The organism is Prevotella sp. P5-64, from assembly GCF_002251285.1.
GTDB lineage: Bacteria > Bacteroidota > Bacteroidia > Bacteroidales > Bacteroidaceae > Prevotella.
The window spans coordinates 1-57,671 of sequence record NZ_NPJK01000046.1; the positions used below are offsets into that span (position 1 = coordinate 1).

The following is a 57,671-nucleotide window of genomic DNA, read 5'->3' on the forward strand; positions in this document are numbered from 1 at the left end:
TTATTTACAAACTTTATGTCACAGTTTCGCATCGGAGTATATTCTTTTTTTCGTGGTAAAGTTAGTAAATATTTATAAATCAAGCATATACAAAGCTGTTTTTCTAATGGCGGTCATTAGAAAATGACAAGAAACTTTTTCTAATGACCGATTTGGGTTTAACGACGGTATTGAAATTGTCACTGGCTTGAAATGCAATATGAAAAACAGGCTCATGCCATTGTATGACAAGATTCTGTTACGCAAAAGGTCTGTCATAGAAACCATCAATGACGAACTTAAGAATGTTGCACAACTTGTACATTCAAGACATCGTAGCGTGTTCAACTTTGTAATGAATCTCCTTTCTGTTTTGGCTGCGTATAGCTTCTTTGAAAAGAAACCGTCCATCAACATTGACTATTGCATAGAGAATGTTGACGGACAGCTCGCTGTTATAAAGTAAACTTTATTTGGACTTTACAATTCTGCATTTTGCCATCCATATTGTTTGGAAGGTAAATGTAATATGCATCTGTCGGAAACCCGACATAACAAGAAAAACGACTGTCGCTTATCCCGAACTCAGGTTCATAGCAGTGCCGAATGTGACTTTTATGCAGCCTATGGTAAGCATCGTGCCTGCAGACGAGGTTTGGTGGTGTCTAACAAATTAATTATTAATATGTTCGCATGATAATGGCATCCATGTATGCCAAACGCACAATGATATAATGCAGCCAAAGCCTCACGAATACTGATATTTTTTCAAAAATATGTTCTGAAAAATTTTGTGGTTACCAAAATAAGTCGTACCTTTGCACTCGCAAATAAGGAAAGTCAAAACATGAGCACCCTTAGCTCAGTTGGTAGAGCAACTGACTCTTAATCAGTGGGTCTAGGGTTCGAATCCCTAAGGGTGTACCACAAGACAAATCATTTTGCACTTTCCACTTGCACCCTTAGCTCAGTTGGTAGAGCAACTGACTCTTAATCAGTGGGTCTAGGGTTCGAACCCCTAAGGGTGTACAAAAGAGATAATCTGACAAAGATTATCTCTTTTTTTTGGTACGCTTTTTGCATATTCAATAATGAATGTGTAATTTTGCATAACAATTAATAAAAAGGGAATCGAAACGCATATATGAATAATCTGTTTTCACAAAAAGTATCTGATTTATTGGTATTTGCTCGCAAGGAGGCTGACAGGCTTTCCAGCCAGGCCATCTGTCCGGAGCATATACTGTTGGGCGTTTTGCATGACGATAGTGGTAAAGCTGCAGAATTTCTGAAACATCTCAATATAAACTATACATCTTTGAAAGAGACTGTTGAGCATCGCATCATTGACGAGTATCGCTACGAGTCAGCCTCAGACAGCGAGATATCGCTCACCGAGCAGGCCAGTAATATATTGAGGTTGGCTGTCTTGGAAGCCCGTTTGCAGCATAGCCAGATGGTGGATGTCCATCATGTGCTGCTTGCTATCCTGCATGACAAGGCTCACACTGCTGCTAAGGAAATTCTCAATGACAACAATATTAAATACGAAGATATGCAGAACTATTTGGCTCAAAAAACCAATAGTGGTCCTGTAGACGGACTTTTCATGTCTGATGACGATGAGGGAGAAACTCCTGAATACGACAATCGTTCTGACCGTGACGCGACTGCTGCCACCAAGGGCAAGGACGCTATGGGAGGCACTCCCGTCATAGACAACTTCTCTGTAGACCTGACCCGCGCTGCAGCCGAGGGCAAACTTGACCCCGTTGTAGGGCGCGATGAGCAAATTCTGCGCGTCACCGAAATTCTCTGTCGGCGTAAAAAGAACAATCCCATACTCATCGGAGAGCCAGGCGTGGGTAAAAGTGCCATCGTAGAAGGCTTGGCACAGATGATAGTCGAGCAGAAGACTTCGCCGCTGTTGTTCAACAAGCGTCTGATTAATCTTGACTTGACTGCAATCGTAGCCGGAACCAAATACAGAGGTCAGTTTGAAGAACGCATCCGCGCATTGCTGAAGGAACTGGAGAACAATCCAGACATAATCGTCTTCATCGACGAGATACACACGATGATTGGTGCAGGCAGCACACCGGGCAGCATGGATGCTGCCAACATCATGAAGCCGGCATTGGCGCGCGGCACCATACAGTGTATCGGCGCCACCACCTTTGACGAATATCGCAACTCCATAGAGAAGGACGGAGCCTTGGAGCGCAGGTTCCAAAAGGTTCTGGTCGAGCCGACATCTGCAGAAGACACCCTGTGTATCCTGCAGAATATCAAGTCTCGCTACGAGGAGCATCACCATGTCGAATATACCGACGAGGCCCTCAAAGCGTGTGTCCGTCTTGCCGATAGATATATAAGTGACCGTAGTTTCCCCGACAAGGCAATCGATGTCTTGGACGAGGCCGGCTCCCATGTGCATTTGTCTCATGCCACCATCCCTGCCGAAATCCGACAGGCTCAAAAGGAGCTGGCCGAGATTAAGGACAAGAAGCAGAGTGCTGCCAAGAAGCAGAACTTTGAGTTGGCAATAAGCTATCGTGACCGGGAATTGGTCTTGGAAAAGGAATTGGCGGATATGCGCAGCAAGTGGATGTCTGGAGAAAGCGAACAAAGGGAAAAGGTAAGCGAAGCAGACATCGCAGAGGTTGTCGCCACGATGACCGGTGTGCCCGTTCGGCGCATCTCTGAAGGCGAGACCGCACAGTTGAAGACGCTGGCTGCCACACTCAAGCAGACCGTAATAGCGCAGGATGAAGCTGTGGAAAAGGTTTCCAAAGCCATCATGCGCAATAGGGTGGGGCTGAAGTCGCCCAACCAGCCTATTGGCGTCTTTATGTTCCTCGGTCCAACCGGTGTCGGCAAGACCCATTTGGCCAAGAAGATAGCTGAGCACTTGTTTGGTTCTACCGACTCTCTCATACGCATAGACATGAGCGAATATGCCGAGAGCTTCACCACTTCCAGACTGGTTGGAGCTCCTCCCGGATATGTAGGTTATAATGAGGGCGGCCAGTTGTCCGAGAAAGTGCGTCGTCATCCCTATTCAGTCGTTTTGCTCGATGAGATTGAAAAGGCCCATTCCAATGTTTTCAACATGTTGTTACAGGTGCTCGACGAGGGTCGTCTTACCGATGGCAATGGTCGTCTCGTAGATTTTCGCAATACCATTATTATTATGACCTCAAATGCCGGAACGCGCCAACTGAAAGACTTTGGTCGTGGCATTGGCTTCTCCAAGCGCAATATCTTGGGCGCTGACCTTGACGAGGATGATAAGAGGTATGCGCGCGATATCATCATGAAGAGCTTGAGCAAGCAGTTTGCCCCCGAGTTCCTCAATCGTCTTGATGATGTCATCACCTTCGACCAGTTAAGCATTGAAGCTCTCGAGAAAATCGTTGACATTCAGCTTGCCGACTTGTCCGCACGCCTCCTGTCAATGGGCTATCGTCTTAGCATAACCGATGCAGCCAAGTCGTTTGTCGCCAACCATGGATATGATGTGCAGTTTGGCGCACGCCCATTGAGACGAGCCATACAGACCTATATAGAGGACAAACTGTCGGAAGCGTTGATTTCAGAAGAGTTCACCCCCGGTCAGACGATAGTCATAGACAAGATTACGGATAAAGATGAGCTCTCGTTTACGGTCGAAACCGAAAACAATGCAGATACCGCGCAGCCATCATAAGCGCACCGAATATTGAGACATTAACTGTTCAAAAGCAAACAGATGATAAACAATTATAACAAGAAGAACGATTATGCCCAATATGTGGCGCAAGAAGATGATACGTTGCTCTCATGGCTCCTTGCCAACCTTAAAGAGAGCCGCTCTAAAGTCAAGGCGACTCTGCAGGGGCGTGGCATAAAAGTCAATGGCAAGCAAGTAACCCAATTTGACTTCCCCATCCATAAAGGAGATAAGATTTCAATCAGCCGTTCAAAAAAGAACGACCAGTTCAAAAGCCGCTATCTCAGTATCGTCTATGAAGACAAGTACCTTGTCGTGATAGAGAAAAACGTGGGCATACTGAGTATGGCAGCTGGTCATTCTTCGCTCAATGTCAAAACAATATTGGATGATTATTTCCGTCGTACACGCCAACGCTGCACTGCTCATGTCGTCCATCGACTGGACCGTGATACATCTGGTCTGATGATTTATGCCAAAGATATGCAGACGGAGCAGATACTGGAACATGATTGGCATAATATCGTATATGACCGTCGCTATGTTGCCGTTGTTTCTGGTGAGATGGAAGACAACGAGGGTACTATTGCCAATTGGCTGAAGGACAACAAGAACTACGTGACCTATTCATCGCCTACCGACAATGGTGGCAAATATGCTGTTACCCATTTCTATGTATTGAACCGTACTACTGAACATTCTTTGGTAGAGTACCAATTGGAGACAGGGCGCAAGAATCAGATACGTGTTCACTCTGCAGACATGGGACATCCGGTATGTGGTGATGTCAAATACGGTAATGGCGACGACCCGCTCGGCCGATTGTGTCTTCACGCTTACGTACTGTGCTTCTATCATCCAGTGACACACGAGCGGATGGAGTTTGAAACAATGATACCCACACAATTTAGAAAACTCTTCAAATAAACGATATGGATATTAATTTCACCTATTTTATCTTTATTCTCATTGCTGTAGTCGTGGGCGTGATAGTAATCAAAAAGATAACAGGTTGCCTAATCAAGACAGCCATTCTGGCAATAATCGTAGGCATTCTGGCTTATATCTATTTTGCCTACTTCAGGTCATAGGTGCCTAATTGTAGGTTTATAGGTTATCATGCATAATGTGGGCATGTCCATTGTTTGGGCACACCCACATTATTTATTATTAGGGGGCTCATCCTGTGTTCTGTGCAAAAATATACTGAAAATATTTGGCAGTTAAACAAAAATCATTACCTTTGCAACGAATATTGACGGTAAAGTCAAAAAACACAATAACAAAGATTAAAGATAAATCAATGCAAGCAAACATTCTATTCGGTTTCTCGTGGCCATGAATATGAAGTAAAATTCATATAGGTCCAGATAACTGAAAGGGATTGTTGTACGCGTTCATTGGTTTATTGATACACCATGAAACGGAAGGCCGTTTCATATTTTATAAATTTCACTTTATTCATTTAATCATTTGTTATTATGACTGATATTGTATCTGTTAGAGTCGTATTATCCGACTCCTTCCATGTTTATTATGACATTACGTTTGCCTCTCATCTCAATAGAGGCGACAAGTATTCAATCTCTAATTATGACCATACACTTATGTGTTATGTCAACGACTTCCAGCCTCAGCGCATTGGTATAAAGCGTAACCGTCTGCTCATCCGATGTGAGTCGCGATATGCCATGCTATCAAACGATTATTTTGCAATCTTGACATGCAATGACCGGGCTGTGGCCAAAATATCCTACAACCTGTCTGCCGATGACAGCGTAAGCAATCTTACGACCACTACGCTTACCCATGCCATGATGGAAAGTATAGTCGTAGAGCAGCTCTCACGCAAAGAGTTTTACCAGTTGGAATGGGATAAACTTGGAGATTATCCTGGGATAACTCCAATCAAGCAGCGTGCCATAGAACTGTTTCGATGGAAAATGTTCAATGAGCGTCGTTATATCATGAATCTGAAGGATGTGCGCCCTTGCCTTAACTTTACAGTGAGCAGCGATGATGCTCTGTATCTGACAAATCCTTTGCAGAACTTTGCTAAGATTGTAGACATGACATGGAATGTAAGCGATGTCGATTTGTCTTCTGTCATTGAAGAGGGCAATGGCTCCAATTTATTTCAAACCGCTGATAAGTATTTTGAATCTAATCAGACTTTCTATATTCTGCACCACATCGGCAGTCTGCTCTGGGGAGCAGGAGCGTCTTTAGCCAAAATGATAGAGTCGCGTATGAAAGTGAATGGCGACATTGGCTTTATCTTCGTTGGAACGAAGGCAGAAATTACCCTGCTTGGTGAAAAGTATCCTACGTTGATTGCCAAAATCGATGAGCAAAACCACTTGGAATTGCAGCCCATGAACGTTAAAGAATTCCTGTCGGGAGTGCAATGCGAACTGAGGAAAATGGACTTGCGTTTGTCTTCAGATGCATTGAATGAATTGAATATAGGGCTGCTGCTTCGGTCATTACAGAACACTCTACCCAAGTTGTCGCTATCTATGCTTTCGCGCTTTGTCACAAAGGGACTGGCGGAGCGTTTTGTCAAGCGTGTAGCAAATACAGATAGCGTTGTTGAGCCACAATCGGCTATGCAACTGCAGATGATAGATAGCCGCGATATTGACTGGAGTATGTTCGAGACAGCCAGCCTGAGTGTTGATGACGTCATGCATTCTCTGTCCAGTATGGTCGGATTGACTTCTGTCAAGAAGGTTGTCGCAGATATGGCCTCTCTCGAACGTTATGCCCGTCTTTGTCAACAACAAGGAATCAATATTTCCTGTGTTTCCAATCACCACATGATATTTACGGGTAATCCAGGTACTGGCAAAACCACTGTGGCCAAGAAAATAGGTCAACTATTCCACTCTCTTGGCGTGCTGTCCAAAGGTGATGTCATAACAGCAGAACGCGGAACCATAGTTGGAAGATATTTGGGGGACACCGAAAATAACATGCAAAATCTGTTTGCGCAAGCAAAGGGCAATGTCTTGTTTATAGATGAAGCCTATTCTCTGAATACCGGAGCAGGCGATAAAGCGGATTTCGGCAATAGAGTGATAGAGTGTCTGCTAACAGTCTTGGCACAGCCCAACCCTGATATGATAATTATTATGGCTGGCTATCAGAACGAAATGGACAAGATGCTTGATAGCAATCCTGGACTGAGAGGACGATTTACCCACTATCTGCATTTTGAGGATTACTGTTCAGAGGAACTGCAGGAGATTGCTCAAATGAGAATTGCTTCAAGAGGATTGAAACTGTCTCTCAGTGCCAATGAAACCTTGGCTGACGCTATTGGCAAAACCCTGAGGGATAAAACCAATGGATTTGCCAATGCGCGATGGGTTGAGCAGTTTGCTGACAAGGCCATCTGCCACACCGCAAACAGAGTCCTGGCTTCTCACCTGTTTACTCAAGACTATCTGGTAACCATTACCTCAGAAGACATTGAAGCCGCCTATAATGAATTGACTATCGGTAACAATTATGCGAAGCCTAAAATTGGCTTCGCATAATCTGTAATCAGATGCCATCAATGAGTCTCATTCTGTTCTGGCATATCCCACTATTGCAATTGCTCATGAATTTAAGAGCCTTAGCTTTGGCTTGTTTCGCAAGTCTGTGCTCGTTGTTTTCAATCAACGCAAGGGCTGTTTCAATATAATATAGAGCGCAGTATTGAAGCACGGCATCGTCTTGACATTCATTGTTCTCCTTACCGTCTTCGATGTTTGCTTCTTTGGCAGCCTGTTCAAAGAGTGATTGCGCATCAGCCATCAGATGGCGGTGTACATAGGCGATGGCCTCAACAATCTTTATACATGCGAGACCATCATCAGAGGGATATGACGTAGTAGGATTATTTATTAATTTGATAGCCTCTTGCTCTTTATTGCAATAAATGAGGCATAATGCTTCGTCTCGAATAGTATGATCCCAATCACTAAGGTCATTTTCGCCATCATTTTCTTCTGCTATCTTGTGTATATACTGATAGATGTTTAATGCCTCTTGGTATTTTGCCTGCTGGAAGAGGCATTGTGCCTTGTCATATTCGGCATCGGTGATGTAGCTGGTAATGAAGTCGGCATGATGTTCGTTGGCTCCATAATCATTACAAACCGACAATGCTTCTTGATAGTGGCCACGATATATCAATTCTTTCCGTAGCTTTTCGGCAACTTCTCGTTGCACATAATATTCAAGATGAGACTTTTTCATCTGGTTATATTTGCCTATAACGGCGTCTATGTCATTATAGTCCTCATCGCGTATAGGTAGCACTATAGGCAGCCCGCATAGATTGTAAAGGTGGGTCAACATCTTCATGTCATTGATATCCATATTGTATATCAGTTGCATGATGACCTGACCAACGGTTCGCTTGTCTTTAACTGTTGTGTCGGAATATTGGCGAATTAGTTTTGCCGTCTTTTCAATAAATAGTATGAAGATATCCGCTGACGATGAGTGGCTTACTTCATCAATCTTCCTGATGACTTTGGCAAGTTCTTCCTCACAATGAGGAGATTGGGTAATGGCTTCGATGACGGCACGGACAATGGTCTCAGTCCATTCTTCGTATCTACACAAACGGAATATAGCCTTGCTTATGGGATAATCAGGCAGAATCTGCCTTATCTCAGACAAGTATTGAGTAACACATTCGTCTATATTGTACCTGCCATTTAGTATTATGCATCTAATCTTGATATGCAGCTTTATATAGTCGGTAGTCTGTCTTTCATCAAACGCTTGAACGGAGGACAGATATTTTACCCAAACTTCATCGTATGTCTCTGTAGGTTCAGGGTCGCTAAGAATATAGTGGTCAACACACTGCATATAAAGCAGACCTGCCAAAGAGATATCATTGTCTTCGATGAGAGGTAAGGCTGTATAGAAATCTTCTTTGGTGATGAATTGAAAATAGTGGCGGGTGTAGTGTTCTAACAGTTTTGTATCAACTGGCTTGGTATAGTTGTTGTTAACCAAGTGGATAAATCTATCCAAAAGATACTCAATGCCCTCCTTCTTGACTCTCTTGTCTGTACTCTTGGTTTTGAGCTGGGCCAATCTGGTTTCATCAAATGCTCCTTCCTGCATTGCCTTGGTTCCTGTCAAGATGGCTTCCTGATTATTTCCCTTCAATGTCAATAGTTGGCACTTGTTTGTATAGTAACTCTCTGCGTCTTTATCTTTTATCTTCTCATTGTATGCTTCCAATGTGTCAAGTTGGGAAGCAGTAGCATAATCGGGATATTCTATCAGGCAATTGACCAGATTGAAAGCAATGGTTTTTGCAGCCTCATCATCAAGAGCAGCCAATTCGTAACTTTTAAGAAAAGCTTCAAAGGCCTTGTCGTAATATGCTTTGGACTTATCACCACTCACCTTGTTTATCATGTTATAAGAGCAGAGGCCAATAATATTATAAAAGTCTTCAGCGTAGTGAGATGCATTCACTGTCTTGGCTTCCAGTGATTGTTCACAGAGATTGATACAATCTACATAATGGGCTCCAAGATATAATTGCCTGACTGCCTGATAGGAGCAATGGTGGTATTTGGAGTTATTATGAACTGCCTTATATGCGTCAGCAGCATTTGTATAAGACTTATATGCCTCGTAATATTCTTTGTCGGAATCGAAACAATCTGCAGCCTGCGAATAGAAATATGCATTCAGCTCTGGAGAAGAGGGGGAGATGTAATTGTTAAGTTCAAGGTAAGCTGTAGCCGCAAGGTAATATTCCCTGAATATCAATAACTGTTCTGCCAATTGCTGGAGTGTGCCGATTTCGTTGGCGTAGGTGCATGATGATAAAAGATTCCACATCCGCTCCATACATTGATGGACATCTGGGCTCTTGCCTAATTTGACTTGAAGGATGAACATATAGCGCTCACTATCTACTTTTTGTGTTGACTGTTCGATGGTGCCATCACGCATACTCATAATCTTATCCTCTATCTCTTGGGCATTTGTCAAATCGTTAAAGGTCAAATCAAATAGTATTTCAATTCTGGTTATAATAAAGGCATACTTATCAATATATGCCACTGTGTCAAGCATGTCTTCTGCTTCCTTTCTATTCTCCAATCGTATATAGCATTGGGCTGCTATAAGTTGAAAGAGAGTTTTTTCCATATCGCCGTCTTCATAATGGTCTAACATCATGTTGGCCTGTTGTAGTATATGCTCAATGCGGTTCGTATCCAATATTGTCTCTATACTATTGAGCAGAAGCGGCGTCTGTACATAATCTATTGTGCGTCCTGGACTCCATGTGTCTTCAATATTAATATCGTCGTTGAAGTGTTGTCCAACAGCATAATTTCGTAGGTTATTCTTTATTTCTCTCTTCATTCCCCATGGGAGCAGAAGTACCCAATTGACATTACGAACAATCCGGTTGATTTCACGGGTGCGTATGTCTTCTGGCAGAAGCATTGAGGGTAACGTGATAGCTGATATTAATGTCATAAATTGAGATCGGTAATTCTCTGGGGAAACAAAAAACGATAAAAGTATCAGACGGTATAATGACCAACACGAAAGCTGGCTGGATATGACATGATAGCCAGCTTTGTACAATTCAGGATAAAGGCCATAGAGTTCGGTAGGAGGAATGTTCAAATCAGATAAAGCGGTTATCGAACGGATGCGTTGATATAATTTCCCCCATTCCTGGGTCTCAGCGTAGAGCTTTACCAGTTCAGTGTTATTGCGGCGAATGGAGTTCTGGAAATGTTCTTCGATAGTGTTGGCAAACAACAGATTGATGAGAATGAATCCCAAGAAGCCATTGTGGCGTTTTGTCAGTTGGCGACTTTGCCTATCCAAGTTGTTGGTTTCTTTCTCCAATAGTTTTATGGCTTGGCGCATAAATGATTCTTTCTTAGCTCTATCGTCGATGTAACGTTGAATGACAGCTTTCTGCAAAGATTGATTGGCGAGCATAATATGCCCGTCGATGTCAATGGTAAGCAACCGCAGCGCGCCATAAAGACTTGCCCATTCTATAGGAGGCAATGACAAATGGCTGGCCAACAGATTTTCGGCCAGACCAGTTTGGGTAACGGCAAGAAGACATAAAATTTGCGCAGTCAAATCGCGTCCGTGCTCTTCTTCAACTCCTTCAATAATAAGGTTATAAAAGTCGTTTTCATCACGTGCAGACAGGTAATGGTCAATGTATTCGTCAACTCTTTCGTAAATGCCAAATTCTTGAAGTTCATTTAGAAACATTATCAGTAATGAGGGATTTCTTAGTATGTTGCATCGGGCAATGTGCAGATACTGATTGTCTACGAGATGTTTGGCTTTGATGGCAAGATAACGTTTGGTTATCTCTATGATATCCGTAGAAGATAAATCGCATAGTTCATAGTGCTGCATTGAACGACAGGCTTGTTTTATTTTTTCGTCAGTAGCCGTGACCACAAGACTGATTTGGTTGGGCAGTTGGTTAACCCATGCCATAGAGAGGTCGTCATCTCCAATAAGACGGTCAACTCCATCAAGCATCCAAAGGATACGCTCGTTATAGTGTGCATTTTCAAAGATGTCTTTAAGCGAAATGGGTGTCTCATCATACAAGTCAATGTCGGCAAAAGTTGGACAAGTCTGCCCAAGTTTCTTCAAGAACATGCGATAGCACTTATCAACGGTGTTGATGTCGTTATCTATATAGGTGCGAATAATGGGTACAAACCGTTCGGTGTATCCTTCTTCGTGTGTTCTTTCGTCATTTACATAACCAAAGCCATATTCATCTTCTGCCAAATAAATTCCTTCAACTCCACCCTCGTTGGTAGTATCCTCATAATAATTCGCAACAAATGCACTTTTTCCCATTCCGTTTTTACCGATAACAAGACGATGTGTGTCGAAATCAGCTGCAGTTGTAAACAAAGCAGGAATACGCCCATTAATATAGACCTGTCTTAACTCATTTTCCTTAGCTCGCTGTAGCTTATCGGCAATCGAATAGAAATCCAGATTCTCGTCAGGGTAGAGGTCATTGATTTTGGCCATTAGCTGATTGTATATTCTGCGCCCCAAATCCTTTGGAGTAGTATATGATGTAGCACTGCAGAGTCCTTTACTTTCGGCTTCTGCAATGCAGGTCTTTAGTCTTTTGAGCTTCTCGATCTTTACTTTATCGGTTTCTCGTTTTTGCTCTGGTATATAGTTGTCTTGTCTGATGAAGAACATTGCATTGACGGGCGTCTTGCTCTTCAGAGCCCCATATTGCATCTCTATTTCGGTAATCGACATATTGCTATTGAGATACTTCTCTATCCATGGGTATTTCTGCAAGAGACGGTTGTTGTCTCCATATCCGTTGGCACCTGGAATCCATCCATATCTTCCGCCAATCATTCCGATAAAGAATGGGCGTGTATGCTCTATCTCATCAATACATATTTCTATTACTTTGCCGCTTTTTGAATCTTCTTCAGTAACGCCCCATCTCAAATCAATAACAGAGAAATTGACGTTACGGCGATGACATTCGGCCTTTATCATGGGGAATACTTTTTTTACAAGGTAGTTGCGTTCGTCCTGCATATCTGCAAAGGTGGATGACAAGAAAACGCGAATCTGTCTTTTGGCAGTATTGGTGCTCATACAAATGATGTTGGTTTCGGTAATAAGTAAACTTTCATTACAAAAATACTTATTTATTCTGAAAACCGAAAATGATTAATGCTATTTCTTCGGTGCAATTCCAAAAAATATGGTCAACCATTGTGTTGACTACATACATTTTTATAACTTTGCATCAAAATCTTATTAATAGTTGCAGTATGGTAATTGACTTTGATGACATTAAAGAATGTCGTACGATGAATTTCAAGGGCGGTAAGGGGCCTTTGGATTCTCGAAGTTTTTCAGATGATAATGTAAAAATAATGTATTCTACTCTTCGTCCTGGCTCGTCTACTGGTTTGCATACCCACAATGGCAACAGCGAGGTAATCTATATTTTAAGTGGTGAGGCTACTTTCCACTATGATGATACAACGGAGGTGGTAAGAGTAGGGCAATGTCATTATTGTCCAGAGGGACATTCGCACTATATGGAGAACCTAACCGATCACGATTTGGTGTATTTGGCCATAGTGCCACAGCACAACAAGTAATTAGTTATTGGGTACAGAGTAGAGAAGCGCAGGGATAAAACCTTCGCTAAGACCGGTTATCTCTTGCATATCGGTCATAAGTTTTTTGGCCTTTTGAAAGAGGTGATTGCGTTTAAGCATCTCTACCAATTTGTCCTCATCATAATCTGCGTTATGTAATAATTTATAACATGAAGCATAACGGGATAGGAGAGGGCAGCCCCTTTTCTTGTCTTCTATAATTTTAGATATTGTGGCATAGACAATGTCAGTAGCATTTCCAGTTTGGATTGTTTCCTCATTGCAATCTGCCTGCCTAATGCTATTGTCAAATGTTTTTATCTGTCTGATGTCCATTAGGGGTATGCGTATCTGTAGCCTCTCCAAGGCGTTGTGTATGTAATCTATTATACCTTGGTCATAGGAATAAAGCATAATATGGCGCCATTGCTCTTCTGAAAATGTCTGTATTCTTGAAGTGACACCTCCAATGAATGGTTTGTCTTGTAGTAAATTATAGTCAAGGCCAATCTGAAGCAATGAATAGACGTCTTGGCGCAAACCGCGGTCTATAGCCATTTCAACATGTGTGTCTATTATCTTCTGGTAAAGTTTAATAAACTTGTCACACATGTCTTCTTTGCTAATGGTTCGTGTTACAACTGCATTGGGAATAAATACCAAGTCAACGCATTGAAGGACACTTTCCAAGTAATTCTGCTCTGTTTTGCTCCAAGCATGGATGGCTTGAGATGATTTCATCATGCTTTTTTGTAATACAAATCGCATAGATGATTGAGTGTTGGCCCAAGGAAGGATTTCGCCCAAAGGGGAATAAAGTGATGGAATATGTTTGCTGGCTGTCGTAGAAATGAGTCTACAAGAATAAAGGTCATTTCCTCCTAAAATATGAACAAGGTCTAAGGTGGGGTCCAACTTGTCATGACGGGTCAGTGTCTGGACTCTGTTGCCCAAACCTTCACTCAACAGGTTGGCAAATGCATAGGCCAAAGGATCCTTTGCACAGCTGGAGGAAATATAAAGACCAATCTTCATAATTTGTGACAAGTAAATTCAATCTTATCAGTAAACTTGTGCAAAAGGGCAGTCATCGCATTGTGCCAGATGATACGAAGTTCATAGATGGGAATAAGAAAAGTATTTATCTTGATATCCAATTGCCTAATAACTTTTCGGGCCTGGATAATGCGTGTAAAGAGTAAACACAAAAACAGAAAGGCTGCAACTCCCAATGAAATCCAATGCTGTGTAATTCCGCTTGCAACTGCCAAACCTATGAGGGCGATATAGGAAAGATGGAGTACAATCTGATCAGTGATATAGGTCAAGCGAGTAATAAAACCATGCTTAAGATGACGGCGAATTTCCCATGCAGCAACTGCACGGTTACGCCAAATATGGCGCGATGGCGTTTGCTGGATGAGCTGCGCTTTAGGATTAACAAATACGCTTGTCTCTTCTCTTGTGGCATATCGATTCGTGAGAATCTCATATTCTCCACCTATAAGGTGTAGGCTTCCTAAGAAGCCTTGACCTTGCATGAACATGTCTTTACAGAATAGCAGGCTGTTAGAATTGGAACCATAAGCGGCACCACTTACGGCAGAATGCATATAGTAAAGTGAACGATGTAGATGCTCAAACTGATAAAAGCCTTTGCATGGCTCTTGGTAATGGGATAGAGGCATGACCATGGTGCAGGAAGATGGGTTGTTGGCCTGTACCAATAGTGCCAGGGTTAAATCCGAAGCAGGACTACAATCTGCATTGACAAGCATTACCATTTGATGATGTGCTGCTTTTACACCTAAAGTTACAGCCAGTTTGGTTCTGCTCATGTAACGTGACGTTTGGGGTACGAAGGTTCTGTGAATATCATGCGTTGTAGCAATGCGTTTTAATACATCGTCAGCATAATGGTCACCCTCGTCGGTAACAACGATTATTTGCAAATCTGCGTTATACCGTTGAGTTAACCATAATGGGAGATTTTCCTCCAATGCTTGGGCATTGCCTTGAGTTATGATGACAAGCGACAATGGGGGATTGTCAGTAGCGTCTTCATTAGCTTCCGCATTGAAAATTCTTCGGCGGAATGGGTTGAAAAGCCATGCGAGAAGCAGAATGAACAACGCGACCAAACTACATACTATAGAAAATGTGTCGAATATCATAATTCTTCAGAGATATATCCTTTAGGTAGTTGTCGGCAATTATAATGGCTTGCCATAGCTTCCCCATAAGCTCCCGCGCTACGGATGGCGATGAAATCACCACGATGAGCACTATTGATATCAATGGATTTCGCAAAAACGTCGCTTGATTCGCAGATGGGACCAACAACATCATAGGTGGCAAGAGGAGCTTCGCTACTGATGTTTTCTATCTTGTGATAAGCCTGATAAAGCGCAGGGCGGATTAAATCGGTCATTCCTGCGTCTACGATTACAAACTGTTTGTGTGTCCCTTGCTTCACGTAAAGGGTTCGAGCTATGAGAGTTCCACATTGGCCCACGACAGCACGTCCCAATTCAAAATGAAGATGCTGATATGGACGTAGCTTGAGATGGCGGGCGTAACATTCAAAATAGGCCTTGAAATCAGGGATAGATACGCGGTTGGGGTGGGCATAGTCAATGCCCAATCCACCTCCAACGTTAATAACGTCAATGCGTATATTATGCTGCTCCATTTGCTTCTGGATGTCGTTGATGCGATTACACAAGGCTTCAAAATCGCCCATGTCAAGTATCTGTGAGCCGATATGGAAATGTAATCCCATTATATGTATATGGGACATAAGATGCGCCTTCTCAATCACGTCCATCATATCGCCCAAGGCAATACCAAATTTGTTCTCAGCAAGTCCTGTGGTGATGTTGGCGTGGGTATGTGCGCCTACATTTGGGTTGATGCGAAGACAAATATTTGCCTTCTTGTTCATCTCCGCAGCAAGTTGCTGGATAATTTCAAGTTCGGCAAGGCTCTCAACATTAAAGCAAAATATGCCTTTCTCCAAGCCCAAACGAATTTCCCAATCGCTCTTGCCGACTCCCGCATAAACAATCTTGTTTGCAGGAAAGCCCGCTTTACTTGCTGCCTCGATTTCACCACCGCTTACACAGTCTGCTCCTAATCCTGCCTGACAAATGATGTTGAGCAACTTGGGATTGGCATTGGCTTTTATCGCATAGTGTACTTCAAACCGCTCATAACGTTCAACCTCTTTGTGTATCACATTCAAGGTGCGCCTGAGCAGTTCTGTATCATAATAATAGAATGGTGTCTCAATGCTTTGAAACTTGTCTATTGGAAATGTTCCTTTCACTTATCCTGATTTTTTTCAATATGTCCTTTAACTACTTATGCTTGTTCGAAAAGTTCTTTGCTAAGGTTCTGCAGAGCTCTCTTTTTGTCAGCTTCCTTTATGAGGAATGATATGTTGTAATTGCTACCGCCATATGAAATCATGCGTACAGGAATGTCCTTCATTGCATGAGTAGCTAACGACTCGAATCCCAAGTTGTTCCAGTCCAAATCACCAACGACACATATGATACACATGTCTGAATCAACGGTTACGGTACCGTATTTCTTAAGCTCATCTACAATTTCCATAAGATGCGCGGCATTATCAATGCTCATTGACACGCCTACCTCACTGGTGGCAATCATGTCAATAGGGGTCTGATAGCTCTCAAATATCTCGAACACTTTGCGGAGGAAACCTGTAGCAAGTAACATTCTCGATGATTTGATTTTGATGGCTGTAATGTTATCTTTTGCTGCCACCGCCTTTATCTTGCCATGCATGATTACATTGTCAATGATGGTTCCGGGAGCATCTGGATCCAATGTGTTCTTCAGACGAACAGGAATACTTGCGTATTTGGCTGGTTGTACACAGGTAGGGTGGAGAATCTTTGCACCGAAATAAGCCAACTCTGCGGCTTCTTCAAAGTTGAGTTGAGGGATGGCTTCCGTGTGCTCAACGATACGTGGATCATTATTATGCATGCCATCAATGTCGGTCCATATCTGAATCTCTTCTGCGTTTAGTGCTACACCTATCAGAGAAGCAGTGTAATCACTACCTCCTCTTTGGAGATTATCTATTTCTCCGTATGCGTTACGGCAGATAAAACCCTGTGTGATATATACTTGATGACCTTGATGGTCATTCATGATATCCGTTAGCTTCTCCTTGATATAATGTGGATCTGGCTCCACATTCTTGTCGGTACGCATAAAGTCCAAGGCGTTAAGCAGGCATACGTTGAATCCTTGCTCCTGCATATAGTTGGCAACCATATTGGTGCTGATGATTTCACCTTGTGCGACGATGGACTTCTCCTCAAATGAAGTAAACAGGTCTTTGGTGAAAGAACGCAGATAGTTAAACTCTTCACGAAGGAATGAACGTGTTTTCTCTTTATACTCTTCTGTAGAATAAAGGGTTTCCACATGGCGCATATATGTATTTTCGAGAGCATTAATATGCTCGTTGGCCCCTTCAGGATTTTTCTTATAGAGGTAGTCGCTGATTTCGACTAAGCTATTGGTGGTCCCACTCATTGCTGAGAGAACTACAAATGTCTGATCATTTGACTTTGTGACAAGTTGTGCAACATTCTTCATTCTTTCAGGAGAGCCTACTGATGTGCCTCCAAATTTCATTACTTTCATAATACTGTGTATTGAATTGAAAATTATGTTTATACTTCTATTACTTAATCTGTTGTCTGGGCATCTTCACTGAGATCCATACTATTATATTCGCTTGTTACGTCCTTGACGCTTCCATCGTGGCAACGATATACTATGCCGGGGAATTTGTCGAGCATTTGTATATTGTGAGTTGACATAATCACTGCCGTTCCGGTTAAGGTGATATCCTTGAGTAAACGTACTATGTATTCTGCTGTCTCGGGATCCAGATTGCCCGTCGGTTCATCTGCGATGATGATGTCGGGATGATTGAGCATCGCACGTGCAACAACGATGCGCTGTTGTTCTCCTCCAGACAGTTCGTGTGGCATGCTGTTCTTTTTGTCAGATAAACCAACAGTTTCCAGAACTTCATCTATACGTGCTTCTACTTTGGCCTTGTCTTTCCAACCTGTTGCTTTCAGAACGAATAAAAGGTTCTGATATACAGAGCGGTCATGAAGCAATTGGAAATCCTGGAAGATAATGCCCAAATGGCGTCGTAGTTCCGGAACATCCTTACGGCGTAATGTTAACAGGTTGCGGCCAAGTATTTCTGCTTTTTCGCAATCTTCAATGTAGAGGTCGAGTTCGCAATAGAGAGACTTGAGCAAAGAACTTTTGCCCGAACCTACCTTACCGATGATATAGGCAAATTCACCTTTGTCGATGCCAAAATTGACATCTTTAAGAATGACAGTATCTTGTTGGTAGATGTTTACGTGATTATATTCTATTAGCATGATATCTTAATATGTTTTATTTGTTAGCCTTGTCTATGCGACGCTGCCGGTCCCATTCGGGGTCATGTCGTTTCTTCAGTTCTATGGCCACATCATTCAAACTTAACCCTTTGCTGGTGAGAAGTACTATAAGGTGATACAGCAAGTCTGCAGATTCATAAACAAGATGCTCGTTAGTCCCGTTGGTTGCTTCAATTATGGTTTCGCATGCCTCTTCGCCAACCTTTTGCGCCATCTTGTTTATGCCTTTCTTGAAAAGGCTTGTGGTATAGCTCCCTTCAGGCATCTGCTTAAACCTGTTTGTAATAAAATCTTGCAGCTCGGAGAGAAACAAGATTGGGTCGGCTTTATTGTCTTCACCCCAACATGTGTCAGTACCTTTGTGGCATGTAGGTCCCAATGGGTTGGCTTTGACTAACAGTGTGTCGCAATCGCAATCGAGTTGCATGCTTACCAGCTCAAGGAAGTTGCCAGAAGTCTCTCCTTTTGTCCACAAGCATTGGCGGGAACGGCTCCAGAATGTTACCTTCCCAGTGTTGATGGTCTTCTCATATGCTTCGTTGTTCATAAAGCCAAGCATAAGCACTTTACGAGTCGTTGCATCTTGTATTATGGCAGGAACCAGTCCGCCCATCTTGTCGAAGTCAATATTTGTCATTGTTTACAATCTCACGTTTATATGTTGACCATTAAGATATTGTTTAAGTTCAGGTATGCATATTTCTCCAACATGAAAAACACTTGCAGCCAGAGCAGCATCAGCTTTTCCTCTCTTAAACACATCACTAAAATGCTCTGGTTTGCCAGCGCCACCACTGGCAATTATTGGAATTGAAAGTATCTCAGAGAGATGTGCCAGTGCATCGATGGCAAAACCATCTTTAACCCCATCATGGTTCATGCTGGTGAAAAGTATTTCACCTGCCCCTCTGTATTCTACCTCACGTGCCCAATCATACAAGGTTAGAGATGTACGATCTCTACCTCCTTTGATATAACAATTCCATTGGCCTTCTTCATATTTTGCGTCAATTGCACAAACGCATACTTGAGAACCGAACTTTCCAGTAATGTCATTGATGAGTTGGGGATTTTTAATTGCTGCAGAATTAACACTCACCTTATCAGCACCGGCATAGAGCAAGCGTTCAACATCATCAATGGTATTGATGCCTCCTCCTACAGTGAAAGGAATATTGATTTCTGATGCTACCCGAGTTACCATTTCCGTGAAAGTGTTACGTCCTTCTGCACTGGCGGTTATGTCCAAATATACCAATTCGTCCGCGCCGGCCTGACTATAAGACTTGCCCAGTTCAACTGGATCGCCAGCATCGCGCAGGTTAACGAAATTTGTACCCTTGACAGTCTTGCCATCTTTTACATCAAGGCATGGTATGATACGCTTTGTGATTCCCTTTGGGATAAACAGACTATGAGTGTCTATACGCCCTTCATAAAAAGCTTTTCCGAATACCACGGATGGAATGCCCGCTTTGGCAAGGTTATGGATGTCTGCAGTCGACGAAACACCACCGCTGGCTATAAGGTGCAGGGTGGGATGGCGTTTCATGATATCTGCATATAGCTCGATGGCTGGTCCGGAAAGGGTTCCATCTTTGCTGATATCCGTACACAACACTTGTGTTACACCTTGGTTGATGTATTGTTCCAAGAATGCAAAGAGGTCTATCTCTGAGTCTTGTTTCCAACCGTTGACAGATATTTTTCCATAACGTACGTCTGCGCCGAGGATTATTCTATGTGCTCCGTAATGGTTGAGCCACTCAACAAAAAGCTCAGGCTGGGTAACGGCTACACTGCCAATGGTTACCATAGAAGCACCAGCTGCAAAAGCCTTTTCTATATCCTCCTGCGTTTTTATCCCTCCGCCAAAATCTACTTTTAATCGAGTCTGGCTTGTGATATCTTTGAGCACGTGTTCATTGACAATGTGGTGTGACTTCGCTCCATCCAGGTCTACGACATGAAGACGCTTAAATCCGAGACTTTCAATATGTTTCGCCACATCAGTTGGATTTTTGCTATATACGGTTTGAGCATCGTAATCACCACAAGTGAGTCTTACGCATTGACCATTGATAATGTCTATGGCAGGTATAAGTTCTATCATAGGTTCAAGAAATTATTAAGAATGATTTCACCTGTTTTCCCACTCTTTTCCGGGTGGAATTGAGTGGCATAGAAATTGTCTTTGCAAAGGCATGCGCTAAATGGAAGTATATGATATGCCTCTGCCGTAGTCCATTTACATGTTGGCACGTAATAGCTATGTACGAAATATGCATAAGATTGTTCGCCGAGACCTTTGAGCAGAGGGTTGTCGCTAACAATATTAAGTTGATTCCAACCCATTGCAGGAACTTTGTCTTCTTTATTTTCAGGGTGGAACCTCTCTACATCAATAGGAAATATGCCCAAGCAATCTACGTCACCTTCAGCCGAACGGCGACACATAAGCTGCTGGCCTATACATATCCCCAAAACTGGCTGGGTAAGATGGACAAGAACTTCGTCCAGGCGATGTGCTCGGAGATAGGACATCGTAACACTTGCTTTTCCCTGTCCTGGGAAAAGAACTTTGTCGGCAGATGCTAATTCTTCAACGTCATCTGTGAGTATAGGGTTAACACCTAATCGTTTCAGTGCGTTTTCTACAGAGAATATGTTGCCGGCGTTATATTTAACTATCGCAATTTTCAATATCGTTACACTTTAGCAATTTCTGCAAGTGCAAAGATACAATTTTCTTTTGAAATATGGGAGGTTTAGTTATATTTTTTACGCATCATCGCCATCAGGAGTCTTGAGAATGATACTTGTGGCTCCAATGGTGAAAAGTGTACCGTTCTGTATGACTCGACGTTCGCGGTCGCCAAGGATTACGTTGTCAACAAATGTGCCCGTATAACTTGGTCCATCACGGAGTATATATTTTAATGCTCCATTTTTGTCACGTTGTACAGTAATAATACAATGGTGCATATCTATGCTCGGGTCGACAGTTTCAATAGGACAGTTTATGCCAGACCCTTTCATGTATCTGCCTATTATGTTTTCTCCCATATGGAGAGGGATAATCTGCTTATAATGGAAAATATTCTCGATTACCACAATCGAACCGAAGGTGGTATCCTCTACCTCTTCTTCGGGATTCTCATCACGTTGAAGTCGTCGTAATTTGGAAACTCCCATACGTATTCCAAACTGTTTTCCACACCTGTCACATACAAAAACAAGTGATTGACCTTCTGTATATTTGGTTTCGTCAAATAGTATATATTGATCGCATTTTGGGCATCTTACTCTTTTCATCAGTCTTTCATTTTAGTTACCCAACAATCAGAGATGCCAGTATTCTTCTGGATGCGAATTGCCTCTAAAGAGGCTTCTCTTTCAGATAAAAAGCGACCTAAAACCACTTTGGTATAGTTTCCTTGCGTTGTCACTCGAGCCTCCATGAGTCCTTGCCTGTGTAGCTGCTCAACATATGTGTTCGCATTTTTAACTGTTACACGGCTACATAATACAATAGTATAATAAGGACTGTGGCTAATTGTGTCTGATGATTCTGCCATGTTGTTCTTAACGGCCTCAACGGAATCTTTATTCTCGACGTCTAACTTTAGTTGAGCCTTTTCTATATTCTCGCAACGTGGCATAATTCTTAGGAGCATATCAGTATTGATACGTGCTTCGTTAGAATTCAAATCAGAATTATTTATAGGTGATGAGATAAAGAAAAATGCGATGATGGTTATGCATGCTACGGCAATATTGCGCAAGGTGCTCAATTTGATGGTACGCTCCTGTTCCTCTTCTTTTTCGTCGCTATCCATCAAAATGTCAAATGGGCTTACCTCTTTATCGGGTTTGTCAATAGCTGCCGGAATGGTTTGGACAGATGAAGATGCTGTCGGCTTCATTATGAATGAACTTAACCCATACAATTCAGGAGTAAGAATTCCTGCTTCACATGGCTCAAATTCATATTTTCCATACTCGTTCAGGCGAATAATACCTAAATCATATAGCTCGTAACTGCCATTACACTCAATATGCTGACGCAGTTCTCTTACCTCGTCCTCTATACGGCGCAAGGCTTCTGGATAACTGATGTCGTATGCTTCGATGTATGATTGAGCCAACAAAGAATCATTCAGCGTCAACTGAGGGTTGAAGCCAATAGTGCGCTGCGGTGGCAAGAAGAGATTTTCCTGTTCGTCGTAACGTGCATCTACATGATGAGCCATGAAGCCCCCAAAACCAGGGACTATCACACAGTCGTTGCTCAAAAGTAGGATTTCAATATGTCTTTCGAGTTCAATCATTATTTGCAAAGTTACGGATAATTGACCGATATACCAAATAAATATTATTAATTATTTCAACATTTTTTTAGTGTCTTTCGTATGCTCTTTATTTACAGTTGTTTGCAATTTTGAGCTGTTTTTTTGAAAGATTTTGTTCTTTCGCAACTTTTTTTTGAAAAAGTTAAAAGAATTATTTGGCAGTTAAAAAAAAAGGCGTATCTTTGCAAATGTTATCCTGAAAACAATCTTTTTACCTTAGAATAGCTAATACCTATTGAAGAGTGAAAGTGGTCGCTGTGAAGCTGACCGCTTTTTTTATTTTAATACCATATACATTGCCAATCATTTACTTGGCGGTTTTTGTGATGATGTTGCAAGCTGATGTTGATGGCTTTTTATGTACGTTGTCATAGATGATGGGTGTGCGATAATCCTTTCCTTTCAGCTGGAGGGTAACGTTCTTTAGTTTTACTTGTCCAATATTTCTAAAATACATGCCCCAACATGGGAATACTGGCCATTCGCTGAAATCTTTCCCGTCAAACCAAGAGGGAAGGGTAGGGTCATCTTTTCCCACGAACTCCATATGCACATTGCGCATGCAGACTAAATCAGTGGGAGCGCTTCCCCAACTTTTTACTGATAATGCCATATGGTTGACATTGGTGGCCTTGACGTCATCAATGACGATTGTACCAGCTGTGTTGTCTTCACTTAAAGTGACAGAGATAGGAGTCAGTACATTATTTATAATACAATGCTTTATATATATACCATCCAATCGTCCGGGAGCTTTACCCCATCCTCCGGGTTGAATGTTGATTGCAGACTCTGTCGCTGTGCGGCCCGATGTAATGTGTGGATAGACACCTGGACCTTCAAATCGGCAATGAGATACATGTACATTGGTCGATGGCATTATCATGCGTATACCATTGCAAGATGAGTTGAGCGTGCAATTGGTTATCTGCGCTTTTTCCCAATAGCCACCAGCCAAAGCATCGTCGCCGGAATGAATGTTACAGTTGCTAATATGGAGACGCTTGGCTCCGCGCACATGGATTCCATCCCATCCGCCATTGATTTTGATTCGTTCGTAGCGGGTGCTTTCTATCTGATAGGCCAAGAATGCATAATTGGCCGAATGATTAACTGTGAAATCGCAGAAACTCATGTCCTTACAGCCCGCCAATAGGACAGTGTGAGGACCACGCATGTGTTCTTCACCTTTTGGATTGCGTACATTGTCGCCGTCTATGGTTCCTTCGCCACATATTCCTGCATTATGTACACCTATGGCAAATATAAGCGAGCGCGACCATTCTGGGTCAGTAGCGCTGTTATAGTTTACCGTTCCTTCACCGCTTTCATATTTAGACAAATCAAGTGTAGTCTTTAGCGATTGATAGTCTTCAAGGCGTGGGGAGCCTTTCAATACTGCCCCCTGTTCCAGAACAAGCATGACATTGCTTTTGAGGTAAATGGTGCCAGTCACAAATGTACCTGCAGGAACCACGACCTTTCCGCCTCCCTTTTCGGCCGCAGCTTCTATTGCCTTGTTGATTGCCTGCGCGTTGTTGGTTTTACCATTGTCTGCCACGGCGCCAAAGGTAAGGATACTGATAATGGTTGATAGTAATAAATTCATCTTTTATATATTAAAAATGAGGGGACACGATGACCGTGCCCCCTCTTGTTATTATTATTTGGTCATAGAATATGGCTTGTCCGTAGCCTTCAATCCTCTGCTCTTGTTGGGCTTGGAGGTCATGTCAAACTCGATAGTAGCTCCATTGACCAGCTGGTCATGTGTAAAATAGAGTTTGGTGTAAGGACGGCCATTTATGCGGACGTTGCGGATATAGCGATTGCGATCGCTTACTCCAGGAGCCTTGATAGTGACGGTCTTTCCATTGGGAAGATTAATCTGCATATAAGGCAGGAAAGGAGCGCCAATGACATACTGGTCGCTACCAGGGCAGACGGGATAGAAACCCATGGCAGAGAACAGATACCATGCCGACATCTGGCCGCAGTCATCATTACCGCTCAAACCACGGATATTGTTCTTATACATCTGATCCATAATGGTACGCAGACGCTCTTGAGATTTCCATGGAGCTGAAGTCCAGGCGTAGAGATAGGGAATGTGGTGGCTGGGCTCATTGCCATGTACATAGCCGCCAACCAGTCCCTCTTCGGTAATGTCTTCGTTGTCCACATAGTACTTCTCTGGCAAGTGCATCTGGAACAAGTCGTCAATACGTTTTTGGAAAGCCTTGTCGCCTCCATACAATTTCATGAGACCATTGACATCCTGAGGAGCTTGGAAGGAGAAGTTCCACGAGTTGCCCTCAATGAATCCCTCGTCATAAGTCTGGTATGGATCCAGGTCTTTCTTGAACTCGCCGTTGGCATAACGTGGAGAGGCAAAGCCTATCTTCTTGTCAAAAGTATTGCGATAGAACAAGGCACGCTTGGCATATTTGTCCGCAATGTCTTTGCGTCCCATTTTGAGAGCGGCGGCATAGATGGTCCAGTCATCGTATGAGTACTCGAGTGTGTTGGATGCTGCTGTCTTGTCTTTGTCGTATGGAGCATATCCCAATTCCTTGTATTTGTCAACGCTTGGGAAGTAAGAGCAGTTTGCGGTCTCGTCCATAGCGCGGAGAGCTTCGTCGGCATTGAGAGCGGCGCCCTTGACGAGAGCGTCGGCTACAACCGTAACAGCATGGTATCCCGTCATGCACCAGCCTTCATTGCCCATAAGACTCCAAACTGGCAGCATGTGCAGGCGATTCTGCTGCTGGTGGGCTATCATAGACTTTACCATATTCAGGTTGTGCTCTGGCTTTACCAACTGGAGGAATGGATGTTCTGCACGATAAGTATCCCAAACCGAGAAGATAGTGTAATTGTCAAAGTCCTTGGCTTCATGGATGTTGCCATCTACGCCACGGTATTTTCTATCCACGTCCATGTAGATGGAAGGGTTAATCAGCGTATGATATAAAGATGTATATATCATAGCCTTTTGGTCTTCGCTTCCTTCTACATCAATACATGCAAGTTCCTTTTCCCACAGAGCCTCATTCTTGGCACGGGCCTGTTCGAATGTCAAACCTTCAGCTTCGGCTTTGAGGTTCTTGAGTGCGCCCTCGGTGCTGACAGCAGAAAGCGCAACCTTTACGGTGATAGGTTTGCGGTCGGTATTGTCAAAGTTGAAATAGGTGACAACGCCCTGGCCGGCAATCTCGGGGAAATTGTTGTATATGTCAAACTTGCGCCAGAAGCCACGGTACTTCAGTTGCTTCATGTCGCGATAGCCATAGGTCTTGATAGGCTTGCTCAGACTGATGGCAAAATAGGTATAGTTGGCTCTTGACCATCCATTGGTGATGCGATAACCAGTGAGCAGCGTGTCATTCTCCACACGCAGCGTGCTCCACAGCACCTTGCCGTCGTAATTGTAGATGCCGTGCATGAGGTCAATAATCAGGCGGGCCTCGCTTACATCGGGGAATGTATATTTATGTACGCCCACGCGAGGAGTGGTGGTAAACTGCGCACGTACATTGTTGTCGGCAAGAGTCACCTCGTAATAGCCTACCGATGCCTTTTCTGTGTCATGCGAATAGCGTGAACGATAGCCCGAGTCGGGGTCCTTTGCAGTACCGGGGTTGAGCTGCAATTTGCCAGTCTGGGGCATGATGAGAATGTCGCCCAGGTCACTGTGGCCAGTGCCGCTCAGATGGGTGTGGCTGAAACCTACGATTGTCGGGTCGTCATATTGGTATCCGGCGCAATAGGAATAAACCTCCGTTTGATACTTGCCATCCACATTCTGTGGAATGGTGTCGGTCTCGGGACTAAGCTGCACGATACCGAATGGTGAACAGGCACCTGGAAAGGTATGGCCCATACCGGCTGTACCAATCATCGGGTTAACATAACTCGACCTTGTGCGTTGCTGCGCTTGGGCTGATGCGCACATGACCATCATTGTGATAGCTGATAAAAGCAGTACTTTCTTCTTCATGATTATATTACTGATATTAGTTATTATTCTTGTCGTCTATTATTCATGGTGGTATGGCTCACCTTTTATTATAGTGCAAGCACGATAGAGCTGTTCGGTAAATACCAGACGCACCATCTGGTGCGAGAAGGTAAGCCGCGAGAGGCTCAGCTTGTCGTTGGCTCGTTGATAGACATCGGGAGAGAAACCGTAGGGGCCACCTATCACAAACACCAAGCGGCGCGATGTCTGCTGTCGCTTTTCGAGCCATTGGGCCAGTTCTATGCTTCGCAACTCTGCTCCATGTTCGTCCAGGAGCACCAGCGTATCTGAGGCTTGCAGCTGTTTTAGTATCAGCTCGCCTTCACGATCTTTCTGCTGCTCTTCAGAGAGGCTCTTGGTGTTCTTGATTTCTGGTATGGTGATTATCTCAAAGGGCATGTAGTGGCCGATGCGCTCGGTATAGTCCTTGATGCCTGCCGCAAAATGCTTGTTCGTGGTTTTGCCAACCAGAATTAATAATGACTTCATTGGCGATTCTTGTTTTTAGGAAACCAACCTTGGTCTACACGTTTTTTCTGTTCAAACAGTTCGCCTATTGACCATAGGCAACTCGCCCCAATCACTCCCAGAAGACTGGATAGGATAACCTGGGCTATGCAAAGCGAGGCTATTATGGCGCCAATCCCCAACACCAAGAATACCCACCATGGGCCGGTACCAAAATAATATTCGGTCTTGATTACTATCGGATGGAATACTCCGATAATAAGAAAAGTGCCGAAAGCGATTATCAAGCCGGTGAAAAACATAATAAATACACGTTTATTGATTATTGCTTGCAAAAATACAAAAAAAAATCGTCTAATTGGCGATTATCACGGATATAATTTGTTATCTTTGCATCAGACTATAACAATTTATTTAACGTAATATGGAAAATAATGCACAATTGATTGCTCAGTGCACAGAAAAGGCACAGCAATGGTTAACTCCTGCTTTTGACGAGGCTACTCGTAAGGAGGTAGAAGCGCTCATCGCTTCGGAAGACAAGACCAATCTCATCGAATGTTTCTACAAGGACCTTGAATTTGGTACCGGTGGTCTTCGTGGTATCATGGGTGCAGGTAGCAATCGTATGAATATCTATACAGTTGGCATGGCAACACAAGGATTTGCCAACTATCTTAAACTGAACTTCAAGGACAAGGAGCAAATCTCTGTTGTAGTATGTCATGACTGCCGCAACAACAGCCGCCTCTTTGCCGAGAATGTAGCAGCTATCTTCTCTGCTAATGGTATCAAGGTATATCTCTTTGACGATATGCGTCCTACTCCAGAGTGCTCTTTCGCAATCCGCCATCTCGGATGCCAGGCAGGTGTTAACATTACTGCCAGCCACAACCCCAAGGAGTACAATGGCTATAAGGCTTACTGGGAGGATGGAGCCCAGGTGCTGTCACCCCACGATACTGGCATCATCGACGAAGTCAACAAGGTTACTGTAGCCGACGTGAAGTTTGCTGCCAACAAGGACCTTATCCAGATTATCGGCGAAGAGATTGACAAGGCATACCTCGAGAAGATACGTACTGTATGCATCGACCCTGAAGTGATTAAGCGTCAGAAAGACCTGAAGATAGTTTACACTCCTCTGCATGGCACTGGTATGATGCTGATTCCCCAGTCACTCAAGTTATGGGGCTTTGAGAATGTACATTGTGTCAAGGAGCAGATGCAGCGTAGTGGCGATTTCCCAACAGTGGTTTCTCCTAACCCCGAGAATGGCGAGGCGCTGACTCTGGCTCTCAGAGACGCCAAGGAGATTGACGCCGACATCGTTATGGCCAGCGACCCCGATGCCGACCGCGTAGGTATGGCCTGCAAGAACGACAAGGGCGAGTGGATACTTATCAATGGCAACCAGACCTGTCTGCTCTTCCTCTATTACATCATTACCAACCGCAAGGCAATGGGCAAGATGAAGGACACCGACTTTATCGTCAAGACTATTGTTACCACCGAGGTTATCCGCAAGATTGCTGAGAAGAACCATATCGAAATGCGCGATTGCTACACAGGCTTCAAGTGGATTGCACGTGAGATTGCCATCTCTGAAGGCAAGCAGCAGTTTATCGGTGGTGGCGAAGAGAGCTACGGCTTTATGGCCGAAGACTTTGTTCGTGACAAGGACGCCGTTTCTGCATGTTCTCTCTTGGCTGAGATTTGTGCTTATGCCAAGGACAAGGGCAAGACTCTCTACGAACTGTTGATGGAAATCTATCTTGAGTATGGTTTCTCTGAGGAATTTACCATCAATGTGGTTAAGCCTGGCAAGACAGGTGCTGACGAAATCAAGCAGATGATGACCAACTTCCGCAACAATCCTCCCAAGGACCTCGCAGGAAGCAAGATAGTATGTTCTAAGGACTTCCAGAGCCTGACCCAGACCGATAGCGAGGGCAATGTCACCAAACTTGATATGCCTGCTACCAGCAATGTGCTGCAGTGGTTCTGCGAGGATGGCACCAAACTTAGCGTAAGACCGTCTGGAACTGAGCCTAAGATTAAGTTCTACTTTGAGGTCAAGGGCACTATGAAGTGCGCAGGATGCTATACCCGCTGCAAGGAGGAAGGTATGGCCAAGATAGAGGAAATCAAGAAGCAGCTGGGTCTCTAACCCAACGCTTCTATAGCCAATAAATAGATTTAGGTGTCTGATTGTCGTCATGTTGACCAATCAGACACCTTTTTTATGTGCTTGAATTTCGTCAGTGATTATGTTGATTTCTTTTCCAACCATGTTGAAGGTAATTTCAAGGTTTGAAATGACGGTTTCGTGGTTGGCAATAGATTTTTCACGGTTTGATTTCTGCAACTCGTAGTTCGCAATCATTTTGTAGGTGGTCATGGGGTAGAATGAATCAGACAGGGGCTTGGCGGAATTAAGAACCGGCTTGAAAAAAGTGTAGGTAAGTTTTGTAATCTCGCCATTTTTGAGTAGTTTTGCATTTCAAAAAAGACAAAACGACAATGCTCAATTTTATATCTTTCGGAAGCGGTAGCAGTGGTAACTGCTATTTTTTTTATAATGACACTGACAATCTGATGGTTGATGTCGGTGTCGGCATACGAACGCTGAAGAAACACTTCTCTAATTATGGTCTTTCTCTGTCGCAGATACAGAATATCATCGTCACCCATGACCATGCCGACCATATCAAGTCTGTGGGCTGTATCAGCAAGGACTTCCATATTCCGGTCTACGCCACGGCCACGGTCCATCATGGTATTGAGCGAAATTACTGTGTAAGGGCCAAGGTTCCGGTTGGCAACAAGCATGTGATAGAAAATGGCGTCATGCAGAAGTTGGGCAATTTCAACATTACCTCTTTCCATGTGCCTCATGATAGTATGGACTGCGTGGGCTACCAGATAGAGCATGAGGGTATGACTATAGTTCTGGCAACCGATGTGGGTGAAATTACCGATGAAATCAGAAAGGCTATCAGCGTCGCTGATTACCTGATAATTGAGGCCAATCACGATGAAGCCATGCTGATGAGCGGCCCCTATTCGGCCTATCTCAAACAGCGGGTGAGTGGTCCCAACGGACACCTCAGCAATAAGAATTGTGCCAAAGTAATAGCCGAAGAGGCTTCAGAGAAGCTGAAGCATATATGGTTGTGCCATTTGTCTGAAGAAAACAATCATCCGGAACTTGCACGCATAACCATAGAACAGACATTGGCAGAAGCCGGAAAACCGATAGGAGGCAGTTTGAAACTGGATGTACTGAAACGCAAGATACCGACAGGTGGATTCAAACTTACTTCTGACAACGAGCAAGATTAATATAGTACCCAATCTTATATAACGTGAACAACATCAAGCGGGGGCAGGTCACAATCTGTCTCCGCATTTTGTTTTGTACCAATCGGAACAATGCTCCAGCCAGATGATGCAGGTGTATGCGTTCGACAACTGCCGTTACGGCGATGATGCGGGAATAGTCTTTCAGTTGGGAGCGGTGCCGGTACAGGGTCAACAGGCTCTCTTCTACTTTTAGCATATATGATTCGTTGGTCTCAAAATCATAATAACCCACGGGATTGTCAATATGCTGAATGGGAATGCCTGCTCGGCACAACTGGTCGCCATACGCCACGTCTTCATATCCGTAGCCTTCGTAGGAAACGTCTAATGGGTGGGCGATAAAGATGCTTCGGTCTATGCAGAAGTTGGAGGTGTGAAAGTCTTTATAGCAGTTCTGTTGTCTCACCGAGGCCCGATGACTGTGCTCGGCTTGGCGTTCATACTCATAGCGCAGATTGCCCGCATGATTTCCCACGATACTATAGCTGCCATATATTACAGGGGCTGAAGATGCAAGGTAGGTCTTCACAAAGTCTTCGGACACGATGCACATATCTGAATCGATGAAGAGCAGGCGGTCGTATTGCGCTTTTTCGGCAAGGAAGTTGCGGATAGCCGCACGACCCATATTCTGCTCGTTGCGTATGAAGGTGCAATTGTCCCAGGTGCCGATGATGCGATTCTGATTGACGGCAGTCTCATCGATAGAACCATCGTCTGCAACGACAATCTCCCAAGAAGGCAACGGGGCCGAGGCGCATTGGCGGTGCAAATCGCGCACAAGCTGGGTGCAGTCGCAATTGTATTCAGGTATCAGTATGGACAGTCCTTTCATATCTTTATGCTTCTTTGAGTTTGTCTGCCAGATACTTGCCGGTAATGCTTTCCTTGCATGTCGCCAGATTTTCTGGCGTTCCCTCAAATACCAGGCCGCCACCTTTGTCTCCGCCATCGGGTCCGAGGTCGATGACCCAGTCGGCACACTTGATGACCTCCATATTGTGCTCGATAATCAGTATGGAATGACCTCGCTTGATAAGCGAGTCAAACGAGTGGAGCAGTTTCTGGATGTCGTGGAAATGCAAGCCCGTCGTAGGCTCGTCAAAGATAAACAGGGTGGGGTCGGCTTTCTCTTGCCCAATAAAGTAAGCCAATTTGACACGCTGGTTTTCGCCTCCCGACAGCGTAGAAGAGCTCTGCCCCAACTTGATATAGCCAAGTCCGACATCCTGAAGAGGCTTCAGGCGGTTGACAATGACTGGTTGGTTGTACTGGGTAAAGAAGTCGATGGCTTCGGATATGGTCATGCAGAGCACATCGTAGATGTTCTTGTCGTGGAAGGTAACATCGAGGATGTCTTTTTGGAACCGCCGGCCGTGGCAGGCTTCACACTCGAGCACCAAGTCGGCCATGAACTGCATCTCTACCGTGATGACGCCTGCTCCTTTACATTCCTCGCATCGTCCACCCTCGGCGTTGAACGAGAAGTATTGGGCAGTATACCCCATCTGGCGCGAAAGGGGCTGGTCGGCAAACAACTGCCGGATGGCATCGTATGCCTTGACGTAGGTGGCCGGATTGGACCTGGTGGATTTGCCAATAGGATTCTGGTCGACAAACTCGACGTGCTTGATGGAATCCACGTCGCCCTCGAGGGACAGATACTCTCCTGGCAAATCGGCAACCTCATCGAGTCTGCGCTTCAGTGCGGGATAGAGTATACCCTTGATGAGAGAGCTCTTGCCCGACCCCGACACACCGGTGACGACGGTCATGACATTGAGCGGTATCTGTACGTCTATGCCTCTGAGGTTGTTCATGCGGGCGCCCTTGACCGTCAGGGAGCGATTCCATGGACGGCGCGATGCGGGTATGGCTATTGTCTCTTCACCGGTAAGATATTTCACGGTATAAGACTGCGGATAGTCCTTGACGGTAGCCTTAGACAGCTGGGCCATATCGCCTTCGAAGACGATGCTTCCTCCATGCTGGCCTGCATCGGGACCGACATCTATCAGGTAGTCGGCGGCACGCATGATTTCTTCGTCGTGCTCTACCACTATCACGGTATTGCCCAACTGCTGCAGTTCTCTCAGAACTTTTATTAACCGTTGGGTGTCGCGACTGTGAAGTCCTATGGACGGTTCGTCAAGGATATAAAGAGAACCCACAAGCGAACTGCCGATGGCGGTGGTAAGGCTGATGCGTTGAGATTCGCCTCCAGACAGACTGTTGGACTGGCGGTTCAGCGTGAGGTATTGCAGCCCAACCTGACACAGGAAATCCAGGCGATTGGTAATCTCTGTCAACAGGCGTTTGCTTACTTTCTGCTCATACTCGGACAGTTGCAGATTCCTGAACCATTCCAGCAGGTTGCCAATGGGCATCTGTACAAGGTCGGTTATGCTTCGCCCATTAATCTTTACCCAGTTGGCCTCCTTCTTAAGACGTCCGCCACGACAATCAGGACACGTGGTGCGTCCACGATAGCAACTCAGCATCACACGATATTGTATTTTATACTGGTTGTCTTTGACCATCTGGAAGAAAGAGTCGATGCAAACCTTGTCATGAATGTTCATGTGTTGCTCGGATGGCAGCCCATGCCACAGCATATCCTTCTCGGCTTGGGTCAGGGCATTATAGGGGGTGAAGATGGGGAAGTTGTCTTTCTGTGCGCGTCGGCAGAACTCTTCCTTCCAAGCCTTCATCTTCTCTCCATGCCAGCATTTGACGCATCCCTCATAGACACTCAGCGTAGAATTGGGGATAACCAGTTTCTCGTCAATGCCGATGATGCTTCCAAAGCCCTCGCAGGTAGGGCAGGCCCCTACAGGAGAGTTGAAGGAGAACATATTGTCATTGGGCTCTTCAAAGGTTATGCCGTCGGCCTCGAATCTTGTGGAGAACTCGTAGGACAAGTTGGACGGTATGAATACCAATACGCAGGTGCCGTTGCCTTCGTACATGGCGGTCTCTGCCGAATCGACCAGGCGTGACACCTGGTCATTCTCTGCCGAAACGGTAAGGCGGTCGACCACTATATATACATCTTTGGCATCGGGTAGGGGCTCGGTGCTTGCGAGAAGGTCGTCCAGACGCTGCACCTCCTTATTGACATACAGGCGCTGGTAGCCTCCCTGTCGGTACATTTCCAACTGCTGAGCCAGAGTGCGGTTTTCGGCCACATGGACAGGGGCCAATATCAGAAAGCGGGTACCCTCGGCAAACTGGTGGGTGCACGCTATGATGTCTTCTGTAGAATGACGCTTTACCTCCTGGCCGCTAATCGGAGAGAAGGTCTTGCCTATACGTGCGAAGAGCAATCGAAGATATTCGTAAATCTCTGTAGATGTACCTACGGTAGAACGCGGGTTGCGCGAAATTACACGCTGCTCAATGGCAATTGCAGGAGGAAGTCCCTTGACGAAGTCATACTCGGGCTTGCTCATTCTTCCCAAGAACTGACGGGCATAACTGGAGAGAGACTCTACATAACGGCGCTGTCCTTCGGCATAGAGCGTATCGAAAGCCAATGAACTCTTGCCCGAACCACTGACTCCCGCTATGACAACAAACTTGTTGCGGGGGATTGATATATTGATATTTTTCAGGTTGTTGACCCTTACGCCTTTCAGTTCTATATAGTCCATAAGAAGAATAATTGGTAATGCTTAAGTAATGGTGATTGGGAAAAAACAATCACCTTGGGTATGCTAAAGATTACCATTTGTAATGCCCAAGATGATTGTGTTAGAATATTATGATTATCTTAGAGGCTGAGGAACAGTCTGTGTATCTCTTCCGAGTCATTGAGCTCGGGATGGAATGAGGTAACAAGCTGGCTACCTTGGCGTGCGGCCACGATATTGCCATCGACTGTTGCTAATACTTCTACTCCCTCGCCCACAGACTGGATGTATGGAGCACGGATGAATGTCATAGGTATCGGATGGTCGATGCCCTTGAACTCAGACTCGGTATAAAAGCTGCCCAACTGACGTCCGTAGGCGTTGCGACGCACGGTAATATCCATGGTGGCAAGTCCGGTGTCGGTCTCGTTCTCGATATGCAGGGCGAGAAGTATCATTCCTGCGCATGTTCCAAAGACTGGCATTCCGTCAAGGATGCGCTCGCGGATAGGTGTAAAGAGCCCTGTATCCTTGAGCAACTTGCGCAATGTGGTGCTTTCTCCGCCCGGGATAATCAGACGGTCGATGGGTTGTTGGAAATCTTTTAACTGTCTGATTTCAAATGCTTCAACACCTATGTGCTGAAGCATCTGTTCGTGCTCGATGAAGGCTCCTTGGAGAGCTAATACACCTACTCTCATTTGCCACGTTCTGCCATAAGCAGTTCAATCTCCTGCTCGTTGATACCAACCATAGCTTCGCCTAAGTCTTCGCTCAGTTCTGCCAGTTTGACGGGGTCATTGTAATTGGTAACAGCCTGTACGATGGCGGCTGCGCGCTTTGCAGGGTTGCCACTCTTGAAGATTCCGCTTCCAACAAATACGCCTTCAGCACCCAACTGCATCATGAGGGCGGCATCGGCAGGTGTGGCAACACCACCAGCGGCGAAGTTTACTACAGGGAGCTTGCCATTCTCGTGAACATAGACTATGAGGTCGTAAGGTACCTGGAGTTGCTTGGCAGCTTCATAGAGTTCATCCTTGCTCATGCTGGTAATGCGACGGATTTCGCTCTGCATCATGCGCATGTGACTAACGGCCTGAACGACATCGCCTGTACCGGGCTCGCCCTTGGTACGTATCATGGTAGCGCCTTCGGCAATACGACGGAGGGCTTCTCCCAGATTCTTGGCACCACATACGAAGGGCACGTCAAACTGGGTCTTGTCGATGTGATAGATATTGTCGGCAGGAGAGAGTACCTCGCTCTCGTCGATATAGTCAATCTCGATAGCCTGCAGAATCTGTGCCTCGGCAATATGGCCGATACGGCATTTAGCCATTACAGGAATGCTGACAGCCTCCTGGATTCCCTTTATCATCTTGGGGTCACTCATACGTGATACACCTCCGGCTGCGCGGATGTCCGCAGGGATTCGCTCCAATGCCATTACGGCACAGGCACCAGCTGCTTCGGCGATACGTGCCTGCTCGGGGGTTGTTACGTCCATGATTACACCGCCTTTGAGCATCTGAGCCAAGTTGCGGTTCAAAATTTGTCTTTCTGTTGTCATTGTATATGATTTTTACGATAATTACTTGGAGTATATCCAGTGATACGTTTGAAGAACTTGGTAAAGTGAGCCTGTGAAGAGAACTGGTATTCATAGGCTATTTCCTGAATAGTCTTCCCTGTGTTAAAAAGTTCGTTGCAGATTGCGTCTTCCAAATGCTGCTCTATGATGGCTTTGGGTGTCATGCCGCTGATGCGGTTTGTAACCTGGGCCAGATAGCGCGGGGTGACATTCAGGAAGTCGGCATAATAGGCAACATCGCTCCGCTGCTTGAGGTAGGCGGTTATGGCCTTGGTGAAATCGCGGTAGAGTTCGGTGCTGCGGTTATGCGAACTGTCATCGGGAGAAACGTGGATGCGCAGATACTCGGATGCTTTCTGCATGGCCTCGTTTATCGAGTTGCCTTGCGAGAGATAATAAGTAATGGCGGTGGAAAGCAAGTTGGAATATCCGTGAACAGGGGTGTCGTCGAGCAGTGAGACATTGTCTGGGGATGTATTGCCTAATACCAGCGTAGACTCCTTCCTTCTGAGAAGTATCAGCGAACAAAGGGGCAGGAGATGCTGGCGTATCATACCTATGAGATGGCTTTCCATCAGCAGGTCGCCGTTACTGGAAAAGACGACGGGGTCATAGATAACGTATGAAGGCTTGTATCGGCGGAGGTAATTGATGATGACCGATAAGGTCTGGAGATTGCGCACCATTCCAACCTTGACGATGGGGGGCTGCATATCATTCCCAATGGCTTCAATCTGGTCTGCAACTACTTGGGCGGGTATGTCATAAAACTCCTGAATACCAAGCGTATTCTGGATGGTGATACAAGTGACTACAGAAACCATACGGCCTCCAAGTTCAGTAATGGCTCTGATGTCCGCCTGAACACCAGAGCCTCCTGTATTGTCTGAACCTGTAATAGTCAGTATTGTATCCATTGCTCGTCTACCTTTTGCTATGCAAAATAACGTATTATTTCTGACATATCAAAGAAATGTTCTTGAAAAGACAATAAAAACGAGCAATTTAGCAAAATCTTTGTCGCTGTTAATAGAGCCTCTTGGCCTGGCCGTTGATGATATAAGGTGTGTCGGGCTTCATCCAGTCGGGGAGAGGAGCTCCCTTGAGATAGTGGTCGAAGAAATCAGACAGACGCTTGCTCAGGTCTTTGGCATTCTTACGATTGGAGAGATTATGGGCCTCTCGGTTATATTCAAGCAACCAGGCGGGTTTGCCCAAACGACGGAGCGCCATAAACATCTCAATTCCCTGATAATAGGGAACAGCACCATCGGCATTGTTGTGCATGATGAGCACAGGGGTCTTTACCTTGGGGTAATCGAAGAGGGGAGAGTTCTCTATGTAGAGGTCGAAGCCGCTCCAGAGGTCTTTGCCAATACGGCTCTGTGTCTGCTCATACTGGAATTGGCGGCTTATTCCTGTGCCCCATCTGATGCCTCCATAAGCACTCGTCATATTGCAAACGGGAGCACCGGCTCCACCTGCAGCAAACATATCAGTGTGGGCTATGAGATAAGCTACCTGATAGCCACCCCAACTTTGACCCTGGATGGCCATGTGGGAACTGTCCACCCACTTATTGGCTGCAAGAGCTTTGGCACCAGCTACAATACAATTGTAAGCAGATTTGCCAGGATGACCTACCTTATAAACCACATCGGGAACAAAAACAATGTATCCGTTGCTTACAAAGTAAGGGATGTTAACGATGCTGCGGCTGGGCGCAGGACTGAAGTAACGGTAGAGTGACTCACTGTTGCGCTCATAGAAATAGACAATGACCGGATATTTCTTGTTGGGATCAAAGTTGTCTGGCTTATAGAGCACACCGTCGAGTGGGGTGCCGTCAAATGCCTTCCACTGGAAGAGCTCTGGCTTACCCCAAGCATAGTCAGCCTGCTGGGGATTGATGTTGCTCAACTGAGTCCACTTGTCGTTGACGAGCCAAAGATTCATAGGAACTTCAAAGTTACCCTTGCATACCATGAACGTGTTGGCAGAATCGGCCTTGCACAGGCTGGTATAAGTATACTTTCCATATTCGAGTTGCTGCAGGTTGGCATTCAAATCTGTCTTTGCGAAGCCGTTCTCCTTGGTGCGGTAGTTGTATACCGAAAGATATATAGGCTGGCAGGCGTCGAAGCCAACCTTGTCTGTAGAAGGCTGAAGGTTGCGGAAACGGTATTGTATGCTATCCTTGCGTCCGTTGCCCTGAGTGAGGTTAAGTGGTTTGTTGCCGTCGAGAGGGATATACCATAGGTCGAAACGGTCGGTGAGAATCATACCACGATTGTCGGAAGTCCATATAACGCCGGCGTAGGGAGCCGCTTCGCTGGGGGTGTCTGTGTCTTCGTTGTAGAATGGAACCTTGAGTGATGCTGTAATGTTGGCAATCTTATGAGTAGAGGTGTTGGCAAGCATCCAGTGATGCTTTTCCAAGTCAAACCATGCGGCGTGTTTGCCATCAGGTGAAATGGTTTCGCCCGCAGTTTTGCAGTCGGCAATCTGGGTGCGCTTACCTGTATAGGTATCTATGACAGAGATGCGCTTCTTGGTCTGAATATCCCATTGCTGCTCGAGTATACGTCCTGTATTGTCCACGGAAAGGGCCGTATTTGTAACGCTGAGGTCGGGGAATAGCAGTCGGTCGTAGTAAGACTGCCCAAGACGGATGAAGTTGCCTTCGTTGTCAATGGTGCATGTTACCTGCGAGGTGCCGTTCTTCAGTTCTCCTAATTTGAACATCGGTGGAATCAGGTCGGCATCATAGCGCCAAATGCTGGGCTCGGCGGTCTCGAAGTCATACTTGGTTTTGTCGTCTGGAGCTACATAGGGCATAATGCCAACCATAATGCGATTGCCGTTACGGGTGTAGTATGGATTTGACTTGTCGGTAATTCCCCAACCATCAATGAGTTTTGATGAATCATCACTGCTTACAACCGTACGGAGTCCTCCCTGAAGACGGTATTCATAGAGTGAACAGTGGCGGCTACCAGAGGGTATGGTATCTGTGGCTGCCATAAACATAAGTCTGTCGCCTGTCCAGTTGAATTTTGGCGATGACATGAATGTGGCTTCTGCCGAGACGCTCCGAATATCCAGGTTCGACAGATTGGCGAGTTTCATGATATTATGGTTCTTCTTGTCGCGGGCAACGTATGCCATCTGTGAACCTTGGGCATTGATTTCGTAACCAGCTACACAGCGCATACGCACGGTGTCGCCTGTGGCAAAGGTGTAGAGCAACATGTCATTGGCAGCATCCTTGTCCACCTTGGCCTTGGGAGCCTCATCCTTTGTCTTTTTGTTCTTTTTTTTCTTTTTAGCTTTCTCCTTTTCGGCTATCATAGATGGCTCTGGAGTCTTATAGGTCAGAGCAATGGCAACTACAGGCTGCTCTACTCGTCCCATGCTATATCCGCTGACGTTGGCGATTTTCTTAATGTTTCCATCATTGATGTCTATGATAGCCACAGAATCCTTGGGCATATCGGCTGCTTTCTTCTTCTTGATTTTAGCATCACGTGTCTGCGAGAACAATGGCTTAATCTGCGCCACTACATATTTCTCGTTTGAGGTGATTCTTGCTCTGTAGCCTCTGGGGAGTGTGATGAGGCGACCGTTGCGGTTGTCGCGGATGTAGAGTGTGCCGTCGCCTTGTTGTGGATTAACTTCCCATAGGCTTACATTGCCTTTTGAGGAAAGAAAAGCAGATTTTACGCTCTGCCAAGCATCATACACATCGTGGGTAAGGGGCTTCTTCTGAGCCCAACCATACTGGATGGCGAGAGCCATCAAGATTAAGAACAACAGTGATTTCTGTTTCATTGGGTATTAAATGAAGTTAGAGTATTAGTAGCCATTCCCATCGGACGAAGTAATCATAAAGACTGATGCAACATGCGGATAGGGGATGGCCACATTGATTGTTAATAAATAGGTGAATTCTACTTTATGCCTCTTGCATTGAGGGCTTTGCTATACTTGGCAGCATTGGCCTGATGGTCCTTATAGTTGCTGGCAAAATTATGAGTACCACTGAAGTCTTCCTTCGCGCACATATATATATAATTATGGTGTACCATATTGAGTACTGCGTCTATGCCTGCCACGGTAGGAATGCGGATGGGGCCTGGAGGCAGACCTGTGTTGACGTATGTGTTGTATGGACTTTGCGTTTGTAGCATATTGTGGTAAATGCGTTTCAACGCAAACTGCTTGAGCGCGAATTTGATAGTAGGGTCGGCCTGCAGCGGCATGCCATTTGGGTATTCTCCATCGCGCATCATCAGGCGATTGTAATACATACCAGCCACCATGGGCTTCTCGGCATTGTTGGCAGTCTCTTCGTCTACTATACTTGCAAGGGTGATAACCTCTATGGGTGTTAGTTTCAGACGCTGCGCCTTAGCCATACGGTCTTCATTCCAGAATGAATCACTCTCCTTCTTCATGCGCTTGAGGAGTTTGGAGAGAGATATGTTCCAGTAGACCTCATATGTATTTGGTACAAACATACATGTGATAGTCTCAGGTGTGTAGCCGTAAGTCTTACAGGTATCTGGGTTGACAAGGGCCGCATGGAGTGTGGCACTGTCAAGCATGAGCTTGGTTGTGAGCTCTTCTGCCAAATCTTCCACCGTACGTACCGAGGGGACTGTGAGGTGCACGGGAGATTGCATGCCTGCTTTGAGTCTTCTAAAAAGCTGGAATGCCCCTATTGATGTGGTTATCTCGTAGCGTCCGGTCTTAATGATTTCTGGGTAATCGCTGTGTCTTACAAGCGTGCTCAATCCTTGCATACCGTGACGCGAGGCTATCGGGGTAAGTTTGGTGAATACCGAGTCGATGTTATCGTCCTGGTCTATGTACAGATATTCTGTTGTGGAAGAAACGGAGAAGGCCGAGAAGAAGTAGTAATATGCAAATCCCGACATGACCGCGAGGCAGGTCAATGCCATGACGATATACTTCTTATTGCTTTTTGTAAGTGGTTTCATCTTTATACTAATTAGTTTCATGCAAAGTTAGCGAAAAGCCATTGGAGAACAAAATAAAATGATTTATTTTTTGCCCGTGAGAGTAGCTGTTTCCCGTGGTTTGCCATAAAGATAAGGATAAGGCCAATAATTAGCATTTTTTATAGTTGCTCAGGATAGATGAGTGGGGAATAATTGTTACCTTTGCCGATGTTTGGAGGATATACAATGGAATATCAGACATATATTTTTGACCTTGATGGTACGCTGCTCGATACATTGCATGACTTGGCAGCGAGTACCAATTATGCTCTTCGTACTTATGGCATGCCCGAACACAGCGAAGATGATGTAAGAAGATTTGTAGGTAACGGAGTGAAGAAACTTATGGAGCGGGCTATACCCGAAGGGACGGATAATCCGCTCTTTGACGATGCCTATGCCTGTTTTCGTCAGCATTATCTCAAGCACAATCTCGACACCACGGCGCCCTACGAGGGAGTGATGCCTATGCTGAAAGAACTCAAGAAACGTGGAAAGAACATTGCTGTGGTGAGCAATAAGTTTTATGCCGCCACACAAGAGCTATGCCGTCATTTTTTTGGCGAATATGTAGCGGTGGCGATTGGTGAACGCGAGAATATTCGTAAGAAACCTGCTCCTGATACGGTAGAGGAGGCCCTAAGACAACTTGGGGCAAGTAGGGATGGTGCAGTGTATATTGGCGACAGTGATGTGGATATTGAGACCGCTCGCAACTGTAATATGCCTTGCATCAGTGTGCTGTGGGGATTCCGTTCTCGCGATTTCCTCATCGAGCATGGTGCCCAACGCTTGGTAGAGACGCCAGAAGAAATTCTATTATAAAAAGATTGCAATCTATTGGAGAGATTGCAATCTTGCGATGTATTTTCCGAGAATATCAAACTCTATGTTGACCGTAGAGCCTACTGTGATTTCACCAATATTGGTGTGCTCGCGTGTGTAGGGGATGATGGCAACGCGGAAACTGTTGTCCGTGGGCTGACATACAGTAAGTGATACGCCATTGACTGTTACTGAGCCTTTGTCCACTGTAAAGTAGCCACGATGGGCCATAGCCCTGTCGTAATGGTAGGTAAAATCGTAATAGGTACTGCCGTCGGCATCGGTCACGGCAGTGCATAGTGCGGTTTGGTCCACGTGTCCTTGTACGATATGTCCATCGAGGCGGCCATTCATGAGCATCGAGCGTTCTATGTTAACGTGGCTGCCAACGGTAAGCATACCTAAATTAGAACGGTCGAGCGTCTCTTTCATCGCGGTGACCGTATAACAATCACCATCGATAGCCACTACTGTAAGGCAGACGCCGTTGTGGGCTATGCTTTGGTCTATCTTGAGCTCAGCGGTGAACGAGCATCTCAGGGTGATATGTATATTCTCTTGTTCTCTGACGATGGCTGTGACTGTGGCCATCTCTTCTACTATTCCACTAAACATGCTGTAATCGTATTATTGGGTAAAAAAATAAAGAAGGGGTTGCACGATGATGTGATGATAAGTCCGAGTAAATAAGATTTGAGTGCCCTCCGCCTTTGTAATCCATCGGTCTTTCGACTTAGTTCCCTTGAGGGAGTTTATATGGCCCGCCATTGACAAGAGGAGCTTTCTCGGTAATTGTTTTAAATGTGATGACTATCCCGATCGAATCGGTGCAACCCCTGTTTTGTGCATGCAAAATTACAACATATCGCTCATTTTACAAAACTATTGTCTGACTTTTTTCGTGTCAGATTAAATCAACTGTTGATAGCGATGTCCTGGATGATTTCGCCCAAAGTGGGGTGGATGTGCACAATATCAGCAAGTTGTGCAAGCGTGACATCCTGGTTCATGAGGGCGGCTATCTCCTGTACCATATCGGCTGCATGGGCACCCAGAATGTGGCAACCTATTATGCGGCCCTCGTCATCTGTTACAATTTTGGCCAGACCTTCGGTTGCTTCATCTGCCAGAGCCTTACCGTTGGAGCGATAGAACCCTTTGTGCACTTTGCATGTAATACCCTCCTTCTTGCAGGCATCATCAGTAAGTCCGACGGTAGCGACTTCCGGGTCTGTAAATACCGCGGATGGCATGATGTCAAGACGGATAGAGTCTGCCCGTTGAAGTATGTGGTTAACTGCACGGAACCCCTGGAATGTGGCAGCGTGGGCGAGCAAAGCCTTACCGTTGACGTCGCCGATGGCATAGATACCTGTTACCGATGTCTGCATATTGTTGTCGGTGACGATACCTCTGCGGTCATACTCTATGCCCAATGCCTGCAATTCGTCTTCATCAAGATTGGGTTTGCGACCAGTTGCCACTAACACGGCGTCGGCTTGAAGAGATGCAATGCTCTCTACACTATAACCCATGTTGAATTTGATACCGTCTTTTTCCATCTTCTTGCGGAGGCGCTTAGCGAGGTCCTTGTCTATCATAGGCAGACATTCCTTGAGGAATTCATAGACTTCCACCTCTACACCCATACGATGAAAGATGGCGGCAAACTCCATGCCTATCACGCCTGCTCCTACTACGGCAAGGCGCTTGGGGAGCGACTTTAGTTGTAGCAGTTGGGTAGATGTCATCACTTCTGGTCTGTCGATGTCGCTGATGGGTGGCATCTTGGCGCTGCTGCCAGTAGCGATGATGATGTTGTCGGCGCTATAGGTCTCTGTTCCTGCCTCTACAGTGCCGGGGGCGGTGATACGGGCATGGGCCTTGACCATTGTGACATGGGGCTGCGACATGAGTATCTCCACTCCCTGACGCAGCTGTGCGCTAACTTCCTCCTTTCGTAGCATGGCCTGCTCAAATGGGGTGCCTTTGAGGGAGTCGTGAACCAGGCATTTGGTGGGTATACATCCCTCGTTAAGGCACGTTCCTCCGGCCTGACGGTCTTCAAAGATGATGACTTCCAGTCCGTGCTGTGCTGCATATTGGGCGGCCCGGTAACCTCCGGGGCCGCTTCCAATGATAATCAGATCAGTCTTTGTCATTGACCAATTGTTTATAGGTGAGTATAGGATGCTTGGCAGCCAGAACGTCGTCAACACGAGAGATTGGCGCATTGTGGGGAGCTGTCTTCACCACATCTGGGTTTTCCTTGGCTTCCTGTGCAATCTGTCGCATCACGTGGATGAAGCTGTCGATAGTCTGTTTGCTCTCATTCTCTGTGGGCTCAATCATCATAGCCTGATGGAAGAGGAGTGGGAAGTAGATAGTGGGAGCGTGGTAGCCATAATCAAGCAGACGCTTGGCCACATCCATCGTGGTAACATCGGTAGATTTGTCCTTGAGTCCGTCGAATACGAATTCGTGCTTGCAGAGTCCCTCAATGGGTAGCTCGTAGACGTCTTTGAGACTTTCCTTGATGTAGTTGGCATTGAGGGTGGCCAAAGGACCAACCATCTTGACATTCTCGTGACCCAAAGTAAGTATATAGGTATAGGCGCGCAGAATCACTCCGAAGTTTCCAAGCCATGCTCCTACATGGTTGTGGCTATCGTTTGTAACAGTGAACTTGTCGCCATGCTTAACCACGTGGGGCGAGGGAAGATATTGCTCCAGTCCGCTGCGCACACCAACGGGGCCGCTTCCTGGACCACCGCCTCCATGGGGCGTAGAGAATGTCTTGTGGAGATTGATGTGCATAACGTCAAATCCCATATCTCCAGGGCGGCATGCACCGAGCATGGGATTGAGGTTGGCTCCATCGTAGTACATCAGTGCACCGCAGTCGTGTACCAGTTTCGCAATCTCAGGTATCTTTGTTTCAAAAAGACCAAGTGTGTTAGGATTGGTCATCATCATAGCTGCGATGTCATCTCCCAATAGTGGCTTGAGGTCTTCCACGTCAACCACGCCTTCGGCTGTACTCTTGACTTCCACAATCTCCAGTCCGCATACAGCTGCTGATGCAGGGTTAGTACCATGGGCTGAGTCGGGCACGATTACCTTCTTGCGCTTGGTATCACCACGTTGCTGGTGATAGTTGCTGATAATCATCAGTCCGGTGAGCTCTCCGTGAGCACCGGCAAAGGGATTCAGAGTGAAGTCAGCCAATCCGGTAAGTTCGGCAAGCGACTGCTGTAGGTTGTATTCTACCTCGAGGGCTCCCTGGCAGCTATCTGTAGACTGGGCGGGATGGAGGTTGGCAAACTGTGGGAGGTTGGCTATTTCCTCATTGATGCATGGATTGTACTTCATCGTACAACTGCCGAGAGGATAGAAACCATTGTTGACGCCAAAGTTGTTGCCGCTAAGATTTGTGTAGTGTCTTACAACGGTCAGTTCGTCACACTCGGGCAATTCTGCATCGTGCTGACGGCGCTGGCTGTCAGGGAGTGCATGATGGCCGAAGTGGTTGCGGGGCAGGCTGTAGCCTCGGGTGCCGGGGCGTGACAGCTCAAATATGAGGTTTCCGTATAATCTACTGTTCATGACACAAACTAATTAAAAGGTCAACTTCTTCTTTGGTGCGTTTCTCCGTTACGGCCATCATGATGGTATGGTCACCGATTTTGATACCTCCCAAAATGCCATTTGCTTCGAGTCTGTTCAGGAGTTGGTCTACATCTCCCTTGTAATCGATGCAGAACTCATTGAAGAAAGGCTGGTCGAAAGTGGGGGAGAAGCTATCGCTCTTGAGCAGATTGTCGTAGAGATAGTGGGCTGCGTCATAGGAGAGTTGGGCAGCTTCTTTCAGACCTTCCTTGCCCATCAAGCTCATGTAAATGGTCACAAAGAGAGCCATGAGTGACTCGTTGCTGCAAATGTTGCTGGTGGCTTTCTGACGGCGTATGTGTTGCTCGCGAGCCTGCAATGTGAGTACGAAGGCGCGTCGTCCGTCGTGGTCGGTGGTCTTGCCAACGATGCGTCCCGGCATCTTGCGCATCATCTTCTCTGTACAGCACATGTAGCCTACCGAGGGGCCTCCGTAGGTCATTGGAATACCGAGTGACTGTCCGTCGCCTACAGCAATGTCAGCGCCCCATTCTCCTGGGGTCTTGAGGAGGGTCAGGTTGGCTGCAATACTGTTGATGATGAAGAGGGCTTTATGGTCGTGACAGAGGTCTGCCATACCTGTAAAGTCTTCGATGATGCCATATCGGTTGGGCTGCTGTACTACAACTCCTGCCACGGGAGCTTCGTCAACGAGCGAAGCAAGGGCTTGGTGTGAGGTCACTCCGTCTTGAGCGGGAATCGTAACCAGTTCCACTCCGTGGTAATGGGCATAGGTGTCCACTACACTGCGAGTTTTGGGGTCGAGTGTCTCAGATACGAGCACACGGTTAGACTTCTTGCTCGAAGCGTTGGCCATGAGTACAGCTTCCGCTGTAGCAGTGGTGCCGTCATACATTGATGCGTTGGAGATTTCCATTCCGGTGAGTTCGCTCATCATCGATTGGTATTCGAAGATGTAGTGGAGGGTACCTTGTGAAATCTCGGCCTGGTAGGGGGTGTAGCTTGTAAGAAACTCGGAGCGTGCTATCAGTGAAGGAATGGCCGACGGGGTGTAGTGGTCATAGATTCCGGCTCCGGCAAAGCATACAAGCTGCTTGTTGTTCTGTGCCAACTTGCCTATAAACTGGCGTACTTCTACCTCGCTCATTGCGTCGGGCAGTCGGTATTCGCCTTTATAGCGTATTTCGTCGGGCACTTCCGCATAGAGGTCATCCAGCGAGCCCGCGCCTATCTTGGCCAGCATTTCGCGGATGTCTTCCTCTGTCTGTGGAAAATATTTGTATGCCATAACTTGAATGGTTGTGTCAGTGTGATTAAACCTTTTATTTGGTCATTTCAGCGTAGGCCTTGGCGTCCATAAGATTGTCGAGTTCCGATGGGTCGCTGAGCTTTACTTTTATAATCCAGTTGCCGAAGGCATCTTCGTTGATTTTCTCGGGTTGGTCTTCGAGCTCTTCGTTAACTTCTACCACAGTTCCGCTGACGGGGGAGAGCAAATCAGAAGCAGCTTTGACGCTTTCTACAGCACCAAATTCTTCGCCGGCAGTCACTTCGTCGTCAACTTCGGGCATATCTACATATACTACGTTGCCCAATTCGTGCTGAGCATAGTCTGTGATGCCTACGTAGCCGAATTCGCCTTCTACTTTTACATACTCGTGTGACTCTGCATAATAGAGTCCTTCCATTACTGTTGCCATAGTTTTATTCTTTAATAGTGATTATTGATTTTTGTGTTGTTGGGGTGGGGTGGTTATGCCTTGTGGTAGTGCTTCTCGTAGAACTTCTTCTTGACAACCTTACCAGGGAAGGTTTTCTTGCGTATCTGAACTTCTACGGTGTCACCCATCTGGATGCTGCTGTCGACAAGAGCTACGGCGCAACTCTTATCAACGGAAATCAGTCGGTAGCCTGTAGTCACTTCGCCTACTTCCACACCATCTTTGAGCACCTTGTAGCCATGTCGGGGCACGGCGTGTCCCTCGAGTTCTATTCCGCGAAGACGCTTACTTACTCCTTCGGCTTTCTGTTGTGCCAGGGCTTCGCGACCAATGAATTCTTCTTTGTCGAGTTTGCAGAACATGGAAAGGCCGGCCATGACGGGAGAGATGTCCTGACTGAGCTCGTCACCGTAGAGAGGCAGTCCAACCTCGAAGCGCAGTGTGTCGCGACAACCCAGTCCGCAAGGTTTGCACTGGCCACTTTCAATCAGTTTGTCCCATGCCTGACGTATATAGTCGTGGCTTCCATAGATCTCAAATCCGTCTTCGCCAGTATATCCAGTACGTGATACGATAATCTCTTCTCCATCAGCCAGGGTAATGGTCTTGACGGTGTAGAAAACGAGGTCATTGCAGTCGAGGCCCAGAATGTCGAGCATCACCTGTGGCGATTCAGGACCTTGCACGGCCAGCTGGCCATAACGGTCAGAGCAGTGGTCGAGCGTGATGTCAAATCCCTCGGCGTGGCCTTTCATCCATTCCACATCTTTGTCAATGTTGGCAGCATTGATGACGATGAAATAGTCTTGATGTCCCATCTTGTAGACGAGCAGGTCATCTACGGTGCCACCGTTGGGGTAGCACATCATGCCATAGTATATTTTGCCCTGTGGGGCGTCCTTGATGTCGTTGGTGAATATGTGGTTTACATATTTTTCGGCGTCTGGACCGCTTACGCGTACTTCGCCCATGTGTGACACATCGAATACACCGCAGTGTTGTCTTACTGCCTGATGCTCATCGATGATGGAGCTGTACTGTATCGGCATGTCAAAACCGCCGAAGGGAGAGATGAGTGCGCCCAGCGCTACATGTTTGTCATAGAGACACGTTTTCTTGTTTTCCATATCTTGTCTGTTAATGTTATTAGTCTGCAATTCCGATAAACTGAGGGTCAAGGTATTCGAGCTCTATCTCTCTCACCTTTTCGCGGTCATGCTCTGTCAGCGTATAGGTCGTTTGGCAGAGGTGCTGGCGTATCTTTGCGCGTATATCTGCAAAGGGGAGTGGAGTATAGTCTTTAAGCAGGCAGATGCGTTGACGTACACTCTCTACTCCATGACGGTCGAGCTTCTGCCGTGAGGGGGTAATGGCGTGCATCATATGTTCCATATCTGTATCGTAGAGCAGAGTGCCATGGGCGATGATGCTGCCTGGCAGCCGGTAGATGGCATTGCCCGACACCTTGCGGTCGCCAATCATGATGTCGTTGTGGTCGTTGGGATGAGCGTCGATACCTATTTCCTGCAGAGTGTCGGCTACCATTCGCATATATCTGCTGAACGTATCGGTCACATTGGCGTCAGGAGTTATATAGGAGAGCATCACGTTGCTTTGGTCAGCATAGACACATCCACCTCCGCTCTTGCGGCGGTAAGTTTGTATGCCATGCTCGATACAGTATTCTATATTTACCTCGTTCTGAGGAACCTGATTGCGTCCGAATATTACGGAGGGCTCCACTTGCCACATGAAGAAGCAATCGTCTTGATGTAACAAATGGCGTGCTATATATTCTTCCATGGCGAGATAGAAACTCAGCCGGTGGGTCTGTTCGTCGCCTGTTTCAATATAAGTCATTGTCTATATTTCTATATCTTGTTGTCTATATTCTATATCTTGTTTAATCAGTTGCAAATATAGTAATAAAATGCTGAAAAGAAAAAATAAAATGCTGAAAAGAAAAAGGAAAGTCATGAAAAAAATAAATTAAAGCACGCACTTCACTTTATCTTCATAAATTTGTCACAAATACCAAATATAAACCCAAATGTGAATAGATAGAAAAATAATATAATCGCCATTATGTTAAATAAATATTATGACTGCATGTCCTATTCTTTTCTCGAATACTGCGGAATGGTAGAAAATAACAGTGCTTTCATTTAATACATTCTGTTTGTTTCGCTTCAGTTCTGATTTTTGTTGCTTTGGGCGTAGTAATTATTAATGTGTAGTCTTTTTTAGTGGTTAAACTTTTAGTCGTGTTAGTTTCACTTGATGTCAATTTATCATTCCATGTTATCAACGCCCCTGGAATTTTTCGATTAATCAATATGGCCCATCTCGAATTAATTTCCTAACTTGGTATTGTGACTATAGCTGTCGTGGAATTAAAGTTTTTTAATACTTCTCTAAAAATTGGGAGCGAATTGTTTGTATTATTCCCTAAAAGTCCCTACTTTTGCACAATAAAATTGGCATGTGCAATTTTGTACGCCTTTAGATTGTTATAGATTATGTCCATATCCAAGACAAGACAGATGCTGGTAGACGTAGCTCGTCAGCTGTTTGCCAAGAAAGGTATAGCTAACACCACTATGAACGACATTGCAGTCGCTTCAGGCAAAGGTCGCCGAACCCTCTATACATACTTTAATCGTAAAGAGGAAATCTTTTCTGCTGTCATTGAGTCTGAATTGGAGCGTTTGTCTGAAAAACTTGATGAAGTGGCAAACAAGAAGATTCCCCCACAGGAAAAAATCATCGAACTTATATATACACATCTCAGCATGATACGCGAAACGGTTGTACGCAATGGAAATCTGCGTGCAGAATTCTTCCGTAATATATGGATGGTCGAAAAAGTTAGAAAGAATTTTGACGAATACGAGATTGAGCTCTTCCGTAAGGTTTATTCTGATGGTAAGGCTGACGGAGAGTTTGATATAGACAACGTGGATCTGGTCGCAGACATCACGCACTATTGTATCAAAGGACTCGAAGTGCCTTTCATATACGGACGATTAGGCCACGGTCTCAACGTGGAAACAAGCAAGCCGCAGGTGGCAAAGGTGGTATATGGAGCCTTGGGTAAAAGTCGTGAATTCATGGATAAGCGATAGATTATAGGAACATTATAAAATTTACTTTAATATTAGATTAACATGGGATTATTAACAGGTAAAACTGCTCTTATCACAGGAGCAGCACGCGGCATCGGAAAAGCTGTCGCAATGAAATTTGCCACAGAAGGCGCAAACATCGCATTTACCGACCTCGTGCTCAACGACGATATGGCCGCTGGACTCGAAGCAACACGTAAGGAAATCGAAGCTCTGGGCGTAACATGTCGTGCATATGCTGGCAATGCCGCTGATTTCGAGGAGACAGAAAAAGTAGTAAAGCAGATTCATGCTGATTTCGGCAGCATCGACGTATTGGTCAACAATGCTGGTATCACTAAGGATGGACTGATGCTCCGTATGTCGGAAGCTCAGTGGGATGCAGTACTCAATGTAAACCTAAAGTCTGCATTCAACTTCATCCATGCTTGTGCCCCCATTATGTTGCGTCAGCGTGGTGGTTCAATCATCAACATGTCTTCTGTAGTTGGAGTTCATGGTAATGCTGGCCAGTGTAACTACTCTGCCTCAAAGGCGGGTATGATTGGATTGGCAAAGTCAATTGCACAGGAACTTGGACCTAAGGGCGTTCGTGCAAATGCAGTAGCACCAGGTTTCATTGAGACACCTATGACAGCTCAGCTTTCTGAGGATATCCGCAAAGACTGGATGAAGAAGATTCCTCTGCGTCGTGGCGGACAGACCAACGACATTGCTAATGTATGTCTGTTCCTCGCTTCAGACATGTCATCATACGTAAGTGGCCAGGTAATACAGGTTGACGGCGGCATGAATATGTAATGGAAGTAGTATACGAAGACAATCATATCATTATCGTCAACAAGCAGAGTGGCGAGATCGTTCAGGGAGATAAAACCGGCGATCGCCCTCTCTCGGAGACGGTGAAAGAATATATTAAGGTGAAGTACCACAAACCGGGGAACGTATTCCTCGGTGTGGTGCATCGCTTAGATAGACCTGTAAGTGGGTTAGTTGTCTTTGCTAAAACATCTAAGGCTCTTGCACGTCTCAATGAAATGTTCCGCAAGGGAGACGTACACAAAACCTATTGGGCAATAGTGAAAAACACACCAATACAGAGTGAAGCCGAACTGAATAATTGGATAGTGCGTAACGAGAAACAAAATAAAAGCTACGCCTATGATCACGAAGTAAAGAACTCTAAGAATGCCTGTTTGCGGTATTCCGTGCTGGCAAGAACAGACAGATACACCTTGCTTGAAGTGCATCTTATGACTGGAAGGCATCACCAGATAAGATGTCAGCTGAGCCATATGGGCTGCCCTATCAAGGGCGACCTGAAATATGGTTTTCCGCGATCTAACCCTGATGGCAGCATTTCCCTCATGGCCAAGCGTATTGAGTTTGTTCATCCGGTATCTAAAGATACAATACAGGTGGAAGCCCCTACCCCATCTGATGCTTTGTGGAAGGCATTGGCCGAAAGCATTTGATCAAGAATGTCGTTATAGGCTAACGCTTTAGCCGTTTGTACTGTTCCAACAGAGCTGCACGTGGTACACCGTGGACTACCATCCAATCAAGATCGGCTTTGGCAGCATCTAATTTACCCAAGCGGATATACAAATCTATACGATTCAGACGGTAATCAGTGTTGCCCGGAGATTTCTTCAATGCCATCGTGTAATCGTCTAATGCTAAATCATACATTCCTCGCTCAATTTCCATACCGCCTCGGGCAGCATACGCAAGTGCACTGTCGGGATATTGGCTAACAAGGCGATTAATTTGGTCAAGGGCCAGCGTGTATCTTTTGTCCTTTTGATTGAGAAGGGCTAAGCCGAGTTGCGCTTCAAAGTTTCCGGGTACAAGTAGAAGTAGGTTTTCATAGTCCATACGGGCAAAGTTGTAACGTCTCAACTGCTCGTTGACATATGCCCGGTAGTACAGGCCTGCGATATTGGTGGGTTGGAGCGCCAACACCTTATCATAAGCATCTTTGGCATAATTCCACTCACCCAACTCGATATTCCAGGCAGCTTTCTTGAGCAGCAAGTCTATCGAATCGGGATGGAATGCAAGTTCGTTGACGGCAATCTTCAAACTGTCTCGCAGCGGATTGGTCTTTTGTGCATAACCCATGTCGCAGATTATACAAAGGGCAGCCGTCAACAATAGTTTTGATACTTTCATAATTAAAGTTTTATATCTTAGAATGGCATGTCTGGCGGTGGAAACGAAGTGTCATCACTCAACGGGTCATTCATGCGACTGCCGATAATTTCCCCGTTGGGACCTTGAGGTTCAGGACCATTCTCGTTTTCTGGGTTTTGAAAGCGTGTAAACTCGCCCTTGAAGGTAAGAAGCACATCACCAGTTGCTCCTTTACGGTGTTTGGCAATGATAATCTGCGCCATTCCATGCAGGTCGCGTCCCTTGTCATCCTGGAAGATATGATAATATTCAGGACGATGTACAAACATTACCATATCCGCATCCTGCTCAATGGCTCCCGATTCACGCAAGTCGCTAAGTTGTGGACGCTTTCCCTCGACTCCTTCACGACCTTCTACAGTACGGTTGAGCTGAGAGAGAGCCAAAATGGGAATGTCCAATTCTTTAGCCAGACCCTTGAGTGACTGCGATATTTTGGCAACCTCCTCTTGACGGCTACCGAAACGCATACCATTTGCGTTCATCAACTGTAGGTAGTCAATCATTATAATCTTCACCCCTTTTTCGCGTACCAATCGCCGAGCTTTGGTTCTTAATTCAAAGATAGACAATCCGGGTGTGTCATCGATATAGATAGGTGAACCCTGGAGTTTTCGTATGTCCTTGTCAAGACGCTCCCACTCGTCATGGGACAATTGACCGTTAAGCATTTTGCTGCCCGAAATGGAGCAAACGTTGGAAATAAGGCGGTTGACAAGCTGGACATTGCTCATTTCAAGTGAGAAGAAAGCAATGGGGAATTTATAGTCTACAGCAATGTTTTTGGCAAGTGACAGAGCGAAAGAAGTTTTACCCATTGCAGGACGTCCGGCTATGATGACAAGGTCTGATTTCTGCCAGCCACTGGTCTTCTCATCAAGTTTGGTATAGCCTGTTGGTACTCCAGTAAGACCTCCTGTGGTTTCGGCGGCCTTCTGAAGCATTTCGATAGCCTTATTGATAACCGGATCAACCTGTACATAGTCCTTCTTCATGTTATTCTGCGACAACTCAAACAGGCTTCCCTCTGCCTCCTGCATCAGTTCGTTGACATCAATGGACTCGTCAAAGGCTTTGGTCTCAATGTTGCCTGCATAAGAAATAAGTTGGCGTGCCAAGAACTTTTGCGCCAGGATATGTGCATGGTATTCAATATGAGCAGACGAAGCCACGTCATGGCTTAACTGGAGTACATACGAGGGACCTCCGATGTCATCAAGAGTGCCTTCGCGTTTTAATTCTTCTATAACTGTAGAGATATCAACAGGATGCTCATCCACATTAAGCGTTTGGATAGCTTGATATATTTTTTGGTTGCGTGGTTCATAAAACGTCTGAGGTTTTAAAAACTCAGAAACTACTGAAAATGCATCTTTGTCTATCATCAAGGCGCCCAATACCAACCTTTCCACATCCAGGGCTTGGGGCTGCAAGTGACCATACGAGGTATCAATTGTTGTCGAAGACGCTTTGCGGCGAGTAGAATTATTATTATCTGCCATAATCAAAAATTTGGGATTGCAAATGTACGAAAAGAATTTGAGCTGACATAACAAGATGTTTCTTTTTAGATAGATTTAACGCTATCGCCATCTATCCTCCCGACCGATATCCTTACTCTGGTTGTTCTTGTAACGCATATGGAAAATCTCCCGAATGTTATGGGCAAAAAAAAGATTGATTGTCTCACGACAACCAATCCTTCTAAACCTTAATAATCTAATACCATGAAAAACACACTGCAAATTTAATAATTATCATATATTTATGCAAGTATTTTTGCGCAAATTTTGTTCTGTTATAACATCTTTTAACTATAATGTGGCCATTGTGGTGACATTATTCACAAATTTTACGCTTTCAGCTGTTGCCTGTGCGTTTTTTAACATGAGATTTATGATTTATTTCTTTATTTTATGAAAGGCACCGAAGCGAAGTTCGGTCATCCAGCGACCTTCTCTACGCTGCGTATAAATAGTAAACAGAAAGCCGATAGTCTCTGGAGATGCGCCGCCTTTATAGAATTTGTTTCCATTTTCCTCGTAATCGGTGCTGATGCCGTAACCATACTTATGGGCCATTACTCTGGCTATAGAGTCGCGCTGTACAACAGCATGGTGTCTTGCGTGGCGGGCAATGAAGAAGCGAGCCTGATTGAAATGATGGTCATCGCTCTTGTTTTCAAAACCGATAATAATCTTGTTGAACCTGAAGCCACGATAGTCTTTATTCAGAAAGACGATGGCTTCATCGTTAACAATGTCGGGTTGGCCCCACATTGTAATAAAGTGTTCAGTTGCTTCCTTTTTAGAAGTTCCAAAATCTATAGTGACGAAACCTTCTCCTAATGCTTCTGTCAATGGCAGAACGCAAAAGATAAAGGATAAAAGAATCTTGATTATCTTCACTCTTATATGTATATATATAATAATGTATTAAATATAAAGAGGTGGAGAATATTATCTCCACCTCTTTTATAATTAAGAATAATGAATTATTCCTCAACAGCAGCCTGCGCGGCAGCAAGACGGGCTATTGGCACGCGGAAAGGTGAACAGCTGGCGTAGTTGAGGCCAATCTTGGCACAGAACTTAACTGAACTGGGTTCGCCTCCGTGCTCACCGCAGATACCGGTAAGCAGGTTTGGACGTACGGCACGACCCTTTTCTACAGCCATCTTAACCAACTGACCAACACCAGCCTGGTCGAGAACCTGGAAAGGATCGACCTTCAGAATCTTCTTCTCAAGATATACGGGCAAGAAGCTGGCGATGTCATCGCGGCTGTAACCGAAGGTCATCTGAGTAAGGTCGTTGGTACCGAAGCTGAAATACTCAGCCTCCTCAGCAATGCGGTCTGCTATTAGGGCGGCACGAGGTATCTCAATCATTGTACCGATTTCAAAGTCAATCTTCTCGCCATACTCCTCGAATACTTCGGCAGCGGCTTTGAGGATAACACCCTTCTGCTGCTTAAACTCGTTGAGTGTACCGATAAGAGGTACCATAATCTCTGGCATAGGATTCTTGCCTTCCTTTTTCAGTTCGCAAGCGGCAGAGAGGATGGCACGAGTCTGCATGGCAGTAATCTCTGGGAATGTGATTCCCAGACGGCAACCACGGTGACCAAGCATAGGATTGTTTTCTGCGAGGCTCTCAACGCGACGCTTGATAGCAGAAACATCCACGCCCATTTGTTTTGCCATAACTTCCTGGCCAGCACGATCGTGGGGAACGAACTCGTGGAGAGGTGGGTCAAGCAGACGGATGTTGACGGGGCAACCATCCATAGCCTCAAGGATACCCTTGAAGTCTGCTTTCTGATAAGGCAACAGCTTGTCAAGAGCGTTCTTGCGTCCCTCGGCACTGTCAGCCAAAATCATTTCACGCATTGCAACAATCTTCTTGTCTTCGAAGAACATGTGCTCAGTACGTGTAAGACCGATACCCTTGGCACCGAATGTGCGGGCTACGGCTGCGTCATGAGGAGTGTCTGCGTTGGTGCGAACCTGCAACTTGGTATACTTGTCGCAGAGGTCCATCAGCTCCTTGAAGTCTCCGCTGAGCTCAGCAGCCTTGGTGGGAACTTCGCCTGCATAAACCTGACCGGTTGAACCATTGAGAGAGATATAATCACCCTCCTTGTAAACGACTCCGTCGATTTCTACAGTTCTTGTCTTATAATCTACATTGATGCTACCTGCACCAGATACACAGCACTTACCCATACCACGGGCAACTACGGCAGCATGAGAGGTCATACCTCCACGAGCGGTAAGAATACCCTCGGCAGATGCCATACCAGCCAAGTCTTCTGGGCTTGTCTCGATACGAACCATAATTACGCGATGGCCGTCGGCGTGCCACTTCTGTGCATCGTCAGCATGGAATACAATCTGGCCACATGCGGCACCGGGAGAAGCGGGCAGGCCCTGGGTGATAACCTTAGCCTTCTGAAGCTCAAGTTTGTCGAATACGGGGTGAAGCAGTTCGTCCAGCTTCTGAGGCTCGCAGCGCATGATGGCTGTCTTCTCGTCAATCATACCCTCATGCAGCAGGTCGATGGCAATCTTAACCATTGCGGTACCGGTACGTTTGCCGTTACGGGTTTGAAGGAACCACAGCTTGCCCTCCTGAACAGTGAACTCCATATCCTGCATATCGCGATAGTGGTGCTCAAGCATATCCTGGAGTTCATTCAGCTGGTTGTAAATCTCAGGCATAGCCTCTTCCATAGAAGGATATTTGCTGACGCGCTCCTCTTCGCTGATACCTGCACGCTCAGCCCAGCGCTGAGAGCCAATCTTGGTAATCTGCTGAGGAGTACGGATTCCTGCAACAACGTCCTCGCCCTGTGCGTTTACGAGATACTCACCATTGAAGAGATTCTCACCGTTTCCGGCATCGCGGCTGAAGCAAACGCCAGTAGCACTGGTTTCACCCATATTACCGAATACCATGGCCATAACGCTAACAGCGGTACCCCACTCGTCTGGAATTCCTTCCATCTTGCGGTACAGGATAGCACGCTCGTTCATCCAGCTGCGGAATACTGCGCAGATGGCACCCCAAAGCTGCTCGATAGGATCATCGGGGAAATCTTTGCCAGTACGTTCCTTGATAGCGGTCTTGAACAGTTCAACCAGCTTCTTCAGTTCCTCTACAGATAAGTCCTTGTCGAGCTTGATACCACGTTCAGCCTTTACGCTTTCAATAATTTCCTCGAATGGGTCGATGTCTTCCTTGTTTACGGGCTTCATCTCGAGAACTACGTCACCGTACATCTGTACGAAGCGACGATATGAGTCATATACGAAATGAGGGTTGTTGGTCTTGCGAACCAAACCTTCTGCTACCTCGTCATTAAGACCCAGGTTGAGGATGGTGTCCATCATACCAGGCATAGATGCGCGGGCGCCAGAACGTACACTTACCAACAAAGGATTCTGGACGTCACCAAATTTGGAGTTCATCAGCTCTTCAATGTGCTTGACAGCAGCTGTTACTTCATCGTTCAGAATTTCCTTGATTTTCTCCTGGCCCACCTCGTAATATTCATTACAGCAACCAGTGGTAATTGTGAAACCGGGAGGAACTGGAACTCCGATAAGGTTCATCTCGGCAAGGTTAGCGCCCTTGCCGCCGAGTTCCTCTCTCATTTTTGCATTACCTTCGGCTTTACCATTGCCAAAAGTATAGACTCTTTTCTCACTCATATTATCAAATTTATTCAAAAATTATTTAGTTTTTCTATTATTGCAAAGTTACTTCATTTTTAGAATATCTCCAAGTAAATTATTGAAAAATTGACATGTGGAGTTTACATTTTATGTTTTTTGGTTTGGGCAGCATATTTTCTGCAAAAATTATTTACAAA

At 45.5% G+C, this 57,671-nt stretch carries 45 protein-coding genes, 2 tRNA genes and 2 pseudogenes; 14 read left to right on the top strand and 35 right to left on the bottom strand.

The genetic code is table 11. The features are described from left to right. Positions 1-157 precede the first annotated feature (157 nt). From CIK87_RS08810 to CIK87_RS08835, 7 genes and pseudogenes are all read left to right on the top strand, one after another. Positions 158-445 (top strand): annotated as a pseudogene (locus CIK87_RS08810) (transposase); the annotation flags it as partial. Between the two features lie 385 nt (positions 446-830). Next, positions 831-906 (top strand) — tRNA-Lys (locus tag CIK87_RS08815). A gap of 29 nt (positions 907-935) precedes the next feature. After that, a tRNA-Lys gene (locus CIK87_RS08820) sits at positions 936-1,008 on the top strand. Between the two features lie 115 nt (positions 1,009-1,123). Next, positions 1,124-3,688 carry an ATP-dependent Clp protease ATP-binding subunit gene (locus CIK87_RS08825; protein WP_094386870.1) on the top strand — a complete coding sequence of 855 codons (2,565 nt, stop codon included), beginning with the start codon at positions 1,124-1,126 and terminating at the stop codon, positions 3,686-3,688. 42 nt (positions 3,689-3,730) lie between these two features. After that, positions 3,731-4,618 carry an RluA family pseudouridine synthase gene (locus CIK87_RS08830; protein ID WP_022311455.1) on the top strand — a complete coding sequence of 296 codons (888 nt, stop codon included), beginning with the start codon at positions 3,731-3,733 and terminating at the stop codon, positions 4,616-4,618. A gap of 5 nt (positions 4,619-4,623) precedes the next feature. Then, positions 4,624-4,782 carry a hypothetical protein gene (locus tag CIK87_RS14485; RefSeq protein WP_173823497.1) on the top strand — a complete coding sequence of 53 codons (159 nt, stop codon included), beginning with the start codon at positions 4,624-4,626 and terminating at the stop codon, positions 4,780-4,782. A gap of 390 nt (positions 4,783-5,172) precedes the next feature. Continuing rightward, a complete protein-coding gene (locus CIK87_RS08835; protein WP_094386871.1) occupies positions 5,173-7,233 on the top strand; it encodes an AAA family ATPase in 2,061 nt (686 codons plus the stop codon). 7 nt (positions 7,234-7,240) lie between these two features. Here CIK87_RS08835 and CIK87_RS08840 read toward each other — a convergent pair whose 3' ends face one another. Beyond that, positions 7,241-12,355 (bottom strand): DUF4062 domain-containing protein, encoded by a 5,115-nt coding sequence (locus CIK87_RS08840; protein ID WP_094386872.1) that lies wholly within the window; start codon positions 12,353-12,355, stop codon positions 7,241-7,243. 179 nt (positions 12,356-12,534) lie between these two features. Here CIK87_RS08840 and CIK87_RS08845 point away from each other — a divergent pair, with 179 nt between their 5' ends. Continuing rightward, entirely contained in the window at positions 12,535-12,870 is a 336-nt protein-coding gene (locus tag CIK87_RS08845; protein ID WP_094386873.1) for a cupin domain-containing protein, read from the top strand. On the opposite strand, the gene CIK87_RS08850 is transcribed toward CIK87_RS08845, so the two are convergent. The 15 genes and pseudogenes from CIK87_RS08850 to CIK87_RS08915 all read right to left on the bottom strand — a co-directional run bounded on the left by CIK87_RS08850 (position 12,871) and on the right by CIK87_RS08915 (position 27,484). Next, positions 12,871-13,905 carry a hypothetical protein gene (locus CIK87_RS08850; protein ID WP_094386874.1) on the bottom strand — a complete coding sequence of 345 codons (1,035 nt, stop codon included), beginning with the start codon at positions 13,903-13,905 and terminating at the stop codon, positions 12,871-12,873. Next, on the bottom strand, positions 13,902-15,044 hold the full coding sequence (locus tag CIK87_RS08855; RefSeq protein WP_022311448.1) for a glycosyltransferase: 1,143 nt from the start codon (positions 15,042-15,044) through the stop codon (positions 13,902-13,904). Before CIK87_RS08855 ends, CIK87_RS08850 begins: the two co-directional genes overlap by 4 nt. After that, complete coding sequence (gene lysA, locus CIK87_RS08860) at positions 15,041-16,198, bottom strand: diaminopimelate decarboxylase (RefSeq protein WP_094386875.1); 1,158 nt, start codon at positions 16,196-16,198, stop codon at positions 15,041-15,043. The genes CIK87_RS08855 and lysA overlap by 4 nt, the downstream gene beginning before the upstream one ends. Positions 16,199-16,233: 35 nt before the next feature. Next, entirely contained in the window at positions 16,234-17,556 is a 1,323-nt protein-coding gene (locus tag CIK87_RS08865; RefSeq protein WP_094386876.1) for an aspartate kinase, read from the bottom strand. 44 nt (positions 17,557-17,600) lie between these two features. After that, entirely contained in the window at positions 17,601-18,320 is a 720-nt protein-coding gene (locus tag CIK87_RS08870; protein ID WP_094386877.1) for a cell division ATP-binding protein FtsE, read from the bottom strand. Between the two features lie 16 nt (positions 18,321-18,336). Further along, a complete protein-coding gene (hisIE, locus tag CIK87_RS08875; RefSeq protein ID WP_094386878.1) occupies positions 18,337-18,978 on the bottom strand; it encodes a bifunctional phosphoribosyl-AMP cyclohydrolase/phosphoribosyl-ATP diphosphatase HisIE in 642 nt (213 codons plus the stop codon). Positions 18,979-18,981: 3 nt separating this feature from the next. Further along, entirely contained in the window at positions 18,982-19,746 is a 765-nt protein-coding gene (gene hisF / locus CIK87_RS14490; protein ID WP_254046537.1) for an imidazole glycerol phosphate synthase subunit HisF, read from the bottom strand. 21 nt (positions 19,747-19,767) lie between these two features. Beyond that, positions 19,768-20,454 (bottom strand): annotated as a pseudogene (gene hisA, locus CIK87_RS14660) (1-(5-phosphoribosyl)-5-[(5-phosphoribosylamino)methylideneamino]imidazole-4-carboxamide isomerase); the annotation flags it as partial. Further along, on the bottom strand, positions 20,451-21,044 hold the full coding sequence (gene hisH / locus CIK87_RS08885; RefSeq protein WP_094386880.1) for an imidazole glycerol phosphate synthase subunit HisH: 594 nt from the start codon (positions 21,042-21,044) through the stop codon (positions 20,451-20,453). The gene hisH and the pseudogene hisA, both read right to left, overlap by 4 nt. A gap of 78 nt (positions 21,045-21,122) precedes the next feature. Beyond that, positions 21,123-21,656, bottom strand: coding sequence for an FHA domain-containing protein (locus CIK87_RS08890; RefSeq protein WP_022311441.1), 534 nt, complete (start codon positions 21,654-21,656; stop codon positions 21,123-21,125). Then, positions 21,656-22,672: an SPOR domain-containing protein gene (locus tag CIK87_RS08895; RefSeq protein WP_022311440.1), complete on the bottom strand. Its 1,017-nt coding sequence runs from the start codon at positions 22,670-22,672 to the stop codon at positions 21,656-21,658. Before CIK87_RS08895 ends, CIK87_RS08890 begins: the two co-directional genes overlap by 1 nt. Before the next feature lie 328 nt (positions 22,673-23,000). Then, positions 23,001-24,302, bottom strand: a complete 1,302-nt coding sequence (locus CIK87_RS08900) for a glycoside hydrolase family 28 protein (protein ID WP_094386881.1) — start codon at positions 24,300-24,302, stop codon at positions 23,001-23,003. A gap of 54 nt (positions 24,303-24,356) precedes the next feature. Further along, positions 24,357-26,693 (bottom strand): GH92 family glycosyl hydrolase, encoded by a 2,337-nt coding sequence (locus tag CIK87_RS08905; protein ID WP_094386882.1) that lies wholly within the window; start codon positions 26,691-26,693, stop codon positions 24,357-24,359. 39 nt (positions 26,694-26,732) lie between these two features. Continuing rightward, on the bottom strand, positions 26,733-27,203 hold the full coding sequence (gene rlmH / locus CIK87_RS08910; RefSeq protein ID WP_094386883.1) for a 23S rRNA (pseudouridine(1915)-N(3))-methyltransferase RlmH: 471 nt from the start codon (positions 27,201-27,203) through the stop codon (positions 26,733-26,735). Then, positions 27,200-27,484, bottom strand: a complete 285-nt coding sequence (locus CIK87_RS08915; protein WP_094386884.1) for a DUF4491 family protein — start codon at positions 27,482-27,484, stop codon at positions 27,200-27,202. The genes rlmH and CIK87_RS08915 overlap by 4 nt, the downstream gene beginning before the upstream one ends. Before the next feature lie 122 nt (positions 27,485-27,606). Here CIK87_RS08915 and CIK87_RS08920 point away from each other — a divergent pair, with 122 nt between their 5' ends. Then, positions 27,607-29,352 carry a phospho-sugar mutase gene (locus CIK87_RS08920; RefSeq protein WP_094386885.1) on the top strand — a complete coding sequence of 582 codons (1,746 nt, stop codon included), beginning with the start codon at positions 27,607-27,609 and terminating at the stop codon, positions 29,350-29,352. A gap of 60 nt (positions 29,353-29,412) precedes the next feature. Here CIK87_RS08920 and CIK87_RS14375 read toward each other — a convergent pair whose 3' ends face one another. Then, entirely contained in the window at positions 29,413-29,583 is a 171-nt protein-coding gene (locus CIK87_RS14375) for a hypothetical protein (RefSeq protein WP_158214773.1), read from the bottom strand. 122 nt (positions 29,584-29,705) lie between these two features. Between CIK87_RS14375 and CIK87_RS08925 the strand changes: the two genes are divergently transcribed. After that, positions 29,706-30,527 carry an MBL fold metallo-hydrolase gene (locus CIK87_RS08925; RefSeq protein WP_094386886.1) on the top strand — a complete coding sequence of 274 codons (822 nt, stop codon included), beginning with the start codon at positions 29,706-29,708 and terminating at the stop codon, positions 30,525-30,527. Here the strand turns inward: CIK87_RS08925 and CIK87_RS08930 are convergent. The 7 genes from CIK87_RS08930 to mltG form a co-directional block, all read right to left on the bottom strand. Beyond that, positions 30,502-31,383, bottom strand: a complete 882-nt coding sequence (locus tag CIK87_RS08930) for a glycosyltransferase (protein WP_158216225.1) — start codon at positions 31,381-31,383, stop codon at positions 30,502-30,504. The genes CIK87_RS08925 and CIK87_RS08930 overlap by 26 nt on opposite strands. A gap of 4 nt (positions 31,384-31,387) precedes the next feature. Next, positions 31,388-34,201, bottom strand: a complete 2,814-nt coding sequence (gene uvrA, locus CIK87_RS08935; RefSeq protein ID WP_094386888.1) for an excinuclease ABC subunit UvrA — start codon at positions 34,199-34,201, stop codon at positions 31,388-31,390. Between the two features lie 119 nt (positions 34,202-34,320). Continuing rightward, complete coding sequence (gene pdxT, locus CIK87_RS08940; RefSeq protein WP_094386889.1) at positions 34,321-34,881, bottom strand: pyridoxal 5'-phosphate synthase glutaminase subunit PdxT; 561 nt, start codon at positions 34,879-34,881, stop codon at positions 34,321-34,323. After that, complete coding sequence (gene pdxS, locus CIK87_RS08945) at positions 34,878-35,753, bottom strand: pyridoxal 5'-phosphate synthase lyase subunit PdxS (protein WP_094386890.1); 876 nt, start codon at positions 35,751-35,753, stop codon at positions 34,878-34,880. The genes pdxT and pdxS overlap by 4 nt, the downstream gene beginning before the upstream one ends. Then, entirely contained in the window at positions 35,750-36,691 is a 942-nt protein-coding gene (locus CIK87_RS08950) for a bifunctional hydroxymethylpyrimidine kinase/phosphomethylpyrimidine kinase (RefSeq protein WP_094386891.1), read from the bottom strand. Before CIK87_RS08950 ends, pdxS begins: the two co-directional genes overlap by 4 nt. 109 nt (positions 36,692-36,800) lie before the next feature. Further along, positions 36,801-39,605 carry a prolyl oligopeptidase family serine peptidase gene (locus CIK87_RS08955; protein WP_094386892.1) on the bottom strand — a complete coding sequence of 935 codons (2,805 nt, stop codon included), beginning with the start codon at positions 39,603-39,605 and terminating at the stop codon, positions 36,801-36,803. A gap of 119 nt (positions 39,606-39,724) precedes the next feature. Beyond that, on the bottom strand, positions 39,725-40,777 hold the full coding sequence (mltG, locus tag CIK87_RS08960) for an endolytic transglycosylase MltG (protein ID WP_094386893.1): 1,053 nt from the start codon (positions 40,775-40,777) through the stop codon (positions 39,725-39,727). Positions 40,778-40,984: 207 nt separating this feature from the next. Here mltG and CIK87_RS08965 point away from each other — a divergent pair, with 207 nt between their 5' ends. After that, the gene (locus CIK87_RS08965) at positions 40,985-41,623 is read left to right on the top strand and encodes an HAD family hydrolase (protein WP_094386894.1); all 639 of its coding nucleotides are present in this window, start codon (positions 40,985-40,987) and stop codon (positions 41,621-41,623) included. Between the two features lie 12 nt (positions 41,624-41,635). Here the strand turns inward: CIK87_RS08965 and CIK87_RS08970 are convergent, their stop codons facing one another. The 7 genes from CIK87_RS08970 to CIK87_RS09000 all read right to left on the bottom strand — a co-directional run bounded on the left by CIK87_RS08970 (position 41,636) and on the right by CIK87_RS09000 (position 48,834). Further along, a complete protein-coding gene (locus tag CIK87_RS08970; protein ID WP_022311425.1) occupies positions 41,636-42,238 on the bottom strand; it encodes a riboflavin synthase in 603 nt (200 codons plus the stop codon). Positions 42,239-42,537: 299 nt separating this feature from the next. Continuing rightward, complete coding sequence (locus tag CIK87_RS08975; protein ID WP_022311424.1) at positions 42,538-43,785, bottom strand: NAD(P)/FAD-dependent oxidoreductase; 1,248 nt, start codon at positions 43,783-43,785, stop codon at positions 42,538-42,540. Further along, positions 43,772-45,229 carry an aminomethyl-transferring glycine dehydrogenase subunit GcvPB gene (gene gcvPB, locus CIK87_RS08980; protein ID WP_022311423.1) on the bottom strand — a complete coding sequence of 486 codons (1,458 nt, stop codon included), beginning with the start codon at positions 45,227-45,229 and terminating at the stop codon, positions 43,772-43,774. The genes CIK87_RS08975 and gcvPB overlap by 14 nt, the downstream gene beginning before the upstream one ends. Beyond that, positions 45,219-46,541 (bottom strand): aminomethyl-transferring glycine dehydrogenase subunit GcvPA, encoded by a 1,323-nt coding sequence (gene gcvPA / locus CIK87_RS08985; protein WP_094386895.1) that lies wholly within the window; start codon positions 46,539-46,541, stop codon positions 45,219-45,221. The genes gcvPB and gcvPA overlap by 11 nt, the downstream gene beginning before the upstream one ends. Before the next feature lie 34 nt (positions 46,542-46,575). Continuing rightward, entirely contained in the window at positions 46,576-46,953 is a 378-nt protein-coding gene (gene gcvH / locus CIK87_RS08990) for a glycine cleavage system protein GcvH (RefSeq protein WP_022311421.1), read from the bottom strand. 53 nt (positions 46,954-47,006) lie between these two features. After that, on the bottom strand, positions 47,007-48,101 hold the full coding sequence (gene gcvT, locus CIK87_RS08995; RefSeq protein WP_094386896.1) for a glycine cleavage system aminomethyltransferase GcvT: 1,095 nt from the start codon (positions 48,099-48,101) through the stop codon (positions 47,007-47,009). Between the two features lie 19 nt (positions 48,102-48,120). After that, entirely contained in the window at positions 48,121-48,834 is a 714-nt protein-coding gene (locus CIK87_RS09000) for a lipoate--protein ligase family protein (protein ID WP_022311419.1), read from the bottom strand. Between the two features lie 659 nt (positions 48,835-49,493). Here CIK87_RS09000 and CIK87_RS09005 point away from each other — a divergent pair. Genes CIK87_RS09005 through CIK87_RS09015 form a run of 3 tightly spaced genes read left to right on the top strand, consistent with a single transcriptional unit; the run spans position 49,494 to position 51,574 of the window. Beyond that, positions 49,494-50,099, top strand: a complete 606-nt coding sequence (locus CIK87_RS09005; RefSeq protein WP_094386897.1) for a TetR/AcrR family transcriptional regulator — start codon at positions 49,494-49,496, stop codon at positions 50,097-50,099. Between the two features lie 42 nt (positions 50,100-50,141). Beyond that, entirely contained in the window at positions 50,142-50,900 is a 759-nt protein-coding gene (gene fabG / locus CIK87_RS09010; RefSeq protein ID WP_022311417.1) for a 3-oxoacyl-[acyl-carrier-protein] reductase, read from the top strand. Next, on the top strand, positions 50,900-51,574 hold the full coding sequence (locus CIK87_RS09015; RefSeq protein WP_094386898.1) for an RluA family pseudouridine synthase: 675 nt from the start codon (positions 50,900-50,902) through the stop codon (positions 51,572-51,574). Before fabG ends, CIK87_RS09015 begins: the two co-directional genes overlap by 1 nt. 19 nt (positions 51,575-51,593) lie before the next feature. Here CIK87_RS09015 and CIK87_RS09020 read toward each other — a convergent pair whose 3' ends face one another. From CIK87_RS09020 to ppdK, 4 genes are all read right to left on the bottom strand, one after another. Next, positions 51,594-52,274: a tetratricopeptide repeat protein gene (locus tag CIK87_RS09020; protein WP_144008161.1), complete on the bottom strand. Its 681-nt coding sequence runs from the start codon at positions 52,272-52,274 to the stop codon at positions 51,594-51,596. Positions 52,275-52,291: 17 nt separating this feature from the next. Then, the gene (dnaB, locus tag CIK87_RS09025; protein WP_022311414.1) at positions 52,292-53,797 is read right to left on the bottom strand and encodes a replicative DNA helicase; all 1,506 of its coding nucleotides are present in this window, start codon (positions 53,795-53,797) and stop codon (positions 52,292-52,294) included. 399 nt (positions 53,798-54,196) lie between these two features. Further along, positions 54,197-54,703 carry a hypothetical protein gene (locus CIK87_RS09030; RefSeq protein WP_144008162.1) on the bottom strand — a complete coding sequence of 169 codons (507 nt, stop codon included), beginning with the start codon at positions 54,701-54,703 and terminating at the stop codon, positions 54,197-54,199. An 86-nt stretch (positions 54,704-54,789) separates the two neighbouring features. Beyond that, on the bottom strand, positions 54,790-57,510 hold the full coding sequence (gene ppdK, locus CIK87_RS09035) for a pyruvate, phosphate dikinase (RefSeq protein ID WP_094386901.1): 2,721 nt from the start codon (positions 57,508-57,510) through the stop codon (positions 54,790-54,792). Between the last annotated feature and the right edge of the window lie 161 nt (positions 57,511-57,671).

Excerpts from the sequence above, each read along its gene's own strand:
- CIK87_RS08840 (WP_094386872.1), bottom strand. The coding sequence starts at position 12,355 with ATGAGCACCAATACTGCCAAAAGACAGATTCGCGTTTTCTTGTCATCC.
- gcvH (WP_022311421.1), bottom strand. The coding sequence starts at position 46,953 with ATGGCAACAGTAATGGAAGGACTCTATTATGCAGAGTCACACGAGTAT.
- CIK87_RS08835 (WP_094386871.1), top strand. The coding sequence starts at position 5,173 with ATGACTGATATTGTATCTGTTAGAGTCGTATTATCCGACTCCTTCCAT.
- CIK87_RS08925 (WP_094386886.1), top strand. The coding sequence starts at position 29,706 with ATGCTCAATTTTATATCTTTCGGAAGCGGTAGCAGTGGTAACTGCTAT.
- CIK87_RS08855 (WP_022311448.1), bottom strand. The coding sequence starts at position 15,044 with ATGATATTCGACACATTTTCTATAGTATGTAGTTTGGTCGCGTTGTTC.
- CIK87_RS08955 (WP_094386892.1), bottom strand. The coding sequence starts at position 39,605 with ATGAAACAGAAATCACTGTTGTTCTTAATCTTGATGGCTCTCGCCATC.
- CIK87_RS14485 (WP_173823497.1), top strand. The coding sequence starts at position 4,624 with ATGGATATTAATTTCACCTATTTTATCTTTATTCTCATTGCTGTAGTC.
- CIK87_RS08905 (WP_094386882.1), bottom strand. The coding sequence starts at position 26,693 with ATGAAGAAGAAAGTACTGCTTTTATCAGCTATCACAATGATGGTCATG.
- CIK87_RS08915 (WP_094386884.1), bottom strand. The coding sequence starts at position 27,484 with ATGTTTTTCACCGGCTTGATAATCGCTTTCGGCACTTTTCTTATTATC.
- CIK87_RS08845 (WP_094386873.1), top strand. The coding sequence starts at position 12,535 with ATGGTAATTGACTTTGATGACATTAAAGAATGTCGTACGATGAATTTC.
- fabG (WP_022311417.1), top strand. The coding sequence starts at position 50,142 with ATGGGATTATTAACAGGTAAAACTGCTCTTATCACAGGAGCAGCACGC.
- CIK87_RS08865 (WP_094386876.1), bottom strand. The coding sequence starts at position 17,556 with ATGAAAGTAATGAAATTTGGAGGCACATCAGTAGGCTCTCCTGAAAGA.
- pdxS (WP_094386890.1), bottom strand. The coding sequence starts at position 35,753 with ATGACAACAGAAAGACAAATTTTGAACCGCAACTTGGCTCAGATGCTC.
- CIK87_RS08975 (WP_022311424.1), bottom strand. The coding sequence starts at position 43,785 with ATGACAAAGACTGATCTGATTATCATTGGAAGCGGCCCCGGAGGTTAC.
- rlmH (WP_094386883.1), bottom strand. The coding sequence starts at position 27,203 with ATGAAGTCATTATTAATTCTGGTTGGCAAAACCACGAACAAGCATTTT.
- dnaB (WP_022311414.1), bottom strand. The coding sequence starts at position 53,797 with ATGGCAGATAATAATAATTCTACTCGCCGCAAAGCGTCTTCGACAACA.
- CIK87_RS09020 (WP_144008161.1), bottom strand. The coding sequence starts at position 52,274 with ATGAAAGTATCAAAACTATTGTTGACGGCTGCCCTTTGTATAATCTGC.
- CIK87_RS08950 (WP_094386891.1), bottom strand. The coding sequence starts at position 36,691 with ATGGATACAATACTGACTATTACAGGTTCAGACAATACAGGAGGCTCT.
- hisIE (WP_094386878.1), bottom strand. The coding sequence starts at position 18,978 with ATGACAAATATTGACTTCGACAAGATGGGCGGACTGGTTCCTGCCATA.
- CIK87_RS08870 (WP_094386877.1), bottom strand. The coding sequence starts at position 18,320 with ATGCTAATAGAATATAATCACGTAAACATCTACCAACAAGATACTGTC.
- gcvPA (WP_094386895.1), bottom strand. The coding sequence starts at position 46,541 with ATGGCATACAAATATTTTCCACAGACAGAGGAAGACATCCGCGAAATG.
- ppdK (WP_094386901.1), bottom strand. The coding sequence starts at position 57,510 with ATGAGTGAGAAAAGAGTCTATACTTTTGGCAATGGTAAAGCCGAAGGT.
- CIK87_RS09005 (WP_094386897.1), top strand. The coding sequence starts at position 49,494 with ATGTCCATATCCAAGACAAGACAGATGCTGGTAGACGTAGCTCGTCAG.
- CIK87_RS08965 (WP_094386894.1), top strand. The coding sequence starts at position 40,985 with ATGGAATATCAGACATATATTTTTGACCTTGATGGTACGCTGCTCGAT.
- uvrA (WP_094386888.1), bottom strand. The coding sequence starts at position 34,201 with ATGGACTATATAGAACTGAAAGGCGTAAGGGTCAACAACCTGAAAAAT.
- CIK87_RS08825 (WP_094386870.1), top strand. The coding sequence starts at position 1,124 with ATGAATAATCTGTTTTCACAAAAAGTATCTGATTTATTGGTATTTGCT.
- CIK87_RS08890 (WP_022311441.1), bottom strand. The coding sequence starts at position 21,656 with ATGAAAAGAGTAAGATGCCCAAAATGCGATCAATATATACTATTTGAC.
- CIK87_RS09015 (WP_094386898.1), top strand. The coding sequence starts at position 50,900 with ATGGAAGTAGTATACGAAGACAATCATATCATTATCGTCAACAAGCAG.
- CIK87_RS08930 (WP_158216225.1), bottom strand. The coding sequence starts at position 31,383 with ATGAAAGGACTGTCCATACTGATACCTGAATACAATTGCGACTGCACC.
- mltG (WP_094386893.1), bottom strand. The coding sequence starts at position 40,777 with ATGAAACCACTTACAAAAAGCAATAAGAAGTATATCGTCATGGCATTG.
- pdxT (WP_094386889.1), bottom strand. The coding sequence starts at position 34,881 with ATGAGAGTAGGTGTATTAGCTCTCCAAGGAGCCTTCATCGAGCACGAA.
- CIK87_RS08895 (WP_022311440.1), bottom strand. The coding sequence starts at position 22,672 with ATGATTGAACTCGAAAGACATATTGAAATCCTACTTTTGAGCAACGAC.
- CIK87_RS08850 (WP_094386874.1), bottom strand. The coding sequence starts at position 13,905 with ATGAAGATTGGTCTTTATATTTCCTCCAGCTGTGCAAAGGATCCTTTG.
- CIK87_RS09000 (WP_022311419.1), bottom strand. The coding sequence starts at position 48,834 with ATGACTTATATTGAAACAGGCGACGAACAGACCCACCGGCTGAGTTTC.
- CIK87_RS08830 (WP_022311455.1), top strand. The coding sequence starts at position 3,731 with ATGATAAACAATTATAACAAGAAGAACGATTATGCCCAATATGTGGCG.
- gcvPB (WP_022311423.1), bottom strand. The coding sequence starts at position 45,229 with ATGAACAGTAGATTATACGGAAACCTCATATTTGAGCTGTCACGCCCC.
- CIK87_RS08920 (WP_094386885.1), top strand. The coding sequence starts at position 27,607 with ATGGAAAATAATGCACAATTGATTGCTCAGTGCACAGAAAAGGCACAG.
- CIK87_RS14375 (WP_158214773.1), bottom strand. The coding sequence starts at position 29,583 with ATGACCACCTACAAAATGATTGCGAACTACGAGTTGCAGAAATCAAAC.
- gcvT (WP_094386896.1), bottom strand. The coding sequence starts at position 48,101 with ATGGAAAACAAGAAAACGTGTCTCTATGACAAACATGTAGCGCTGGGC.
- CIK87_RS08900 (WP_094386881.1), bottom strand. The coding sequence starts at position 24,302 with ATGAATTTATTACTATCAACCATTATCAGTATCCTTACCTTTGGCGCC.
- CIK87_RS08970 (WP_022311425.1), bottom strand. The coding sequence starts at position 42,238 with ATGTTTAGTGGAATAGTAGAAGAGATGGCCACAGTCACAGCCATCGTC.